The sequence below is a fragment of the Mesorhizobium sp. C372A genome, assembly GCF_030323245.1.
GTDB lineage: Bacteria > Pseudomonadota > Alphaproteobacteria > Rhizobiales > Rhizobiaceae > Mesorhizobium.
On record NZ_CP100475.1, the window covers coordinates 2,214,829 to 2,269,970 of the forward strand.

Annotated in this window: 57 protein-coding genes and 1 tRNA gene (1 of these 58 running past the window's edge); 32 read left to right on the forward strand and 26 right to left on the reverse strand. The window is 62.9% G+C overall.

Annotated elements, in window-relative coordinates:
* Positions 1-2: 2 nt before the first annotated feature.
* The 3 genes from NLY42_RS10475 to NLY42_RS10485 form a co-directional block, all read right to left on the reverse strand.
* The gene (locus NLY42_RS10475; protein ID WP_023683994.1) at positions 3-722 is read right to left on the reverse strand and encodes a helix-turn-helix transcriptional regulator; all 720 of its coding nucleotides are present in this window, start codon (positions 720-722) and stop codon (positions 3-5) included.
* Between the two features lie 126 nt (positions 723-848).
* Complete coding sequence (locus tag NLY42_RS10480) at positions 849-1,259, reverse strand: hypothetical protein (RefSeq protein WP_031197101.1); 411 nt, start codon at positions 1,257-1,259, stop codon at positions 849-851.
* 181 nt (positions 1,260-1,440) lie between these two features.
* A complete protein-coding gene (locus NLY42_RS10485; protein ID WP_023670139.1) occupies positions 1,441-1,611 on the reverse strand; it encodes a hypothetical protein in 171 nt (56 codons plus the stop codon).
* A gap of 204 nt (positions 1,612-1,815) precedes the next feature.
* On the opposite strand from NLY42_RS10485, the gene NLY42_RS10490 reads away from it, so the two are divergent.
* A complete protein-coding gene (locus NLY42_RS10490) occupies positions 1,816-1,977 on the forward strand; it encodes a hypothetical protein (protein WP_023683991.1) in 162 nt (53 codons plus the stop codon).
* A gap of 9 nt (positions 1,978-1,986) precedes the next feature.
* Here NLY42_RS10490 and NLY42_RS10495 read toward each other — a convergent pair whose 3' ends face one another.
* From NLY42_RS10495 to tkt, 8 genes are all read right to left on the reverse strand, one after another.
* Positions 1,987-2,307: a hypothetical protein gene (locus tag NLY42_RS10495; protein WP_155922469.1), complete on the reverse strand. Its 321-nt coding sequence runs from the start codon at positions 2,305-2,307 to the stop codon at positions 1,987-1,989.
* Positions 2,308-2,332: 25 nt separating this feature from the next.
* The gene (locus NLY42_RS10500; RefSeq protein ID WP_023706280.1) at positions 2,333-3,046 is read right to left on the reverse strand and encodes an SGNH/GDSL hydrolase family protein; all 714 of its coding nucleotides are present in this window, start codon (positions 3,044-3,046) and stop codon (positions 2,333-2,335) included.
* 63 nt (positions 3,047-3,109) lie between these two features.
* On the reverse strand, positions 3,110-3,850 hold the full coding sequence (locus tag NLY42_RS10505) for a DUF899 domain-containing protein (protein WP_023737389.1): 741 nt from the start codon (positions 3,848-3,850) through the stop codon (positions 3,110-3,112).
* Between the two features lie 172 nt (positions 3,851-4,022).
* The gene (locus NLY42_RS10510; RefSeq protein ID WP_023748338.1) at positions 4,023-5,048 is read right to left on the reverse strand and encodes a class I fructose-bisphosphate aldolase; all 1,026 of its coding nucleotides are present in this window, start codon (positions 5,046-5,048) and stop codon (positions 4,023-4,025) included.
* Between the two features lie 121 nt (positions 5,049-5,169).
* Complete coding sequence (locus NLY42_RS10515) at positions 5,170-6,372, reverse strand: phosphoglycerate kinase (protein WP_023670132.1); 1,203 nt, start codon at positions 6,370-6,372, stop codon at positions 5,170-5,172.
* 145 nt (positions 6,373-6,517) lie between these two features.
* On the reverse strand, positions 6,518-8,404 hold the full coding sequence (locus tag NLY42_RS10520; protein ID WP_023696439.1) for a potassium/proton antiporter: 1,887 nt from the start codon (positions 8,402-8,404) through the stop codon (positions 6,518-6,520).
* A 206-nt stretch (positions 8,405-8,610) separates the two neighbouring features.
* Positions 8,611-9,621, reverse strand: a complete 1,011-nt coding sequence (gene gap, locus NLY42_RS10525; RefSeq protein WP_023748339.1) for a type I glyceraldehyde-3-phosphate dehydrogenase — start codon at positions 9,619-9,621, stop codon at positions 8,611-8,613.
* Positions 9,622-9,775: 154 nt separating this feature from the next.
* Positions 9,776-11,767 carry a transketolase gene (tkt, locus tag NLY42_RS10530; protein ID WP_023734661.1) on the reverse strand — a complete coding sequence of 664 codons (1,992 nt, stop codon included), beginning with the start codon at positions 11,765-11,767 and terminating at the stop codon, positions 9,776-9,778.
* A gap of 273 nt (positions 11,768-12,040) precedes the next feature.
* Between tkt and NLY42_RS10535 the strand changes: the two genes are divergently transcribed.
* The 4 genes from NLY42_RS10535 to NLY42_RS10550 all read left to right on the forward strand — a co-directional run bounded on the left by NLY42_RS10535 (position 12,041) and on the right by NLY42_RS10550 (position 14,559).
* Positions 12,041-12,313: a DUF4164 domain-containing protein gene (locus NLY42_RS10535; RefSeq protein ID WP_023670128.1), complete on the forward strand. Its 273-nt coding sequence runs from the start codon at positions 12,041-12,043 to the stop codon at positions 12,311-12,313.
* 12 nt (positions 12,314-12,325) lie between these two features.
* The gene (locus tag NLY42_RS10540) at positions 12,326-12,691 is read left to right on the forward strand and encodes a cell division protein ZapA (RefSeq protein ID WP_023670127.1); all 366 of its coding nucleotides are present in this window, start codon (positions 12,326-12,328) and stop codon (positions 12,689-12,691) included.
* A 190-nt stretch (positions 12,692-12,881) separates the two neighbouring features.
* Complete coding sequence (locus tag NLY42_RS10545) at positions 12,882-13,541, forward strand: peroxiredoxin (protein ID WP_023711663.1); 660 nt, start codon at positions 12,882-12,884, stop codon at positions 13,539-13,541.
* Between the two features lie 145 nt (positions 13,542-13,686).
* Positions 13,687-14,559 carry an MBL fold metallo-hydrolase gene (locus tag NLY42_RS10550; protein WP_023670125.1) on the forward strand — a complete coding sequence of 291 codons (873 nt, stop codon included), beginning with the start codon at positions 13,687-13,689 and terminating at the stop codon, positions 14,557-14,559.
* Positions 14,560-14,710: 151 nt separating this feature from the next.
* On the opposite strand, the gene rpoH is transcribed toward NLY42_RS10550, so the two are convergent.
* Together rpoH and NLY42_RS10560 are read right to left on the reverse strand one after the other, a co-directional pair.
* Positions 14,711-15,622, reverse strand: a complete 912-nt coding sequence (gene rpoH / locus NLY42_RS10555) for an RNA polymerase sigma factor RpoH (protein WP_023670124.1) — start codon at positions 15,620-15,622, stop codon at positions 14,711-14,713.
* A gap of 244 nt (positions 15,623-15,866) precedes the next feature.
* Positions 15,867-16,925, reverse strand: a complete 1,059-nt coding sequence (locus NLY42_RS10560; RefSeq protein ID WP_023735223.1) for an RluA family pseudouridine synthase — start codon at positions 16,923-16,925, stop codon at positions 15,867-15,869.
* Between the two features lie 26 nt (positions 16,926-16,951).
* On the opposite strand from NLY42_RS10560, the gene NLY42_RS10565 reads away from it, so the two are divergent.
* From NLY42_RS10565 to NLY42_RS10590, 6 genes are all read left to right on the forward strand, one after another.
* Positions 16,952-17,332: a hypothetical protein gene (locus NLY42_RS10565; RefSeq protein ID WP_023735222.1), complete on the forward strand. Its 381-nt coding sequence runs from the start codon at positions 16,952-16,954 to the stop codon at positions 17,330-17,332.
* Between the two features lie 13 nt (positions 17,333-17,345).
* Positions 17,346-17,753, forward strand: a complete 408-nt coding sequence (locus NLY42_RS10570) for a VOC family protein (protein WP_023754144.1) — start codon at positions 17,346-17,348, stop codon at positions 17,751-17,753.
* Between the two features lie 91 nt (positions 17,754-17,844).
* Positions 17,845-17,919: transfer RNA gene (locus NLY42_RS10575), tRNA-Glu, on the forward strand.
* A gap of 683 nt (positions 17,920-18,602) precedes the next feature.
* Positions 18,603-19,226 (forward strand): VOC family protein, encoded by a 624-nt coding sequence (locus NLY42_RS10580; RefSeq protein ID WP_023696434.1) that lies wholly within the window; start codon positions 18,603-18,605, stop codon positions 19,224-19,226.
* Complete coding sequence (locus NLY42_RS10585) at positions 19,210-20,085, forward strand: glutathione S-transferase family protein (RefSeq protein WP_023696433.1); 876 nt, start codon at positions 19,210-19,212, stop codon at positions 20,083-20,085. Before NLY42_RS10580 ends, NLY42_RS10585 begins: the two co-directional genes overlap by 17 nt.
* 55 nt (positions 20,086-20,140) lie before the next feature.
* On the forward strand, positions 20,141-20,401 hold the full coding sequence (locus NLY42_RS10590; protein WP_032895714.1) for a UCP034077 family protein: 261 nt from the start codon (positions 20,141-20,143) through the stop codon (positions 20,399-20,401).
* 135 nt (positions 20,402-20,536) lie between these two features.
* On the opposite strand, the gene NLY42_RS10595 is transcribed toward NLY42_RS10590, so the two are convergent.
* Complete coding sequence (locus NLY42_RS10595) at positions 20,537-20,752, reverse strand: hypothetical protein (protein ID WP_023696431.1); 216 nt, start codon at positions 20,750-20,752, stop codon at positions 20,537-20,539.
* A gap of 292 nt (positions 20,753-21,044) precedes the next feature.
* On the opposite strand from NLY42_RS10595, the gene NLY42_RS10600 reads away from it, so the two are divergent.
* A complete protein-coding gene (locus NLY42_RS10600; RefSeq protein ID WP_023754145.1) occupies positions 21,045-21,956 on the forward strand; it encodes a DUF2865 domain-containing protein in 912 nt (303 codons plus the stop codon).
* 118 nt (positions 21,957-22,074) lie between these two features.
* Here NLY42_RS10600 and NLY42_RS10605 read toward each other — a convergent pair whose 3' ends face one another.
* Complete coding sequence (locus NLY42_RS10605; RefSeq protein ID WP_023696429.1) at positions 22,075-22,431, reverse strand: hypothetical protein; 357 nt, start codon at positions 22,429-22,431, stop codon at positions 22,075-22,077.
* Positions 22,432-22,619: 188 nt separating this feature from the next.
* Between NLY42_RS10605 and NLY42_RS10610 the strand changes: the two genes are divergently transcribed.
* The 7 genes from NLY42_RS10610 to phoB all read left to right on the forward strand — a co-directional run bounded on the left by NLY42_RS10610 (position 22,620) and on the right by phoB (position 33,871).
* Positions 22,620-27,182 (forward strand): PAS domain-containing hybrid sensor histidine kinase/response regulator, encoded by a 4,563-nt coding sequence (locus NLY42_RS10610; RefSeq protein WP_502882133.1) that lies wholly within the window; start codon positions 22,620-22,622, stop codon positions 27,180-27,182.
* 496 nt (positions 27,183-27,678) lie between these two features.
* The gene (locus tag NLY42_RS10615; protein ID WP_023670113.1) at positions 27,679-28,707 is read left to right on the forward strand and encodes a substrate-binding domain-containing protein; all 1,029 of its coding nucleotides are present in this window, start codon (positions 27,679-27,681) and stop codon (positions 28,705-28,707) included.
* Positions 28,708-28,803: 96 nt separating this feature from the next.
* Positions 28,804-30,264 carry a phosphate ABC transporter permease subunit PstC gene (gene pstC / locus NLY42_RS10620; protein ID WP_023754146.1) on the forward strand — a complete coding sequence of 487 codons (1,461 nt, stop codon included), beginning with the start codon at positions 28,804-28,806 and terminating at the stop codon, positions 30,262-30,264.
* Complete coding sequence (pstA, locus tag NLY42_RS10625; protein ID WP_023706294.1) at positions 30,261-31,577, forward strand: phosphate ABC transporter permease PstA; 1,317 nt, start codon at positions 30,261-30,263, stop codon at positions 31,575-31,577. The genes pstC and pstA overlap by 4 nt, the downstream gene beginning before the upstream one ends.
* Before the next feature lie 17 nt (positions 31,578-31,594).
* Positions 31,595-32,419 carry a phosphate ABC transporter ATP-binding protein PstB gene (gene pstB / locus NLY42_RS10630; RefSeq protein ID WP_023754147.1) on the forward strand — a complete coding sequence of 275 codons (825 nt, stop codon included), beginning with the start codon at positions 31,595-31,597 and terminating at the stop codon, positions 32,417-32,419.
* 41 nt (positions 32,420-32,460) lie between these two features.
* The gene (gene phoU, locus NLY42_RS10635; RefSeq protein ID WP_023670109.1) at positions 32,461-33,165 is read left to right on the forward strand and encodes a phosphate signaling complex protein PhoU; all 705 of its coding nucleotides are present in this window, start codon (positions 32,461-32,463) and stop codon (positions 33,163-33,165) included.
* A 16-nt stretch (positions 33,166-33,181) separates the two neighbouring features.
* Positions 33,182-33,871: a phosphate regulon transcriptional regulator PhoB gene (phoB, locus tag NLY42_RS10640; RefSeq protein WP_023822590.1), complete on the forward strand. Its 690-nt coding sequence runs from the start codon at positions 33,182-33,184 to the stop codon at positions 33,869-33,871.
* 30 nt (positions 33,872-33,901) lie between these two features.
* Here the strand turns inward: phoB and NLY42_RS10645 are convergent, their stop codons facing one another.
* A complete protein-coding gene (locus tag NLY42_RS10645; protein ID WP_023683969.1) occupies positions 33,902-35,137 on the reverse strand; it encodes an ROK family protein in 1,236 nt (411 codons plus the stop codon).
* A gap of 266 nt (positions 35,138-35,403) precedes the next feature.
* Here NLY42_RS10645 and xylF point away from each other — a divergent pair, with 266 nt between their 5' ends.
* From xylF to NLY42_RS10665, 4 genes are all read left to right on the forward strand, one after another.
* Positions 35,404-36,444, forward strand: a complete 1,041-nt coding sequence (gene xylF, locus NLY42_RS10650; RefSeq protein ID WP_023683968.1) for a D-xylose ABC transporter substrate-binding protein — start codon at positions 35,404-35,406, stop codon at positions 36,442-36,444.
* A gap of 144 nt (positions 36,445-36,588) precedes the next feature.
* On the forward strand, positions 36,589-37,905 hold the full coding sequence (locus NLY42_RS10655) for a sugar ABC transporter permease (protein WP_023745783.1): 1,317 nt from the start codon (positions 36,589-36,591) through the stop codon (positions 37,903-37,905).
* A 12-nt stretch (positions 37,906-37,917) separates the two neighbouring features.
* Complete coding sequence (locus tag NLY42_RS10660; RefSeq protein ID WP_023670104.1) at positions 37,918-38,715, forward strand: ATP-binding cassette domain-containing protein; 798 nt, start codon at positions 37,918-37,920, stop codon at positions 38,713-38,715.
* A 155-nt stretch (positions 38,716-38,870) separates the two neighbouring features.
* Positions 38,871-40,517 carry a CHASE domain-containing protein gene (locus NLY42_RS10665; protein ID WP_286497563.1) on the forward strand — a complete coding sequence of 549 codons (1,647 nt, stop codon included), beginning with the start codon at positions 38,871-38,873 and terminating at the stop codon, positions 40,515-40,517.
* A gap of 39 nt (positions 40,518-40,556) precedes the next feature.
* Here NLY42_RS10665 and NLY42_RS10670 read toward each other — a convergent pair whose 3' ends face one another.
* From NLY42_RS10670 to NLY42_RS10695, 6 genes are all read right to left on the reverse strand, one after another.
* Positions 40,557-40,799 (reverse strand): YMGG-like glycine zipper-containing protein, encoded by a 243-nt coding sequence (locus NLY42_RS10670; protein WP_023670102.1) that lies wholly within the window; start codon positions 40,797-40,799, stop codon positions 40,557-40,559.
* 83 nt (positions 40,800-40,882) lie between these two features.
* Positions 40,883-41,209 (reverse strand): hypothetical protein, encoded by a 327-nt coding sequence (locus NLY42_RS10675; protein WP_023670101.1) that lies wholly within the window; start codon positions 41,207-41,209, stop codon positions 40,883-40,885.
* Between the two features lie 141 nt (positions 41,210-41,350).
* The gene (locus tag NLY42_RS10680; protein WP_023754149.1) at positions 41,351-41,527 is read right to left on the reverse strand and encodes a hypothetical protein; all 177 of its coding nucleotides are present in this window, start codon (positions 41,525-41,527) and stop codon (positions 41,351-41,353) included.
* A 129-nt stretch (positions 41,528-41,656) separates the two neighbouring features.
* Positions 41,657-42,691: a sensor histidine kinase gene (locus tag NLY42_RS10685; RefSeq protein ID WP_023711673.1), complete on the reverse strand. Its 1,035-nt coding sequence runs from the start codon at positions 42,689-42,691 to the stop codon at positions 41,657-41,659.
* Between the two features lie 160 nt (positions 42,692-42,851).
* Positions 42,852-43,019 carry a DUF1328 domain-containing protein gene (locus tag NLY42_RS10690; RefSeq protein WP_023670098.1) on the reverse strand — a complete coding sequence of 56 codons (168 nt, stop codon included), beginning with the start codon at positions 43,017-43,019 and terminating at the stop codon, positions 42,852-42,854.
* A gap of 220 nt (positions 43,020-43,239) precedes the next feature.
* Positions 43,240-44,034, reverse strand: coding sequence for a response regulator (locus tag NLY42_RS10695; RefSeq protein WP_023670097.1), 795 nt, complete (start codon positions 44,032-44,034; stop codon positions 43,240-43,242).
* Between the two features lie 212 nt (positions 44,035-44,246).
* Here NLY42_RS10695 and NLY42_RS10700 point away from each other — a divergent pair, with 212 nt between their 5' ends.
* Both NLY42_RS10700 and NLY42_RS10705 read left to right on the forward strand, forming a co-directional pair.
* Complete coding sequence (locus NLY42_RS10700; protein WP_023670096.1) at positions 44,247-44,450, forward strand: NepR family anti-sigma factor; 204 nt, start codon at positions 44,247-44,249, stop codon at positions 44,448-44,450.
* A gap of 3 nt (positions 44,451-44,453) precedes the next feature.
* Positions 44,454-45,005, forward strand: a complete 552-nt coding sequence (locus NLY42_RS10705) for a sigma-70 family RNA polymerase sigma factor (protein WP_023670095.1) — start codon at positions 44,454-44,456, stop codon at positions 45,003-45,005.
* A gap of 56 nt (positions 45,006-45,061) precedes the next feature.
* Here the strand turns inward: NLY42_RS10705 and NLY42_RS10710 are convergent, their stop codons facing one another.
* Entirely contained in the window at positions 45,062-45,379 is a 318-nt protein-coding gene (locus NLY42_RS10710; protein ID WP_050587123.1) for a response regulator, read from the reverse strand.
* Positions 45,380-45,719: 340 nt separating this feature from the next.
* Between NLY42_RS10710 and NLY42_RS10715 the strand changes: the two genes are divergently transcribed.
* The 3 genes from NLY42_RS10715 (at position 45,720) to NLY42_RS10725 (ending at position 47,405) form a co-directional block, all read left to right on the forward strand.
* Positions 45,720-46,481 (forward strand): Crp/Fnr family transcriptional regulator, encoded by a 762-nt coding sequence (locus NLY42_RS10715; RefSeq protein WP_023670093.1) that lies wholly within the window; start codon positions 45,720-45,722, stop codon positions 46,479-46,481.
* Positions 46,482-46,605: 124 nt separating this feature from the next.
* Positions 46,606-46,932 (forward strand): ElaB/YgaM/YqjD family protein, encoded by a 327-nt coding sequence (locus tag NLY42_RS10720; RefSeq protein WP_023670092.1) that lies wholly within the window; start codon positions 46,606-46,608, stop codon positions 46,930-46,932.
* Between the two features lie 11 nt (positions 46,933-46,943).
* Positions 46,944-47,405: a hypothetical protein gene (locus NLY42_RS10725; RefSeq protein WP_023754150.1), complete on the forward strand. Its 462-nt coding sequence runs from the start codon at positions 46,944-46,946 to the stop codon at positions 47,403-47,405.
* Between the two features lie 162 nt (positions 47,406-47,567).
* Here NLY42_RS10725 and NLY42_RS10730 read toward each other — a convergent pair whose 3' ends face one another.
* Positions 47,568-49,142 (reverse strand): HWE histidine kinase domain-containing protein, encoded by a 1,575-nt coding sequence (locus NLY42_RS10730; protein WP_084779845.1) that lies wholly within the window; start codon positions 49,140-49,142, stop codon positions 47,568-47,570.
* A gap of 112 nt (positions 49,143-49,254) precedes the next feature.
* Here NLY42_RS10730 and NLY42_RS10735 point away from each other — a divergent pair, with 112 nt between their 5' ends.
* The gene (locus NLY42_RS10735; protein ID WP_023693688.1) at positions 49,255-49,482 is read left to right on the forward strand and encodes a hypothetical protein; all 228 of its coding nucleotides are present in this window, start codon (positions 49,255-49,257) and stop codon (positions 49,480-49,482) included.
* Between the two features lie 26 nt (positions 49,483-49,508).
* Here the strand turns inward: NLY42_RS10735 and NLY42_RS10740 are convergent, their stop codons facing one another.
* Positions 49,509-50,429 (reverse strand): diacylglycerol/lipid kinase family protein, encoded by a 921-nt coding sequence (locus NLY42_RS10740; RefSeq protein WP_023683959.1) that lies wholly within the window; start codon positions 50,427-50,429, stop codon positions 49,509-49,511.
* A 258-nt stretch (positions 50,430-50,687) separates the two neighbouring features.
* On the opposite strand from NLY42_RS10740, the gene NLY42_RS10745 reads away from it, so the two are divergent.
* Positions 50,688-51,992, forward strand: a complete 1,305-nt coding sequence (locus NLY42_RS10745; protein WP_023693689.1) for a PRC-barrel domain-containing protein — start codon at positions 50,688-50,690, stop codon at positions 51,990-51,992.
* Between the two features lie 82 nt (positions 51,993-52,074).
* On the opposite strand, the gene NLY42_RS10750 is transcribed toward NLY42_RS10745, so the two are convergent.
* Positions 52,075-53,628, reverse strand: coding sequence for an alkaline phosphatase family protein (locus NLY42_RS10750; protein ID WP_023754152.1), 1,554 nt, complete (start codon positions 53,626-53,628; stop codon positions 52,075-52,077).
* Between the two features lie 217 nt (positions 53,629-53,845).
* Here NLY42_RS10750 and NLY42_RS10755 point away from each other — a divergent pair, with 217 nt between their 5' ends.
* Both NLY42_RS10755 and NLY42_RS10760 read left to right on the forward strand, forming a co-directional pair.
* Positions 53,846-54,778 (forward strand): VOC family protein, encoded by a 933-nt coding sequence (locus NLY42_RS10755; RefSeq protein ID WP_023754153.1) that lies wholly within the window; start codon positions 53,846-53,848, stop codon positions 54,776-54,778.
* 4 nt (positions 54,779-54,782) lie between these two features.
* Positions 54,783-55,142: the 5' portion of an alpha/beta hydrolase gene (locus tag NLY42_RS10760; protein WP_023754154.1), read on the forward strand. The gene runs 273 nt beyond the window's last position; 360 of the gene's 633 nt are visible here — the first part of the coding sequence; the start codon lies at positions 54,783-54,785; the stop codon falls past the right edge of the window.

The window sequence follows — 55,142 nt, forward strand, 5'->3', positions numbered from 1 at the left end:
TCTCAGCTGCGCGCCGCCCGGTCCGGCGTCATGCCATAGTCCTCCGAGCGTTCGACGGCGCGGTAGAAGTCGGCAAGCTGCTTGCCTCGCTCAGGCTTGAAGATGCGGCCGGCGATGACCACCGAGGCGATGCGGTCGATGCGGAAGGCGCGGAAATCGTCGCGCATCTCGCACCAGGCAACCAGCGTCCATACCTTGCCCCAGAACCACAGACCGAGCGGACGGATGTCACGCCCGGTGCCGCGGCCGGCCTCGTCGCGGTAGTCGATGGTCAGCACCTGTCGCTTCTCGACAGCGCGCTCGATCACGTCGATCGCCTCACGCGCGGCGTCGCTCACCACCCACATCGGCGTGTGGATCTCGGTGCGGGCGATGCGGTCCTTCTCGGCGTCGGGCAGGACGGCGCCGATCTTGACCAGCGCCTCGTCGGCCGCACGCGCCATGGCCGCGCCGCCAAAGGCCCGCACCATGCGGGCGCCGGCGACCAGCGCGACGATTTCGTCACGCGTGAACATCAGCGGCGGAAGGTCGAAACCCTCCCTCATCATGTAGCCGACGCCGGCCTCGCCGTCGATCGGCACTCCGGTCGACTGCAAATCGGCGATATCGCGGTAGATGGTCCGCTCGGAAACCTCGAGCCATGTGCCGAGCTTCTGGGCGGTGACCAGCCGGCCGCCACGCAGGTGCTGCACGATCTGAAAGAGCCTGTCGGCACGTCGCATCGTATGGTCCCTCGGCTGCTTGTCTATGAATGTCATGGTCCCAAAACCGGTTCCGGGTGACATCCATGTCCTGTTTTATGCTTGTCGTTCTCCCAAAAACCGCTGCGCACTTTTGGGCGACACGCATTATGGTTTAAGTCCTTCGCGCCTGCGCTGCACGGCGACGAATTCCGCGCCGAAGGACAACTTCTTCGTTGTCGGCGTGTTCACGTCGAGCACACGCCAGTACGGCGTGATATCGTTCAGCGTCATGCCGCGTTCGAGATCCTCATTGGCGGCTTCGGCGACGGTGCGCAGATGATAGCCGATGGTGACCGGACATGTCACTTGCGCCCCATGCTCGATGGCGAGGGCGGTGCGCAAGGCGCGTACATCCATCTCGACGCCGTTGGGGATCGTGCGAATGAAATCATCGACCTGACGGGCCGTCGGCACCAGCATCGGCTGGCCCTCGACGACGTCGCCCATTGTGCGTGGCGTCGGCTTCACGCCGTTGACGCCCGGCGTGTTCAGCCTGTCGTTCCAGCTTTTCACCATTCATGTCTCCTGACACGTTTATGGCATGGTGCTCCTGACAGCATTCTGTCAGGAGCCTTCAGCATTGTCCGTAGCAGGCGCCAAAGTTTTTGCGCCAGCCCGAGGGGTCGCCGCCCGGGGGTCGATGTCAATGATCCGGGCGTTGCGGGGTCCGCATCCAAGCATTGTCATGTAAAACGCCTCAGATCTCGCGAATGCGGCTGTGACCCTCATACATATCCGGCCAGCCAATGTCCTTGCGGATGTCCGCCGGCAAGGAGTTCAGGAAGCGCTGGGTACGAACTTCATTGCGCATCGTGCGGATCTTGCCGACATAGTGCTGTACGCTGTTCAAAATACCAAAGCTGTTCATGACCATCTCCTCTTCTCTGATGGAGACACTATTGCATACCCCTCCTGACAGCAGTCTGTCAGGAGCATGTCAGCTCGTTGAAGAAAGCTGCGAGGTGCTTGGCGGTCGGTTCGGAAACGAGCCTTTTGTCAGGAATGGCCAAGTCGACCGAGACCATGCAAGAACCGCTTTGACAGCCTGTCGCGATGCTGCTCAAAGGCGGGCATGTCGAAACTCCTCGCGCTCGTCATCATCGGCATGATGGCCATTCAGCTGATCAAGCCGCTCGGCTGGCCGGGCCTGAAGCGGCGCGGCGATTTCTGGAAGCTGGCCCTGATCGCCATGGCGGCCATCGCGCTGGCGGGTGCGCTGGGGCACTGGGCATAGCCTTGAGGGTCAGGTCGGGTCCACCGTTCCCATGGCAATCATCCGGATGGCGTTGAGGCTGGGCACGAAGAAGTAATCGCCACCGCGCGTCGTCATGAATTCCGGCAGGTTCGCCGCAATAAAAGGCGTGGCGTTGGCCGGGCCGGCCGGAATGACATGCTTGCTCGATTCGGCGCGGTTGCCGGTCAGCGTGCAGGTGTCGTTGCCGGTTTCGGAATCCAGGCCGTAGCTCATCCATTGCTGCTGGATGATATTCTGGCTCAGATCCATTGGAAGCAGGCTGCAATCAACAGTATTTGGAAATACTCGCGTCAGTTCTCTGAAGCCCACCAGTCCGAGCTTGTGCCCCCTCAGGTCAATCGGCGAGCACCCATCCGACCAGATGTTCGGCCCAGGCGCGGTAACCGGCTTCCGAGGCATGAAAGCCATCGGAGGCAAAGCCGGCCTCAGGGTTGGTGATCGGCAGCCGTGGCGCCGGCACGGCGCCGCGCTCGAAACAGAGGCGCTCGCCCATGCGGTTCATTGCGGTAGCGCGGATTTCGAGTATCTTGCCGAGCAGCGGCGGCATGGCCGGCGCACGGGTGAATTCCAGCACCGGCGACCAGACGACGCGGGCCTCCGGCCATTTGGCGCGCAGCGCGTAAAGCAGGCCGCCGAACTCTTTCTTGAAGCGCGGCACCGAGTGGAAATTCTTGGTGTCGTTGGTGCCGATGGCGAGCACGATGTGCGTCCACCGATCGGCCGACAGATTGGGCAGCACATGGTCGCGGATCTGGCCCGACGTTGCCGAGTTGAATCCGGCGGCGCGCCAGCGCACGGCAAGGCCGGTTCGTTTTGCGACCAGCATTGCAAGCTGCGCGGCAAGCCCGTTCTCGGAATTGCCGATGCCGACGGAAGCGGCCGAGGAATCGCCCAGCACCAGCAGCGAGATGGCCGGCGCCTTGCCCGATATTTCGTGCATGACCGGCCCTTGTGCCGGCAGCATGCGGGTGGTGCGGCGGCGCACGCCGAGGCCCTGCCAGACATAAACGGGGTAGGCGAGCCAGGTAAGAAGGGCCGGGAAGCGCATGGCGATACCGTTTAGAGATCAGCGGCAGCCTTAGCGCAAGTTTCGCCTGAGGTGAACGAGCTTCTAGTCGCAGCAGTTCGGCTTGTCCGCCTGCTTGTCCTGATATTCGTCATGCAACCGCACCCAGTCCATCAGGCTATGATAAGGGCCATTTTCGCCGCGGCCCTTCGGTGTCATGTCGAGATAGTCGTAAGTGCCGATCTGCGCCTCGCCGCCGCGGGCGCGCGACATAAAGGTAAGGAATATGTCGCCGTTCTCTTCCTTGTAGAAAACACTGGTGCCGGGAAGGTCCTTTGACGTGCGCGGACGCGTCTCGAAATTGTAGGTGGTGTCGCCGCCCGCGATCTGCTTGTCGGTGAAGGAGACCTGCATGTCGAAGTTGAAATCCGAGGCGTAGGACGACACCCAGTCGAATTTCCAGCCCATACGCTGCTTGTAAGGCAGCAGTTCCGCCAGCGGCGCGCGCGCAACCACCACCAGCGACACGTCGTGGTGCCTGAGATGCTGATCGGCGCCGTCTATATGGTCGGCAAGGAAGGAGCAGCCTTCGCAGCGGTGGTTCGATCCTGGCGTCATCATGAAGTGGTAGACGATCAGTTGGCTGTTGGCGCCGAACAGTCCGGCCAGGTTCTTCGGACCCTGCTCGGTCTCGAAGACATAGTCCTTGCGGATTTTCATCCAGGGCAGTTCACGCCGCTCGGCGGCGATGCGCTCACGCAACCGTGTCAATTCCTTCTCGCGCGCCAGATGCGCCTTGTGCGCCTCAAACCAGTCTTCACGCGAAACCACCTTGCTGCGAGTCATGAAGTTCTCCCTGTCTGTTCACCCAAGGACGTTTGGGGTGGGCAGAAACCGACATCGCCGTCAGCTTTTGCCGAAAAGGAGATAAGGATGGACGAACTCCGTCCAAGCCGGGCTTTGCATAAACAAACCCGGGCGCATCGGCCCGGGTTGTATGACAACGGGAGGACTGCGCTCAGGCGGCCTGTTCGAGGCTCGCCGTCCATTGTCCCAGCGCCGCCAGATGGTTCATGTGGGCACGATGGGTGAAGGCGGCCTGGCCGGCGGCGACGTTCGATGCCTTGCCGCTCCAGGCCTTTTGCGGGGCGGCCTGCAAGGCGCGGCCATAGGAGAAGGTCAGCTTCCACGGATGCGGGCCGATGGCGTTGATGGCGTTGAGGTTGGCGGTAGCCTCCTCGTCCGACTGCCCGCCCGAAAGGAAGGCGATGCCCGGCACCGCTGCCGGTACGGTTTCGCGGAACAGTTTTATGGTCTTTTCCGCGACCTCTTCGGGGCTGCTCACCTTGCCCGACTTCCTGCCGGCCAGCACCATGTTCGGCTTCAGGATGGTGCCTTCCAGCACAACGCGCGCCGCATGCAGCTCGTCATAGAGCTTGATCAGCGTTGCCTTCGAGATGTCGTAGCAGGTGGCAATGTCGTGCGCGCCGTCCATCAGCACTTCCGGTTCGACGATCGGCACGATGCCGGCCTCCTGGCACAGTGCGGCATAGCGGGCCAGCGCATGGGCATTGGAGGCAATCGAATTGGCCGAGGGCACGCCCTTGCCGGTGTCGATGTCGATCACCGCGCGCCATTTGGCAAAGCGGGCGCCGAGCTTGTAATAATCCGCGAGCCGCTCGCGCAAGCCGTCGAGGCCTTCGGTAACGGTATCGCCGGGAAAGCCGGCGAGTGGCTTGGCGCCGGCATCGACCTTGATGCCGGGAATGGCGCCCGCCGCCTTGATGATGTCGACCAGAGGCGTGCCGTCGGCAGCCTTCTGACGGATGGTCTCGTCGTAGAGAATGACGCCGGAGATGTACTTCGTCATTGCGTCCTTGGCGCGGAACATCATCTCGCGGTAGTCGCGGCGGCTATCGGCGGTCGATTCGACGCCGATAACGTCGAAGCGCTTCTTGATGGTGCCGGAGCTCTCATCGGCGGCCAGCAGGCCCTTGCCGCCGGCCACCATCGCGGCGGCAATGTCTTCGAGACGTTCGCTCATTTTTGCTTCTCCTTGACGGTGTTGTTCCGCGCTTAAGGGAAGTCTACCGCCAAAGGAATGGCATCGGAAAGCTCGAATCGATTGAAAGTTTCCAGCGCCTCGTTTGACGCCCTCGTCCCGATCAGGCCTGCTTCTTCAGGACGTCGACGCCGGGCAGCGGCTTGCCTTCCATCCATTCCAGGAAAGCGCCACCGGCGGTCGAGACATAGGTGAAGTCGTCGGCGACGCCGGCATGGTTGAGGGCGGCCACCGTGTCGCCGCCACCGGCGACCGAGACCAGCTTGCCGGCCCTGGTGCGGGCCGCCGCGTGCCTGGCCGCCGCCACCGTGGCGTGGTCGAAAGGCTCGATCTCGAAGGCGCCGAGCGGGCCGTTCCAGACCAGCGTCGCGGCGCGGTCGATCCATTCACCGATCGTCTTCACGGTCTTTTCGCCGACATCGAGGATCATGCCGTCAGCCGGGACATCCGAAATGGCAACGGTCTCGCTGGCGGCACCCGCCTTGAATTCCTTGGCGACGACACCGTCGACAGGCAGGATGATGGCGCAGCCGGCTTCGGCGGCCTCGATCATGATCTGCTTGGCGGTCGCGGCAAGGTCATGCTCGCACAGCGACTTGCCGACAGCGGTGCCACGCGCAGCGAGAAAAGTGTTGGCCATGCCGCCGCCGATGACCAGCGCGTCGACCTTCTTCACCAGGTTCATCAACAGGTCGATCTTGGTCGACACCTTGGCGCCACCGACAATGGCGACGACAGGGCGGACCGGATTGCCGAGCCCCTTCTCCAGCGCCTCGAGCTCGGCCTGCATGGTGCGGCCGGCATAGGACGGCAACAGCCGCGCCAGGCCTTCGGTCGAGGAGTGCGCCCGGTGGGCGGCGGAAAAGGCGTCGTTGACGAAGATATCGCCATTGGCGGCGAGCCGCTCTGTAAAGGCCGGGTCGTTCTTCTCCTCGGTCTTGTGGAAGCGGGTGTTTTCCAGCAGCAGCACATCGCCCTTGTTCATGGCGGCGACCGCACTGCCCGCCGTGTCGCCGACGCAGTCGCCGGCAAAGCCGACGGGGCGGCCAAGCACCTCCGCGGCAGCCTTGGCGATCGGCTCCAGCGAGAATTCGGGCGAGGGACCATCCTTCGGGCGGCCGAAATGCGCGAGCAGGATGACCTTGGCGCCCTTGCCGGACAGTTCGGCGATGGTCGGCGCAATGCGTTCGATGCGGGTGGCGTCGGTGACCTTGCCGTCGGCGACGGGCACGTTGAGGTCGACGCGCACCAGCACGCGCTTGCCGCTGATATTGCCGATATCGTCGAGTGTCTTGAAGGCGGCCATGCTGATACCTTTCCGTGAAAAATCGCCGGGACCATACCTCGCATCGATGACGATGCAAGGCTTGAGCCGGGGTGCGAGCTAAATTTTGAGATCAAGGCGAAGGCTGTCGTGATGATGCGGGACGTCAGCGTGAACCGATCGCTTGTCAGCCTTCGGTCGTTATCTTTTCCGCCGTCGGCTCAAGGGCCTTCTCATTGGCTATCGCCTCTGCAGTCTGCGTCTCGGTCGGCTTGTGCCAGTTGCGGATGAAGGCGGAGACCCGATCGCCGATCTCGCCGGCGCTCAGGAACACCGGAACCCGCGCCACCGGCGCGGTCGGCTCGAAGGAGAGGCCGAGACCGGTGATCTTGCCCTTGTCGTCGACGTCGCGGACGATCAATTCGATCGGGCCGATCAGCACCCGGTCGGCATATTCGGCATGGCCGCCGAGCCGCGCCGTCACCAGCGCGCCGACGGTGAGCTTCTGCTCGGCTTCGCTCAATCCCGGAGTGTATGCGGCCTCGAGCTCTGCGGCCGAGCGGGCGGGATCGACGGCAAAGGCGCCGAAGAAGTCGGCATCCTCGGGGTCGACTACGGCGCGGCTGGCAAACAGCTTGTCAAGCAGGCGCGGATAGCGGTCGGGCACGAAGATGTAGACCTGGTCGCCGGCCGCGAGCCGGCCCATGTCCTGGAAACGCATCGAGCGGCCGTCGCGCAGCACCAGCGAGGGCCGTGCCCAGCGCGGGATGCGCTCGCCGCGCGCCACCGGGCTGCCGGGCGCGACGCGGTAGGCGAGCAGTTCGTGGTGGGCGGAGCCCGGCAGTTCGAGTTCGACCTTGTCGAGCGGCCCGAGTCTCGCCGGCACGATCAGGCCGAGCCGGCGCGCCAGCGGACCGACCGACCAGCCCTGCACCACCAGCGATACCAGCACGATGATGAAGGCGACGTTGAAGATGGTGCGGCCGTTCTCCAGTCCGCCGAGCAGTGGGGTGATGGCAAGCAGGATGGACACGGCGCCGCGCAGGCCGACCCAGGAGACGAAGGCGATCTCGGGACGCGGCAGGCGGAACGGGATCAGGCAGAGCCAGACGGCGACAGGGCGCGCGACAAACATCAGGAACAGGCCGAGCAGCACCGCCGGCACCATGATCGCCGGAAACTGCGAGGGTGTCGCGAACAGGCCGAGGATCAGGAACATAATGATCTGTGCCAGCCACGACATGCCGTCCTGGAAGCGCTTCAGGATGGTGACGGCGCGGATGTCGGAGTTGCCGGCAATCAGCCCGGCGAGATAGACCGCCAGGAAGCCCGAGCCGCCAATGGCGCCGGCGGCGGCGAACACCATCAGTGACAGGGTCAGCACGAAGATCGGCAGCAAGCCATGGTCGAGGTTGAGCCGGTCGACGAGGCGCACGATGCCGAGCCCGCCAAGCACGCCGACGACGGCGCCGAGCCCCATATTGAGGAGGAAGCCGAGGATCAGGTCGGTGACCAGCACATGGGTCTCGGGATTGGCGTGGGCGGCGATGATCTCGACCAGCGTGATGGTCAGGAAGATGGCGATCGGGTCGTTGGTGCCGGATTCGACTTCCAGTGTCGCGCGCACGCGCTCGCGCAGATTGATTTCGCCGGCGCGCAGCAGGAAGAACACCGCAGCCGCATCGGTCGAGGCGACGGCAGCTCCAAGCAGGAAGGATTCCAGCCAGCTGAGGTCGAGCAGGTAATAGGCGGCGGCGCCGAACAGGCCAGTGGTCAGGATTACGCCAAAGGTCGCCAGCGACAGCGCCGGGCCGGCCGCCTGGCGCAGCGCGTTGAGCGGCGTGCCGAAACCGGAATCGAACAGGATGACCGCCAGCGCCAGTGAGCCGGCAAAATATGCCACGCGCGCATTGTCAAATTCGATACCGAGACCATCGACGCCGCTGGCGAGGCCGATGCAGAGGAAGAGCAGCAGCAAAGGGGCGCCGAAGCGAAAGGCGATCAGGCTCGAGAACGCTGCGGCGACGACTAGCGCTGTGCCGACCAGCGTGACGAGATAGATCGCATGCTCCATCCGTGATTTGCCCCTCGAATTCCTCTTTCTACCGATTCACGGGAGAGTGGGGCGAAGGAATGGCCGGTGCAAGGCGCAAGGATGGCTTTTTGCCTTATGCCGCTGATTTTCCGGCGTTTGGCGGCTCGGCGCGCCTTGCCCGGCGCGCTGACGAAAAACGCCCGGGCACAGCCGGGCGTTCGAAGCTGCGAGACGATGCCTTCAGATCAGGCGATGGTCTTGCCGAAGGCGACCGAGGTGTCGGCCATGCGGTTGGAGAAGCCCCACTCATTGTCGTACCAGGACAGCACCGAAACGAAGTTGCCGTCCATGACCTTGGTCTGGTCGAGCGCCAGGATCGACGAGCGCGGATCGTGGTTAAAGTCGATCGACACATTCGGATGATGGGTGACGCCGAGAATGCCCTTCAGCTTGCCGTTGGAGGCAGCGATCACCGCTTCGTTTACCTCCTGCACGGTGGTGGCGCGCTTGGCGATGAACTTGAAGTCGACAACCGAGACGTTGGGGGTCGGCACGCGGATCGAGATGCCGTCGAGCTTGCCCTTGAGGTCGGGCAGCACCAGGCCGATCGCCTTGGCCGCACCGGTCGAGGTCGGGATTTGCGACAGGGCAGCCGCGCGGCCGCGGTAGAGATCCTTGTGCATGGTGTCCAGCGTCGGCTGGTCGCCGGTGTAGGAGTGGATCGTCGTCATCATGCCCTTTTCGATGCCGACGGTCTCGTGCAGCACTGCGGCCAGCGGCGCCAGGCAGTTGGTGGTGCAGGACGCATTCGAAATGACGATGTGGTCCTTGGTCAGCTTGTCGTGGTTGATGCCGTAGACGACGGTGAGGTCAGCACCTTCGGCAGGCGCGGAGACGACGACGCGCTTGGCGCCGGCGGTCAAATGCGCGGCAGCCTTGTCGCGGGCGGTGAAGATGCCGGTGCATTCGAGCGCGATGTCGATGCCGAGCTCCTTCCACGGCAGCTGCGCCGGGTCCTTGATCGCGGTGACCTTGAAGGTCTCCTTGCCGACGGTGATCTGGTCGCCCGAGACCGACACTTCGTGCGGGAAGCGGCCGTGCACGCTGTCATAGCGCAGCAGATGCGCGTTGGTCTCGACCGGGCCGAGGTCGTTGACGGCGACGACGTCGATGTCCTTGCGGCCGGATTCATGGATGGCGCGCAGGATGTTGCGGCCGATGCGGCCAAATCCGTTGATGGCAACTCTGACGGTCATTTTACTCTCCCTGGGAGCTGGAGGCGGCAGATGGGTCCGCAGCTTCATAGCGGCGGATGGCACAAGAATCCAGCCGCAGAAGGCCGAATTTAAATCGATTAGGTTGGTCCACCCCGCGAATCCGCCTCGGAGGTGCGCGGGACTGACCCTGATCTTACTGGCCGTGCAGGCGGGCTTCCGCCGCCTTGGCCGCGGCTTCGGCGGTGATGCCGAAATGCGGGTAGAGCTGCTCGATGGTGCCGGAAGCGCCAAAGCCGGTCATGCCGATGAAGATGCCGTCGGAGCCGATCAGGTGATCCCAGCCCTGACGGATGCCAGCCTCGATCGCCATCTTGATCGGCGCGTTGCCGATCGTCTCCTTGCGGTAGGCGTCGCTCTGCTGGTCGAACAGTTCGAAGCAAGGCACCGAGACGACGCGGGTCGGGTGCCCGTGCTTTTCAAGCAAATCACGGGCGCCGAGCGCGATCTCGACCTCGGAGCCGGTGGCGAAGATCGTCACCGCCGCTTCGCCGCTCGCCGCGGCCAGTTCATAGGCGCCCTGGCTCGAGAGGTTCCTGGCCGAGTGCTCGGTGCGCACCGTCGGCAGGTTCTGACGGGTGAGCGCCAGGGTGGACGGGGTCTTTTCCGATTCAATGGCGATCTGCCAGCATTCGGCGGTTTCCACCGCGTCGGCCGGGCGGAAGACATTGTGGTTGGGGATGGCGCGGAGCGCCGCCAGGTGCTCGACCGGCTGGTGGGTCGGGCCGTCTTCGCCCAAACCGATCGAATCATGGGTCATGACGAAGATCGAGCGGATGCCCATCAGCGACGCCAGCCGCATCGACGGACGGGCATAGTCGGAGAAGCACATGAAGGTGCCACCATAGGCGATGAGGCCGCCATGCAGCGTCAGGCCGTTGAGGGCGGCCGCCATGCCATGCTCGCGGATGCCGTAGTGGACATAGCGCTGGCCGTAATCGTCCGGCGTGATGTTCTTGGTCTGGCTGGTCTTGGTGTTGTTGGAGCCGGTGAGGTCGGCAGAGCCGCCGATGGTTTCCGGCACCGCGCCATTGATGACTTCCAGCGCCATTTCCGACGATTTGCGGGTGGCGACCTTCGGCTTGTCGGCCGACAGCTTCTTCTTGTAGTCGGCAATGACGGCATCGAAATTCGACGGCAGCTTGCCGGCGAGGCGGCGCTCGAACTCGGTCTTCAACTCAGGCTTGGCCTTGGCCAGGCGGCCTTCCCAGTCGGTGCGCGGCTTGACGCCGGCCTTGCCGGCGGTGCGCCAGGCGTCGAGAATGTCGGCCGGAATTTCGAAGGGCGGCGAGTCCCAGTTGAAGAATTTCCGCGCGCCTGCGATCTCGTCGGCACCGAGCGGCGAACCGTGGGCCTTGTTGGTGCCGGCCTTGGTCGGGGCGCCGAAGCCGATGGTCGTCTTGCAGGCGATCATCGTCGGCTTGTCGGAATGGCGGGCGGCTTCGATGGCGTAGGCGATCGCCTCGGGGTCGGTGCCGTCAATGTGGCTGGCGTTCCAGCCCGAGGCCTGGAAGCGGGCGACCTGGTCGGTGTTGTCTGCAAGCGAAACCGGACCGTCGATCGAGATGTTGTTGTTGTCCCAGAAGACGATCAGCTTGTTGAGCTTGAGGTGGCCGGCCAGCGCGATGGCTTCCTGGGAAACACCTTCCATCAGGCAGCCGTCGCCGGCCAGCACATAGGTGTAGTGGTCGACGAGGTCGTTGCCGAAGGCGGCGTTCATGATGCGCTCGCCGAGCGCGAAGCCGACCGAATTGGCGAGACCCTGGCCGAGCGGGCCGGTCGTCGTCTCGATGCCGGTGGCATGGCCGTATTCGGGATGGCCGGCAGTCTTGGAACCCAGCTGGCGGAAATGCTTGATCTGGTCGAGGGTCATGTCCTCGTAACCGGTCAGATGCAGCAGCGAGTAGAGCAGCATAGAACCATGGCCGGCCGACAGGATGAAGCGGTCTCGGTCCGGCCAATGGGGGTTCTTCGGATCATATTTCAGAAAGCGGGTGAACAGCACTGTGGCGATGTCGGCGCAGCCCATGGGCAGGCCGGGATGGCCGGACTGGGACTTCTCGACGGCGTCCATGGAGAGAAAACGGATCGCATTGGCCATCCGGTCATGTTGTTCACGCGACGTCATGGAACCTCCGGGGTGGGAATTTGTGGGCTTGGCAGAGCCCAGGAAAGAGTGCGCGACACATAGCAGCCACGGGCTTTTAGTCAACAAATCGGCAGCACATTTGCCGGTCTTGTGATGGCTTTGAGACCTTATGGGGCGACCTACATTAGCGTTAGCGGGGGACAGTCGCGAGAGCTTTGTTGACGTTGCCTTCACCCGGTGCCTAATGTTTCCTTGTTAACGCGTTCTGAACGCGAAGCGATTCGGTGATGGGCAGGGCACAGGACGAAGGCCATGACCGGCGAAACCACACTCAAGGAAGTCATCCACAGGCTGGGCAAGGCCATCGAGGGGCTGGAAAACGCCGTCGCGGCCAAGCTCGAGCACGAGCGCGACTATTCCGAAGCCGAGGCTGAGGTGCAGCGCATGAACGCCGACCGTTCACGGCTGGCGCAGGAACTCGACAATTCCGAAGCCCGCGCCGAACGGCTGGAAGATGCCAACAAGGAAGTGTCGCGCCGCTTGGTGACCGCCATGGAAACCATCCGCGCGGTGCTGGACAGGTAGGAGCTGCAGGCCATGGCACAGGTCACGGTTTCCATCGACGGCAAGCAGTATCGCATGGCTTGCGACGAGGGTCAGGAGGAGCACCTGATCGACCTCGCCGAGCGGTTCGACCGTTATGTCTCGCATCTGAAGGATTCGTTCGGCGAGATCGGCGACCAGCGGCTGACGGTGATGGCCGGTATCATGGTGATGGACGAGCTTTCGGAGCTGCAGAAGCGGGTCAAGGGCATGGAGACCGAAGTGCAGACGCTGCGCAAGACGCGCGACGAAGCGCTGACCAAGGCCGACAAGAACGACACCGTGCTGACCAGCGCGCTCGGCGCGCTCGCCCAGCGCATGGAAGACCTGGCCACGTCGCTGGCGGTCAACAAGGCCTGAGCCTTCCCCGCACAAACGAAAGATTGTCGGCCCAACGTCGGTCCGTAGAACGAAAGTGCTCGTTCCGTCGCCAATAATAGTTTCCTATTGTCCTGCAGCCGCGATTTTTGCGCTAAGATGCGGGAATGCCGGAGCGTTGACGCCGTCCACGGCCGCTCCTGACGAAATCTGTTGCTGGGGAAATAATGCCATGAGCCTTCGTATCAACGACATCGCGCCTGACTTCACCGCCGATACCACGCAAGGGCCGATCAAGTTTCATGACTGGATCGGCGACGGCTGGGCGATCCTGTTCAGCCATCCGAAGAATTTCACCCCGGTCTGCACCACCGAGCTGGGCACGATGGCGGGGCTCGAAGGCGAGTTCAAGAAGCGCAACGTCAAGGTCATCGGCATTTCCGTCGATCCCGTTGCGAGCCACGACAAGTGGCAGGCCGACATCAAGACGGCGACCGGCCAGACGGTGAATTACCCGCTGATCGGCGACAAGGACCTCAAGGTGGCCAAGCTTTATGACATGCTGCCGGCGGGCGCCGGCGAGACGTCGGAAGGCCGCACGCCGGCCGACAACGCCACGGTGCGCTCGGTCTATGTCATCGGGCCGGACAAGAAGATCAAGCTGGTGCTGACCTACCCGATGACGACGGGCCGCAACTTCGACGAGATCCTGCGCGCGGTCGATTCCATGCAGCTGACCGCCAAGCACCAGGTGGCGACGCCGGCCAACTGGAAGCAGGGCGAGGATGTGATCATCACCGCCGCGGTTTCGAACGAAGATGCGGTCAAGCGTTTTGGCGCTTTCGAGACGATCCTGCCCTATCTCAGGAAGACCAAGCAGCCGTCAGCCTAGGTTTTCTCCGTCGGAGCTATTTCGGGCTTCAGTCCTATTTCTGGCAAGGCGTGCTTGACCGGCGCGCTTTGCCAGATGACCATGCTGTTGTTCAACCCGACGGAGAAAACGGTTCCTGTCGGGCAAGGGGCGGGGGGGCCGGACATTGGACATCGCTTCGGCCAAACCTGAGGTCGCCGGCTTCTACGACAAGCCGACCGGCGCCATCCAGTATGTCGTCACCGACCCGGTGACGAGACGCTGCGCCGTCATCGACCCGATCCTCGACTTCGACGAAAAATCCGGCGCGACGGCGACGAAGAATGCCGGCGCCTTGCTGGATTTTATCCGCGAAAACGGGCTGGAGCTCGAGTGGATTCTGGACACCCATCCGCATGCCGATCATTTCTCGGCGGCGCACTATCTCCGGGAAAAGACCGGCGCGCCGACGGCGATCGGCGACAGGATCGTCGAAGTCCAGGCGCTGTGGAAGGCGATCTACAACTGGCCGGATTTCCCCGCAGACGGCTCGCAGTGGGACCGGCTGTTTGGGGAAGGCGAAACGTTCATGATCGGCAACCTGCCGGTCAAGGTGCTGTTCTCGCCCGGCCACACGCTCGCCTCGATCACCTATGTCATTGGCGACGCAGCCTTCGTCCACGACACGCTGTTCATGCCCGACAGCGGCTCGGCAAGGACGGACTTTCCCGGCGGCAGTGCCGCGCGGCTGTGGCATTCGATTGAGGGCATTCTGGCGCTGCCGGACGATACGCGCGTGTTCGTCGGCCACGACTATCAGGCCGGCGGGCGCGAGCCGTGCTGGGAGAGCACGGTCGCCGAGCAGAGGGCAAAGAATATCCACCTCGTTGCGGCGCGCAGCGAAGCCGAGTTCGTCGCCTTGCGCGAAGCGCGCGACAAGACACTGCCGATGCCGCGGCTGATCCTGCATGCGCTGCAGGTCAACATGAATGGTGGACGGCTGCCGGAACCGGAGGCCAATGGGAGGCGGTATCTGAAGTTTCCGCTTGATGGGCTTTGAGAGGGCAGTTGGCGAAGCTGCCGATCTCCCCCGCAAGGGGGGAGATTGGATGTCAAGAATGCTTTCGCCAATCGCCAGCGTAAGCGTAAGACATAAAAAAGGCGGCGCCGGTTTCCCGACGCCGCCTTCTGTTCCTTAGCCGAACCCGGCTTTACGCCGCCGGCTGCGCCTCGATCGTGCGCAGCGCCTGCATCTGGCGCTTGGCGGCGGCCTTGACCGCGTCCTGCACCTTCTCGAAGGCGCGCACCTCGATCTGGCGCACGCGCTCGCGGCTGATGTCGAACTCGGAAGACAGCTCTTCCAGCGTCAGTGGCTCCTCGGCGAGGCGGCGGGCCTCGAAGATGCGCCGCTCACGATCGTTGAGCACGGCCAGAGCGCCCGACAGCATGCCGCGGCGGTTTTCCAGCTCGTCCTGCTCGATCAGCATGTCTTCCTGGCTTTCGTGGTCATCGACCAGCCAGTCCTGCCATTCGCCGGATTCACCCTCGCTGGCGCGGATCGGCGCGTTCAGCGACGCGTCGCCCGACAGGCGGCGGTTCATCGACACGACTTCGGCTTCCGACACGTTCAGCCTGGTGGCGATCTCGGTGATCTGGTCGGGCTTGAGGTCGCCATCGTCCAGCGCCTGGATCTTGCCCTTCACCTTGCGCAGGTTGAAGAACAGGCGCTTCTGATTGGCGGTCGTGCCCATCTTGACCAGGCTCCACGAGCGCAGGATGTACTCCTGGATCGAGGCCTTGATCCACCACATGGCGTAGGTCGCGAGGCGGAAGCCACGCTCGGGTTCGAATTTCTTGACGGCCTGCATCAGGCCGACATTGCCTTCCGAGATCACTTCGCCGATCGGCAGGCCGTAGCCGCGATAGCCCATGGCGATCTTGGCAACAAGCCGAAGATGGCTGGTGACGAGCTTGTGCGCAGCGGAAGTGTCTTCATGCTCGGCGTAGCGCTTGGCGAGCATGTACTCTTCCTGCGGCTGAAGCATGGGAAAGCGGCGGATTTCTTCCAGGTAGCGGCTGAGGCCGCCTTCGCCGGAAACAATACTGGGTAGTGACTGGGCCATGATTGCGCCCCCTCTCTATTGGAGTGATGCCCCCGAAACGCGGCGGGCATGTGACGCGAGCACCAAAAGGCTCGCCCGCGGCAACTGATTTATATAGGAACAAAACCAGAAAAGACAGGCATTTGTTCAACACGAAACAGTGTGTCACGCTGAAGTGAACAATGCCGCTCAGGTTTTAGCTGGCTTGTTTAGACGCAATTCCGGACGGAAAACCGTTTCACACTTTTCCTGGAATTGCTCGGGTTCAGAGCTTGCGGAAGCCGCCGACGAGTTCCTCCATGTCCCCCGGTATCGGCGCCTCGAACCTCATCGATAAATGGGTAGCCGGGTGCCGAAATGCAAGAAGCCAGGCATGCAAAGCTTGCCTGGAAAATGCCTTGACCTGACCCTTCAGCAGTTCGGGCAGCCGGTTGGCCTTGGTGCGGAAGGCCTGGCCGTAATCGGGGTCACCGATGACGGGATGGCCGATATGAGCCATGTGAACGCGGATCTGGTGGGTGCGGCCGGTTTCCAGCCGGCATTCGACCAGGCTGGCGGTGGCGAACGCCTGCTGGCCCTCGCCGAAACGCTCCTTGACGGTGAAATGGGTCACGGCGCGGCGGGCATCGTCACGGCCTTCCGGCACGACGGCGCGGCGCACGCGGTCGGCAGCACGGCCAAGCGGCGCGTCGACCGTTCCGGTCGGCCGTGGAGGGATGCCCCAAACCAGCGCCAAATAAGCACGTTCGAGGTCGCCGGTGCGGCCGTGGTCGGCAAAGGCCTCCGACAGCGCCTTGTGGGCGCGGTCGGTCTTAGCCACCACCATGACGCCGCTGGTTTCCTTGTCCAGCCGATGGACGATGCCCGGCCGCCTGACGCCGCCAATGCCTGAAAGACTGTCGCCGCAGTGGTGGATCAGGGCATTGACCAGCGTGCCGGTCCAGTTGCCGGCGCCGGGATGGACGACGAGGCCGGCCGGCTTGTTGATGACGATCAGCTCGTCGTCCTCATAAAGCACGTCGAGCGCGATGGGCTCGCCTTGCGGTTCGGCCGGTTCGGGCTTGGGCATGACGACCGATACGCGCTCGCCGGCACTCATTTTGCGCTTGGTCTCGTCGACCGGCTTGCCGTCGATCGAAACGGCACCTTGCCGGATCAGCATCTGCACCCGGCTGCGCGACATGTCAGGCCCGAGGGCGCTCGCGAGCCACTGGTCGAGGCGCTGGCCGGCCGCTTCCGCGCCGGCTTCGAGCACGGTCGGCGCCGCCTCTATGAATTGTCCAGCCTCTATCAATTCAGGGGTCTCTTCGCTATGAGCGCTCATCGAAAAAAGTTCCGGAAAGTTCTGCCATGGCCCGGCCCGTTGCCGATGAAGAAGAAAAGCCGCTCGATCCCGAGATCGAAAAGGTGCGCGGCAGGCTCATCCGTTTCATGGCCATCAATCTCGGCCTGCTTTTGCTGGCCCTTATGGTGGTGATCGCGGCCATTGTCTACAAATCGCGCAAAGCGCCGCCCGCGAACCCGCCGCTCGCCAACGACATTCCAGTTCCGCCCGGCGAGCCGCTCGTGGCCGACATAGTGCTCCCGGTCGGAGCCAAGGTGATCAGCCAGGCTCTGTCGGGCAATCGCATTTCGATCGACGCCGAGATCAGCGACGGCAGCCGCACCATCTTCGTCTACGACATCGCCGAGCGCCGTATCATCGGCCGCTTCGCCATCCGCAACAAATGAGCGGGCCGAAACAATGACCGGGTTTGCCGACCATCGCCGCATCGCAACCATCACGCTCGTCGTCGCCGACTATGACGAGGCGACCGCCTGGTATGTCGGCAAGCTTGGCTTTGTCCTCTGCGACGACATCGAGCTCGGCGACGGCAAGCGCTGGGTGACGGTAACGCCGGCGGTCGGGCAAGGGCCCCGGCTGCTTCTGGCGGAAGCGTTGGACGATGTGCAGAAGAGCCGCGTCGGCGACCAGACCGGAGGCCGCGTGGTTTTGTTTCTCGAAACCGATGATTTTGCCAGGGACCATGCGACGATGCTGGAAAACGGCGTCGAGTTCCACGAAACGCCACGCCATGAGCCTTACGGCACCGTGGCGGTTTTCGCCGACCTCTATGGCAATCTGTGGGACCTGATCGAGCCGAAACGCTAGGTCCACGAACCGACATTGCACAGAAGCGGTCCGGCCGTTCGAAGCCAGTTGCTTTTTCCAAACCGTCAGCCTATATCGCCGGTTCTTGAACGCGCCCATCGTCTAGCGGTCAGGACACCGCCCTCTCACGGCGGGAACAGGGGTTCGATTCCCCTTGGGCGTACCAAGCAACGACTTTCCTTCCGCATCATCGAAAATTTCGGGCAGCAGCCGCGCGGATCGCGTGTGACCGCGAGGGTCGGCGGCATCAGCGAAATTCGGCAAGTCCGCGCACCCGAATACACCCAATTTAAGTCAGGCCGCGACGCTTGAAAGCGTAGCGATCTCTGTTACTTGCGGTGCGGGGATAGCATCTGCGGCAACGCGGATTTGGTTGGGCATAGCAAGTATGAGTTCGGCAAAAATGATATGCTCGCGCTGTCACGGCAGCGGGCAGGTTTTCGATTGCTTGAAATGGCGTGAGTCGAAAGGGCATTGCTGCCCGCAAGGTACGCATCGGGCCGGCTGTCCCGGGCAGACCATGGCATGCGCCGAATGCGCGGGCCTGGGCACGCTGGCGGAGGCCGAACTTAGAGCCGTCGCTTAGCCAAGATTCGACAACCTTGAGCGCTTGGCTCTCCACGCATCGTTAGCTATCGTCGCTTCTGGCGCGGCGCTGCCAATTGCACTAGCATCATTGTACGAAGCCTTTCCAAAGGGCTCGTTACGGCGCGCAAAACGCCGGGGAACAGATAGGGGGAAACGCCGCCAGGCATGCACATCGGCCACGCGCATGGCGTGCGGCGATGGTATGAGGTGGCGGGATCCAAGCTCGCCCCGGAAGGCGAGGGGTCGGCGAGGAGGAGACCGATGCAGAAACTGCAGTCGCAGGGCGTCCATCACATCACGCTCGTCGGCGCCGGCCGCCAGACCTCGATCGATTTCTGGGAGGGCGTGCTCGGCATGCCGTTCATTTTCGAGCAGCCCAACCTCGACAAGCCAAGCGAAAGCCATCTTTATTTCGATCCCGGCGACGGCAGGCTGATCACCGTCTTCACCGACGAGAGCCGCACGCCGGTCAAGCGGCGCACGCCGACCGAACCGGGCTGCGTCCATCATATTGCGTTCTCGGTGTCGCGCGTGACCTTCCTGCAGGCGGTCGCTCGGCTCGATGAGCGCGCCATCAAGCACAGCGGCGTCAAGGATCGCGGCTTCATGGATTCGATCTATTTCGAGGATCCGCTCGGCCTCTTGATCGAACTCGCCTCCTATCGCTTCGATCCGCCGGCAGGTTTCACCCATGCCGACGTGCTGATGCAGGCGCACAAGCTGCGCGTTGCGCGCGGCGACTACAACATCGCCGAAGTACACCTTGCCGACGCGATCCAGACGCTGGTCGAATGGTCGCGCGCGACCTTGTCAGACGACCGGACGCCGAAGAATCCATACCGACGGCCAGCAAAAGGGGAGGACCACAATGGCAAAGACAGTTAAGAGCGCTGGCAAACCAGCGGCCAAGCCAGCAGTAAAAGAGGCAGTGAAGCCGGCGGCAAAAGCGGCCGTAAAGGCCGCGCCGAAGGCAGCCGCAAAGCCGGCCGCCAAAACCGCGACGAGGCCGGCTGCCAGGAAATCCGCGCCGAAGGCCAAGGCGGCGAAAAAACCTGCGCTGAAGCTCTCGATGCTGAAGCCAAGCGTCAACAACATGACCGTTCGGGTGTTTGCCCGTGCAGCCGGGTTCGACGCCGCCGAGACCGACGCCTGGGGCCACACGCGGTCGCCGGAATATATGGCGCGCAATCCGGCGCATCTGACGCCGATGATCGAGGACAAGGGGCTGCCGCGCGGCGTGCTGTGGGAGAGCTGTGCCATCATGCAGTATCTCGCCAACAAGCACGGGCTGGAGAAATTCTATCCCAAGGCACCGGCCAAGCGGGCGATGGTCGACAGCGCCATGTTCTACCTGATCGGCACGCTCTACCCCTATGTGGCGCGCGCCACCTATCCGGCGCTGGGTTTCCCGCACTATGCCGGCGAGGTCGGCCATAGCGACGCTCATCCGGAGAAGAAGTCCGAGGCGCAGAAGGCCGCCATGGCGGCGATTGCCGAGCCGCTGGAGGTGTTTCACTCCTTCTTCAGGGACGGCAAGCCGTTCATCGGCGGCAAGCACCCGTCGATCGCCGACATACGCCTGGCATCGACGCTGGAGTTCCTGGCCGTCATCGACTATGCGCTGCCAAAATGGGCCAAGGAGTATGTCGCGGCGATGGAGAAGAAACTCGGCAAGGCCTATGCCGAGCCGGCCGGCGACGTGCGCGGCTACATCGCCTATGTGAAGTCGCAGGCCAGCGCGTAAAGCTAAGGATTCATTAACCAGAACGCTGTCTATTGAAGGCACCGCGCGACCACGGATGTACTGGCGCAAGGGTGAAGGGAAAGGTCGGCGCAATGCCGGCCTTTTGCTTTTCGCCGATGCGCCATCAGGCCCGTCTCATGCCGTAAAGTCTGACATCAGGATCAAGGTCGATGGCGATGCGGATACCAGGAAGTCGTTCGTCGACGCCGCAACCACTGCCCTGCAAAAGTGCCTGCCGTTGAGCTTCTCGCCGACGCTGGCGCAAGGCGTCGCGGGCAATGTCTTCACCGTGAAATTCGCTTCGCCCAAGCAGTAGGCGAGCGGGCGAGCGTTTCACCGTTTTCACAGAAACGGCGACCCCCTCTCTCGTTGTCTTTACGCAATTCCCAGGGGAAAGCGCTACGCGCTTTTCCCGGAAAAACGACTCACACTTTTCCTGAAGTTGCTCTGATCAGTTGTGCAGGCGTCTGATATCGACATGCCGCTGCAGTTCCGGTGTCTCGAAGACGTAGTCGGCCCAGGCGGATTCCGGAATCTGTCCGGCCAGATAGCATTCCAGCAACAGGCTCTGTTCGGGATCGAGCGCTCTCGGCGCCCGCTCATGGTCCAGCCCCAGCGAGTGGAACAGGTTCCTGGTCAGGCCAGAGACAGTGAAGTGAATAGACATCTTCGTCTCCTTTGCCCGACACAACGCGAGACACCGGAGAAAGGTTTCATCCGCAAGGGCCCGATAACGCGGGATCGATGATTGCGGGCGGCCTGGCTCGCCCGAGCCTGGCTTCGTCTCATCTTGAAACAAAAGTGTAATAGCGAATTTACAGGAACCGGCATAATACACTCGGCATAAAATACCTGGCGGTTGCTGGCGTCTCTTGAATTAGACTTACCTCCCGCATTGAGGCTCAATCGGCTGGAGCGGCGATCGGCTCCACAGGGGTACAAGGAACCAGGTGTCGCCGATGATGCGTTTGTGGCTTGTCGTGACCTTTGCACTGGTGTCGGTAGCGGCAAGCGTCCTCGGCATTTCGGCTTCCCTTGCCGATCCATGCGCCGCGCTCAGGAGCCAGCTGGCACCGTCCGGCCGCAGCGGCGGGATCAGCTCCGAGCTTGCGCAGCTACGTCGCCAGCTTGCGGCGATCCAGGGGCTGGAGAGGCAACGCCGGTGCACGGCGCAAAGTGCGGTGGGGGGCTTCTTCAATGCTTGCGCCGACCTCGCCAAAAGCCGCACACAGGTGCAACGCCAGATCGCCGGCGCCGCGATTTCGCGCCGGGATGCGTCCGGACTGCAGGCCAGGCTCGTCGCGCTCGGCTGCACGCCCGCCGCCGGGCAACAAAGACAGCGTCCGGCTGGCGCCATGATCGGCAGCAATTCGATGCTGTTTTGCGTTCGTCTCTCGGACGGCTATTTCTTCCCGGCGCCGAAATCGCAGTTCGTGCAAGGCGGCGATGCCAAGGAGATGGTCGATCAGTGCCGCTACATCTGCGACGATGCCGGCGTCGACCTATACACGCTCAGTGACCCAAGCCTTGAAACCGAAGAGATGGTCGCGCTCGATACGCGCACATCCTACAAGGACCTGCCGACGGCCTTCAAATATCGCAATGATGCGAACTTCAGGGCCTGCGACCTCAAGCGCTATCACCGGCGCGTTGCCGAGCTGAGAGCGCGCACGGTGACGCCAGCCAATATGGCCAACGCGATCATTCCTTTGCCGTCAGCGAAGCCGGATCTTGGCACCGTGGCGCAACTTCTCCAGCCTGGCGCAGACGCTGCAGAGGCCAGGGGCGCCGCCCAGCGACAGTCGGTCGAGCCATTGGCCGGCTCGCGGCCGGTCAGGGTGGTCGGGCCGGCTTTCTTCCCGGCGGAGTAACCTGCGCCTAGAGCGTTTCACCGTTTCACCGAAACGGCGAACCGCTCTATGTCTTTGTTTTACGCAATTCCGGACGGAAAACCGTTTCACACTTTTCCTGGAATTGCTCTAGTACCAGCTATTCGCAAACCATCCTGTAGCGTTTGCCGGGTTCGCTGACATTCTTGCAGGTGAGCGGATTGGCCGGTTCGGAAGCCATGCTGGGCGGGCTGGACCTGACGTGCCGCCTTGGCGCAGCTATTTGTGTCGTGTGCCTGCGTGCCGCGGGCCGGTAGGGCTCCTGCGGCGGTGGCGTCGGAAACACACCGGCTGCCGCCTGCATCTGGCTGGCCTCAGTCTGCGACGGATCGCGATCCCAGACCCGCCTGATATCGAGCGGCTTCGGGATCACCACCGTGCCGTCATAGCTGCGTGCGCAGCCGCTGCCCGCAAGCAGCGCCAGGCACAGGAAACAAGGCACGATCCAACCGGTCATCAGCAACACCCCCGCTGACTTATAGCCCGGCCGGGGTTCCGCCGACAACCGGCGGAATACCGCAGGGCAATGTGGCTCTGGCCGCAGTCTGGATTGGTTATGGTTAGCGGATCATTAATGCTTCTCGGGCACATTCCGCCGGCGAACCGCTGAGGGGGTTCGGCCTTGGCTTTCGGGGTGGGAACGGGATGGCTGACGGGACTGTTGGAACACGTGGCGGACGCGGTTCCCTAAAAGGGGTGGTGAACGGCGAGGATACGTCCGTCGGGGGTTCGCCCGAAGCGCTGCGCGAACTGGTCGGGGCCGGCGCCGACTGGGTCTGGGAGACCGACGCCGAGCTGCGCTTTTCCTGGCTTTCGGAGAACTACCAGGCCGCCACCGGCATCGATCCCGCCAGCATTCTTGGCCGTTTCCGCTTCGATTTCCTCAAGCAGATGGTGCACGGCAATAAGCACGCCGCCGCGCATCTGGAGGATCTGCAGGCGCATCGGCCGTTTCGCGACTTTGTTTATGAGTTGAAGGGCGGCCGTCCCGGCTGCCGCTGGGTTTCGATCACCGGTTCCCCGCGGTTCGACGGCGAAGGCGAATTCATCGGCTATCGCGGCATCGGCCGCAACGTCACGGCACTGGCCGGTGCGCTGGACGAACTGCGGCAGGACGAGAGCGATCCGCCGGCCGGCGAGGCTACGCAGCACCTCGCCGATCTCGAGCGGACAATGGATGCCATGCATATGGGCGTCGTGGTGCTTGACGCGAAGTTCGACACGCTCATCGTCAACAAGGCCTATCGCGAGCTCTCCAGGATCCCCGACGGCGCCGTCACGGTCGGCGCGCCGTTCAGCCTGTTGATGGAACTCAACCGCCGCAACGGCATCTACGGCGATCTCGATGGACAGCAGTGGCAGCACTACCTCGCCACCCGCATCGAGGAGATCAGCGCCGGCTCGGTTGCGCCACGCGAATTTCTCCATGCCAATGGCAGGACGATGATGTTCTCCGTGACGGCGTTGTCCGGCGGCAAGCGGCTGTTGACCTACTACGACGTCTCCGAGCTCAAGCGTCGCGACGCCGAGATCGAGAGTGCCAACGCCAAGATCACCGAGACCTTCGCCAATCTTCGCACGATGGTCGACCAGATGCCGATCGGCGTGCTCGTCCTCGATGCCGACATGCGCGCGGAGGTGATCAACCGCGCCTTCTATGATTTCTGGGAAATCGATCCCCGGCGCGCCGGCATCGGCTGCGGCTTCCGCGAACTGATGCAGGCCAGCCGCGATATGGACCCGTACGGTGCTGACGATGCGGAATGGCAGGACCACATCGCCGAGCGCGAAGCAGAAATCTCGGCCGGCCTGGTGGGCTCCAGGCAACTGCCACGCAATGACGGCCGTACGCTGATTGCCTCGCTGGCGCCGCTCGCCGGCGGCAAAAGGCTGATCTCCTATGTCGACGTCACCAACATGAAGGATCGCGAGGCTGAACTCGCCCAAGCGCTGGAGAAATCGCGGCTGGCCGAGGCGGTGATCAACGGCGTCAAGGACCCGATCTTCGTAAAGGACGACAATCTGCGTTTCGTCTTCGTCAATGAGGCGTTTTCGGCACTGTTCGGACAGAGCCCGCAAGCGATGCTGGGCAGGCCCGGCGGCGACTTCCTCAAGCAAAAGGACGCCGCGCAATTCGAAGACAGCGAACGCGCCGTGCTGGCGACCGGCACGCCCTACGAGGTCGAGGAGACTTTCGACGCCGAGGGCGCCAGCCGCTCGCGCATCGTGCGCAAGAACCGCGTCGGCATGCCCAGCGGCCGCAACTATGTCGCCGGTTTCCTGTTCGACATCTCCGACATGAAGCGCCGCGAGACCGAAGCCGAGGACGCCCGCAAGAACCTCACCACGGTGCTGGAGTCGCTGCCGGCGGCCGTCATCATCTATGACCGCGACGACAAGTTCGTCTTTGCAAACCGCAAGCTGCAGGACACGCTGCCGGAGCTGAAACCGGCATGGCAGCCCGGCCGCAGCTTCCGCGAGGCCCTGGAACTCGGACATTCGGTCGGCTATTTCCGATCGAGCGGCGATCGAGAAATCGATAGGCTCTATGAAGGCGACCCCGATGTCTGGCTCAATGCCATCCTCGCCCGCTATCGCCTGCCCAACTCGTCCTATGAGCGCCTCAATGCGGACGGCCGCTGGTATCAGGTCTACGATATGCGCACCGAGGACGGCACCTTCATCGGCGTGCGCGTCGACATCTCGGAGATCAAGAGCCGCGAAAAGGCGCTGCAGGAAAGCATGCGCCAGATCGACCTGTTCCGCCACGTCATGGACGAACTGCCGGTCGCCGCCTTCATCAAGGCGCAGGATCTGAGCATGGAATTCGTCAACAAGGCCTGGTGCGCGCTGACCGGCATCCCCAAGGAGGAAGTCATCGGCCGGACCGATCTCCAGCTTTTCGGCATCGACGACGCCGAAACCTACACCCATGACGACACCGAGGTCGTCGTCACCGGCCGCGGCCGCGAGATCGAGGAGCCCGTTACCCATCGCGACGGCACGGTGCGGCAATTGATGACGCGCAAGAGCCGGCTGGTGGCGCTCGATGGGTCGGTGCACCTTGTCGGCTCCAGCACCGACATCACCGACGTCAAGGCGCGCGAGCAGGCGCTGGAAGAGAGCATGCGCGAGAACGAGGTGTTCCGCAATCTCATCGACAACGTGCCGGTGTCGATCTACGCCAAGCGCTCCGACCTCAGGCAGTTCTACGTCAACAAGGGCTGGTGCGACCTCACCGGCCTCCGCAGGGAAGACGCGATCGGCAAGACGGACATCGAGATTTTCGGCGAAGACGGCGAAGCCTTCGTCAACAGCGATCTCGCCGTGCTGCGCACAGGCGATACACAGGAGATCGAGGAAACGGTGACGCTTGCCGACGGCAGCGTGCGCCACCAGTTCGCCCGCAAGGGCGCGATGATCGCGTCCGACGGTTCGCTCTATCTGATTGGGTCGACCACCGACATCACCGAACTGAAGCTGCGCGAGGCCGAACTGCGCGAGGCGCGCCAGCGCGCCGTGCTGGCCGACCGCGCCAAGTCGGAATTCCTGGCCAATATGAGCCACGAGATCCGCACGCCGATGAACGGCGTACTCGGCATGGCCGAGTTGCTGGCCAAATCCGACCTCGATCCCAAGCAGAAGACGTTCACCGATATCATCGTCAAGTCGGGTAACGCGCTCTTGACCATCATCAACGACATACTGGACTTCTCCAAGATCGATGCCGGACAGCTGGTGCTCGACCCTGCGCCCTTCAACCTGCCCGAAGCGATCGAGGATGTGGCGACGCTGATATCGACGCGCGCCAAGGAGAAGGACCTCGAGCTCATCGTGCGCGTCGAGCCGGGCCTGGAAAGCCTGTTCGTCGGCGATGTCGGTCGCGTCAGGCAGATCGTCACCAATCTGGTCGGCAACGCGGTGAAGTTTACCGACGAAGGCCACGTGCTGGTCGACGTGACCGGACAAAGGGGGCCGACGGGGACAAAGCTTACCGTTTCGGTCACCGACACCGGCATCGGCATTCCGCAGCAGAAATTAAAGCTCGTCTTCGAAAAATTCAGTCAGGCCGACACCTCGTCGACCAGACGCCACGAAGGCACAGGGCTCGGGCTCGCCATCACCTCGCGGCTGGTCGAGTTGATGGGCGGCGAGATCGGTGTCGAGAGCGCCGAAGGCAAGGGCTCGACCTTCTGGTTCACCGTGACATTGCCCAGGGCCGAGGAACAGACCGGACGGCGGATCATGCCGGTCGACGTGACCGGCTCACGGGTGCTGATCGTCGACGACAATGCCGTCAACCGATCGATCCTGAGCGAGCAGATGGCGTCATGGACCTTCGATTCCTGCGCCGCGGAAAGCGGACCCGAAGGGCTCAAGGTGCTGGTCGCCGCGGCTGCCTACGGCGTGCCGGTCGACTGCGTCGTGCTCGATTATCAGATGCCGGGGATGAGCGGCGCCGAAATGGCGCGCGTCGTGCGCAACACCGCAGGGCTGGCCGACACGCCGATCATCATGCTGACCTCGGTCGACCAGTCGCTCGCCAACACCAGCTATCGCGATCTCGGCATCGACGCCCAGCTGATCAAGCCGGCGCGTTCCTCGGTGCTTCTGGAAACGCTGGTCGCCACCATCCAGCGGCACCATCACAATATCACGGACGGCCGTGTGCTGCCGGCGGCAAGCAGCGGTTCCGGCGGCGGCAGGAACGAACCGTCGCCGGCAAAGCCGCCGCTCGCTGCATCGGAACGCGCCTTGCTGCAACCGCCGCCGGTTCGTGCCCGCGCCCGGGCCGCCGGGGATGAACGCCGGCTCGACATTCTCGTTGCCGAGGACAATGAGGTGAACCAGATGGTGTTCACCCAGATAATCGGCGAAACCGGCTACAGTTTCGAAATCGTCGGCAACGGCCGCAAGGCGCTCGACGCCTTCGGCCGGCTTAATCCGCGCATGATCCTGATGGACGTCTCGATGCCGGAGATGAACGGGCTCGAGGCCACCGCCGCAATTCGCCGGCTGGAAGAACATACGGGTATGCATATCCCGATCGTCGGCGTCACCGCGCATGCCTTGAAGGGCGACCGTGAGCGCTGCCTGGAAGCCGGCATGGACGACTATCTGCCCAAGCCGATCAGCCCCAGGGCGCTGCTCGAAAAGGTCGAGCGCTGGGTCGGCATATCAGGCGAAGCCCAACGAGACGCTGGATAGCAACCTGCGGCGCCGCCGGGATTCGGCCGCGCCGCAACAGCCAAGGATATGGTGCGATCGCACCATATCAAAGCTGGCGCCCAGTCAGGACAATGGTCGCAACGAAACCGCTCATTCAGTTACGGGCGGGAGCAAGCGACCGCCGACAAGAAACAGCGTCGAATCTACCCCAACGGACCTGTTTTTGGCGATGGCTCGGCCAAGATTCGCTCTGGTCACGGGCAACGCGCTCCCGTCCGGTTTTTCTTTCTCGGCATCGCGGCCTGCGGTGTGCCGGGACTTGATGCCAGCACGAATTGCGCAAGCGTCTGATTCCAGCGGCAACTTCCATTCCCACAAACCGGCTTAAAGGGTGCGGCCCACAAGACGTCTGTGCGACGTTACCGGGCTGACACGAAACTGTCATGCGACTGTAATAATCGAAGGCTATTGGCCTCAGCGGGCGCCGGTTTGAAGAGGGCGCCAAGAGACCATCTTCCGAACAGGAGCAGGCCACATGAAGAAATTCCTCGTTACGGCATCGGCCGTGGCAGTAGCGTTCGCCGCATCGTCCGGTGTCGCCGCTGCGCGTGACCAGATCCAGGTCGCCGGTTCGTCGACCGTGCTGCCTTACGCCAAGATCGTCGCCGAGCAGTTCGGCGAAACCTTCACCAACTTCAAGACCCCGGTGGTCGAGTCCGGCGGCAGCGGCGCCGGCATCAAGGAGTTCTGCAAGGGCGTCGGCGAAGACACGATCGATATCGCCAACTCCTCGCGCCCGATCAAGAAGGACGAGCTGAAGTCCTGCGCCGACGCCGGCGTCAAGGACGTCCAGGAAGTCCGCATCGGCTATGACGGCATCGTCTTTGCCACCGACATCAAGGGTCCGGACTGGGCGCTGGTTCCCGCCGACATCTACAAGGCGCTCGCCGCCAAGCTGGTGGTCGACGGCAAGCTGGTCGACAACCCGAACACCAAGTGGAACCAGGTCAATCCGAAGCTGCCCGACTGGGATATCGCCGCCTATATCCCGGGTGAGAAGCACGGCACCCGTGAAGTGTTCGAGACCAAGCTGCTCGACGCCGGCTGCGACAAGGCCGCTTTGAAGGCTGCCGGCATCGCCGACGACAAGGAAATCGGCAAGACCTGCATCGCCATCCGCAAGGACGGCAAGGCTGTCGACATCGATGGCGACTACACCGAGACGCTGGCCCGCATCGACTCCAACAAGACCGGCGTTGGCGTGTTCGGCCTCGCCTTCTACGAGAACAATGCCGACAAGCTGAAGGTCGCTACCGTGGAAGGCATCGTGCCTTCGACGCAGACCATCGCCGATGGCACGTACCCCGTGTCGCGGCCGTTGTTCTTCTACGTCAAGAAGGCGCATCTGGGCGTCGTTCCCGGCCTCAAGGAATATGTCGAGTTCTTCCTTGATGACCAGATGATCGGCCCGGAAAGCCCGCTCGCCCAGTACGGCCTGGTTTCCGCTCCCGACGCCGAACGTCAGGGCCAGCGCGACGCCTTCGCCGCCGGAAAGACGATGTAATCAACCGACCGGATCAGGGCGCGGACCAAATCCGCGCCCTGATTTCGCCGCTTGCCGCAACGGTGGCGGCGATCTGAATTTTCCCTGGGGTGGGTGATGTCGTCCTTGCTCGTACTCGCCATAGTCATCGCCATAGGCGTGGTCGCTTTTGTGATCGGCCGCCAGCGCGCCGCGGCGCAGGATACCGGCATGGTCAAGCCGCATTCGCGCGCGCATTATCATGGCTGGTGGGCCTTTCTGCTCGCGGTCCTGCCTGCCGTCCTTTTGCTCGCCGTCTGGGATATCGGCTCTTCCTTCTATCTCGACCGGCATATCCATGCCGCTTTGCCCGAGCGCACCGCCGACACAAAGGTGGCCAGCGAAGCGCTCGACGCCAGCCTGGTGAAGAGCCTGGCCAAGGGCCTGCGCCGGCTCGATGGCGATACCGCACTTCCCGCTACTTTCGCCGAATTGCAGCCGCTGCTCGCCGCCAAGGGCGTGGCACTGGCCAGCGACACCCAGGACTATATGATCCCGATCGCGGTCGAGGCGAACCAGGTCCAGGACCGGCTCGGCCTGTTCAGCGCCGTGCTGACCTTCGCGCTGTCGGTCGCCGGCGCCTTCTATGCGCTGAGGCAGATCGCGCCGCGCGCCAGGGCGCGCAACAATGTCGAGAAGCTGATGCTGTGGGGGCTGCTTGCGGCCTCGACCATCGCCATCCTGACCACGGTCGGCATCGTGCTGTCGATGCTGTTCCAGACCATCACCTTCTTCGAGAGCGTGTCGCCGATGAGCTTCTTCTTCGGCACGGTGTGGGATCCGCGTTTCGCCGCCGCCGGTTCCGGCGGCAGCCAGGGTCAGTTCGGCCTGATCCCGCTTCTTGCCGGCACGCTCTACATCGCCGCCGTCGCCCTTCTGGTGGCAGTGCCGGTCGGGCTGATGTCGGCGGTCTACATGTCCGAATATGCCTCGCGCGGTGTGCGCTCGGTGGTCAAGCCGGCGTTGGAACTGCTGGCCGGCATTCCGACCATCGTCTACGGCATCTTCGCCGTTGTCACGCTCGGACCGTTCTTGCGCGACCTGTCGGCGGCACTCACCGGGGGCTCGCCCTTCATCCAGGGCCAGAGCATCTTCACCGCCGGTCTGGTGATGGGCGTCATGCTGATCCCGGTCGTGTCCTCTTTGTCCGACGACATCATCACCGCGGTGCCGCGCGCAATGCGTGACGGCTCGCTCGGCCTCGGCGCCACCCGCTCCGAGACGATCAAGCGGGTGATCCTGCCGGCGGCACTGCCCGGCATCGTCGGCGCCATCCTGTTGACGGCGTCGCGCGCCATCGGCGAGACGATGATCGTCGTGCTGGCGGCGGGCGTCGCCGCCAATCTGACGGCCAATCCGTTCGAGGCGATGACGACCATCACCGTCAAGATCGTCAACCAGCTGACCGGCGACCTCGAGTTCAACTCGCCGCAGACGCTGGTCGCCTTCGCGCTCGGCCTGACGCTGTTCGCGCTGACGCTGGTGATGAACATCGTCGCCCTCTACATCGTGCGCAAGTACCGGGAGCAGTACGAATGACCGACATCCCCCTGGACACGATGGCGGGCGCCGTCGCGCGACCGCGCCGCGACATCGGGCTGAAGGCGCGCTACGCCGCCGAACGCCGGTTCCGCATCTATGGCGTGATTGCGATCTCGGTGGGCCTGGCGTTCCTGGCCATCATGTTGATCACCATCGTCTCGAAAGGCTACACCGCCTTCTGGCAGACGACGGTGACGCTGCCGGTCACCTTCGACGAGAAGGTGATCGATCCCTCCGGCAAGCGCGCGACCGACCCTACCGTGCTGATCAAGGCGAACTATCCCAAGCTCGCCGAAAACGCGCTGGTGGCCAAGCTCGGCATCGATCCGGCCAACAAGCCGATGATGCTGAAGCTCAAGGGCTTCCTGTCGGAAGGCGCCCGCGTCCAGCTGCGCGACATCGTCTCCGCCGATCCGTCGGTGATCGGCACGACGCGTGACGTCGACATCCTGGCCGCCGCCAATCTCGACTCGGCCTTCAAGGGCCAGATCGACCTCGGCGTCGATGAAGCGCGCCGCAAGGTGTCCGACCAGCAGATCGACTGGATGAACAAGCTCAAAGCCGAAGGCGCGATGGCCGAGCATTTCAACACCGGCCTGTTCAGCTATGGCGCCTCCAGCCGGCCCGAGACGTCGGGCATGGGCGTGGCCATCATCGGTTCGTTCTACATGATGGTGATCGTGCTTTTGCTGGCGCTGCCGATCGGCGTCGCCGCCTCGATCTATCTCGAGGAGTTCGCCAAGAAGAACCGCTTTACGGACCTGATCGAAGTCAACATCAACAATCTCGCGGCGGTGCCGTCGATCGTCTTCGGTCTGCTTGGCCTTGCCGTGTTCATCAACTTCCTCGGCATGCCGCGCTCGGCTTCCTTCGTCGGCGGCCTGGTGCTGACCTTGATGACGCTGCCGACCATCATCATCGCGACGCGCGCCGCCCTTGCCGCGGTGCCGCCGTCGATCCGCTCGGCAGCGCTCGGGCTCGGCGCCTCCAAGATGCAGATGGTGTTCCACCACATCCTGCCGCTTGCCGCCCCAGGCATCCTTACCGGCACCATCATCGGCCTGGCGCGTGCGCTCGGCGAGACAGCACCGCTGCTCTTGATCGGCATGGTCGCTTTCGTCGCCGATTATCCGACGACGCCTTTCGATCCGGCGACCGCGCTGCCGGTGCAGATCTATATGTGGGCAAACGAGGCTGAGCGCGCTTTTGTCGAGCGCATGTCCGGCGCCATCATCATCCTGCTCGTCTTCCTCATGGCCATGAACATCACCGCGATCGTGCTCCGGCGCCGCTTCGAGCGGCGCTGGTAGAAAAAAGGCAATTTGGTATGAACATCATGACCGAACAGTCCCTTGAGAATGCAGTGGGCGACAAAATGAACGCCAAGTCGAACGAAGTCATCAAGATGCGCGGCGACAAGGTCGGCGTCTTCTACGGCGAGAAGCAGGCGTTGTTCGACGTCAATCTCGACGTCCGCCAGAACCAGGTGACGGCGCTGATCGGCCCGTCCGGCTGCGGCAAGTCGACCTTCCTGCGCTGCCTCAACCGCATGAACGACACCATCGATTCGGCGCGGGTGACCGGCAAGATCACGCTCGATGAAGACGACATCTACGACAAGAACATCGATGTCGTCGAACTGCGCGCCCGCGTCGGCATGGTGTTCCAGAAACCCAACCCGTTCCCGAAGTCGATCTACGAGAACGTCGCCTACGGCCCGCGCATCCATGGGCTGGCCAAGCGCAAGTCCGACATGGACCAGATCGTCGAGCAGAGCCTGAAGAAGGCTGCGATCTGGAACGAGGTCAAGGACCGCCTGCAGGAGCCCGGCACCGGCCTGTCCGGCGGCCAGCAGCAGCGCCTGTGCATCGCGCGCGCCATCGCCGTGTCGCCGGAGGTGATCCTGATGGACGAGCCCTGCTCGGCGCTCGATCCGATCGCCACCGCCCGTGTCGAGGAGCTGATCGACGAACTGCGCCAGAACTACACGATCGTCATCGTCACCCACTCGATGCAGCAGGCGGCGCGCGTCTCGCAGCGCACGGCGATGTTCCATCTCGGCTATCTCGTCGAGGAGGGCGTCACCGACAAGATGTTCACCAACCCCGACGACAAGCGCACCCAGGACTACATTACCGGCCGCTTCGGCTGAGCCGTCCGGCGGGTGAATTTTTAGGCACGAGGACCAAGATCATGGGTGAACATACCGTCGCCTCCTTCGATGAAGAGCTCGGGCAGATCAGCAAGCTGATCCGCGACATGGGCGATCTGGCAGGCTCGATGGTCAGCGGCTCGACCAGGGCGCTGCTCAATTCGGACAATGCGCTGGCACAGCGTGTCGTTTCCGACGACGCCATCATGGATGCGCGCCAGCGCGAACTGGACGACCGCGCCATCACGCTGATCGCCAAGCGCCAGCCGATGGCCAACGATCTGCGCGCCGTGGTCGGCTCGATCCGCATGGCGGGCGACCTCGAGCGCATCGGCGACCTCGCCAAGAACATCGCCAAACGCGTCGGCACCGTGGGCTTGAGCGTCACGCCGCGCGACCTCTCGCACTCCATCGATGCCATGGCGCAGCTGGTGCTGATCCAGGTGCAAGGCGTCGTCGAGGAATATGCCGCCACCGATGCGGCAGCGCTTGCAAAACTCAGGAATGACGACGAGCGCATCGACGTCAAATACACGTCCGTGTTTCGTGAGCTCTTGACCTACATGATGGAAGACCCTCGCAACATCACCGCCTGCACGCATCTCTTGTTCTGCGCCAAGAATCTTGAGCGCATCGGCGATCATGTCACCAACATCGCCGAAAATGCGTATTATGTGCTGACCGGCCAGCAATTGCCCGCCAATCGTCCGAAGCAGGACGAGACGGCGATGGCCACGCCGGCCTGATGAGGGTGAACTGCCTATGATCGCGCCACGCATCATGGTCGTGGAGGACGAGGAGCCGCTGGGCGTGCTCCTCCGCTACAACCTCGAATCCGAAGGCTATCAGGTCGAGGTGGTGACACGCGGCGACGAGGCCGAGATCCGCCTGCAGGAAAACGTGCCCGATCTCCTGGTGCTCGACTGGATGGTGCCCGCTGTTTCCGGCATCGAGCTCTGCCGGCGGCTTAGAGTGCGGCCCGAAACCGAGCGGCTGCCGATCATCATGCTGACCGCGCGCGGTGAGGAAAGCGATCGCGTGCGCGGCCTGTCCACCGGTGCCGACGACTATCTGGTCAAGCCATTCTCGACGCCGGAGTTCATGGCGCGCGTGAAGGCGCTGCTGCGCCGGGCCAAGCCGGAAGTGCTGTCCAGCGTGCTCAAGGTCGGCGACATCGTGCTCGACCGCGAGTCGCACCGTGTCTACCGCAAGAAGAGCGAGATCAGGCTGGGACCGACCGAGTTCCGGCTGCTCGAATTCATGATGCGCCATCCCGGCCGCGTGTTCTCGCGCAGCCAACTGCTCGACAATGTCTGGGGCGAGACGATCTATATCGACGAGCGAACCGTCGACGTCCATGTCGGGCGCTTACGCAAAGCGGTCAACAACGGCCGCATGCCGGATGTCATCCGTACCATTCGCGGCGCCGGCTACGCGATCAGGGAAGACTAGGATGCTGCGCGTCGCGCCGTTGCCGGCCATTCAGGCGACATGCTTGCCGGATTTGGCCTGAATGCCCGGCGCGAAAATCTCCTGATCGACGAAGCCGAGCGCGCGCATGGCACAGCCTTCGCGGATCAGCGGCAGCTCGTTGGGCTCGGTGTCGAAGGAGATCGATTTCGAGTGCTGGCCGCCGGCGGTCTGGGCGATCGCTTCGCGCAATGCCGGTTCGATCAAGTCGAAGGCGGCGGCGCTGACGCCGACCATGGCGACGGGTGCCGGATCGATCAGTGCAAACAGGCTGCCGAGGCCGAAGCCGAGCGCCTCACCGGCCTTGCGATAGGCTTCGCGCTCCGGGCCATCGGTTTCGCGGGCGCGCGCGGCGAGTGCGCGCATATCAGCGTCGCCGATATCGACCGGCTCGGCATCTTCGCTCATCATTTTGGCGCTGCGCCAGATGGCGTAGTTTCCGGCATAGGCCTCGACGCAGCCGCGCCGCCCGCAGCGGCAGAGCGCGCCGCCCGGACGGTGGATCATGTGGCCGAACTCGCCGCCCGAGGAATGGGTGCCGGTGAACAGTTCGCCTTTCAGCACCAGCCCCATGCCGATGCCGTGCGACAAGAGGATCGCGATGAAATTGTCGCGGTAGCGCTCGGGCTGGCGCCATTGCAGGGCCACCGCCATCATATTGCAGTCGTTCTCCATGGTGGCAGGAATGCCGAATTCCGCTTCCAACATGTCGGCGAAGGCAATGTCGGTCAGTGGCGTGATTGGCGACCACAGCATGGCCCGCGCCTGCGAATCGGTGATGCCCTGGATGCCCATGGCAATGCGGGCGATGCTCTGGACATCGAGGTCCGGGTCCGCGAGACGCCGCCCGACGATTGCTACGCATTCGCCGATCAGCTCGTCGCGCGGCATGGTCAGCGTGTCGAGCCGGCGCTGTTCTTCCGCGACCACCTGGCCGGCATAGTCGATGACGGTGACGGAGAGGAAGTTCAGCGACAGCACCACGGTCATGACCGCCGCCGCTTCCGGGTTGAGGCCAAGGCCGACCTGCGGCCGGCCGCGTTTCAGCGAGCCGGTCTCGCCAGGCTTGCCTTCAATCAGGATGCCTTCTTGAATTAGATCAGACGAGATTGCCGATATCGTCGAATGGCTGAGGCCGGTGGTCGCCGCAATCTCGGTCCGCGACGGCTGGCCGGCCCGGCGCACGGCCGAAATCACCATCGCACGGTTGCGACGGCGCAGATCGTCGTGGCGGATCCCAACCGACATTTGTTTTCCTCCCGGCCTCCTCGCGCCTCATGATAGTGAAGGCGTTCGACGGCACCAGCCAAATATTGGCAGACGCCGGCAGCCCTGTCATTGTTTATTGCGGAGCTCGAAAAAATTCGGCAACGCCATCAGAATCCATCATAATCGATGTTGACAGTGCCTTATCATTGAACCAGTATTTTTTCGAGGCTCGAAAAAATGGAGCCTCTTTGTGCAGGCCTTCGGGCCGGTTTTGTCGCGCCGTGGGCGGCGCAGGGAGGGTTATAATGAACAGATTTGCAGCCGCCATGCTGGCGGGTGTCGCCATGTCGCTGGCGCTGATGTCGGTCGCGCAGGCGAAGGACAAGGTCATCGGCGTGTCGTGGTCGAACTTCCAGGAAGAGCGCTGGAAGACCGACGAGGCGGCGATGAAAACGGCGATCGAAGCCGCCGGCGACAAGTACATTTCGGCCGACGCGCAGTCCAATCCCGGCAAGCAGCTGACCGACGTCGAAAGCCTGATCTCGCAGGGCGCCAACTCGCTGATCATCCTGGCGCAGGACGCCTCGGCCATCGGCCCGGCGGTGCAGAAGGCGCTGGACGAAGGCATTCCGGTCGTCGGCTATGATCGCCTGATCGAGAACAAGGACGTCTTCTACCTGACCTTCGACAACAAGGAAGTCGGCCGCATGCAGGCCCGCGAAGTGTTCAAGGCGAAGCCCGAAGGCAACTATGTCTTCATCAAGGGCTCGGGCTCGGATCCGAATGCCGATTTCCTGTTCTCGGGCTCGATGGAAGTGCTCAAGGAAGCCATCGACTCGGGCAAGATCAAGAATGTCGGCGAGGCCTATACCGATGGCTGGCTGCCGGCCAACGCCCAGAAGAACATGGAACAGTTCCTGACCGCCAATGACAACAAGGTCGATGCCGTGGTTGCGGCCAATGACGGCACCGCCGGCGGCGTTGTCGCCGCGCTGACGGCGCAGGGCCTTGCCGGAACGGTTCCGGTCTCGGGCCAGGACGGCGACCATGCCGCCCTGAACCGCATCGCGCTCGGCACGCAGACGGTGTCGGTGTGGAAAGACGCGCGCGAACTCGGCAAGAACGCCGCCGAGATCGCCTCGCAGCTTGCCGATGGCAAGAAGACGGGCGACATTGCCGGCGCCAAGGACTTCACCACGCCTGGCGGCAACACCGTCAAGTCGCTGTTCCTGACCCCCGTCGCGATCACCAAGGACAACCTCAACGTCGTCATCGACGCCGGCTGGATCAAGAAGGACGAAGTCTGCACAGGCGTCGCCGCCGGCAGCGTCGCGGCTTGCAACTGATCTCGACGACTTGAAGAAATGAGGCGCCGCGGCTGTCAAGCCGCGGCGTTTTCTCTACGAGAATTGTGTGTTTCCGCCATCGGCGGCAAACTTCTAGGCTGTGGTCCGGCATCCGCGCCAGACGGCAAGCCGCTGGAGGACATCATGACCGACACGACCTCAAATCCGCAGGCCGATACGGCACGAGCGTCTGAACTCGGCGCGGTCGCCCGGTTCCTGAAAGCGACCGAACTCGACACGCGTATGCTCGGCATGGTCGGCGCGCTGCTGGTCATCTGGGTCGGCATACATATCCTGTCGGGCGGGCTTTTTCTGACGCCGCGCAATCTTTGGAACCTGTCGGTGCAGACGTCCTCGGTCGCGATCATGGCGACCGGCATGGTATTGGTCATCGTGATGCGCAACATCGACCTTTCGGTGGGCTCCGTCGAAGGCGTGATCGGCATGATCATGGGCGTGGCACAGGCCGAATTCCTGATTCGCGTCATCGGCTTCCAGCTTGGAAACCCCTGGCTCTGGATCGTCGCGCTTGCCGCCGGCGTGGTGCTTGGTCTGCTGATCGGCGCGTTCCAGGGCTTCATCATCGCCTATATGCAGGTTCCGGCCTTCATCGTGACGCTTGGTGGCCTGCTGGTCTGGCGTGGCATGGCATGGCTCATCACCAGCGGGCGCACGGTCGCGCCACTCGACGCCACCTTCCAGCTGATGGGCGGCGGACCACGCGGCTCGATTGGCGCCGCTGCCAGCTGGATGGTCGGCATCGTCGCCTGCGCGGCGGTCGCCTTCGCGCTGCTCAACGGTCGCTCGCAGCGCAAGCGCTTCAGCTTTCCACTGCGCCCCGTCTGGGCCGAGACCCTGCTTGGCGTGGTCGCTTGCGCGGCCATTCTCGGCGCCGTGTGGATCGCCAATTCCTATCCATGGCCGATCGGCGTCGTGCGCCAGTACGCACAGCAGAACGGCATCACCGTTCCCGAAGGCGGGCTGTTCATCGCGCATGGCATCGCCATACCGGTGCTGATGGCGGTGACTGTCGGCATCATCATGACGTTTATCACCAAGCGCACGCGTTTCGGCCGCTATGTCTTCGCCATCGGCGGCAATCCGGAGGCAGCGGAACTCGCCGGCATCAACACGCGCTGGGTGACCATGAAGGTGTTCATGATCATGGGTGTGCTGGCTGCAATCAGCGCGGCGATCTCGTCTGCCCGTCTCAATGCGTCGACCAACGCGCTGGGCACACTGGACGAGCTTTTGGTGATCGCGGCCGCTGTCATCGGCGGCACGTCGCTCGCGGGCGGCGCCGGAACGGTGATGGGGGCCATGCTCGGCGCGCTTCTGATGCAGTCGCTGCAATCCGGCATGGTGCTGCTCGGCATCGACTCGCCGCTCCAGAGCATTGTCGTTGGCGCCGTCCTGGTTATCGCCGTCTGGCTCGACACCGTCTATCGCAAGCGCGTCTAGGGAGGAACGATTATGGAAAAAACTGCTCCCACCGGTACGCCACTGATCGACATGCGCAACATCTCGATCGCGTTCGGTGGCATTCGCGCCGTCGACGATGCGTCCATCGATCTTTTCCCGGGCGAAGTGGTGGCGCTGCTTGGCCACAACGGCGCCGGTAAGTCGACGCTGATCAAGATCCTGTCGGGCGCCTACAAGCGCGATGCCGGCCAGATCTTGGTCAACGGCCAGGAGGCCTCGATCTCCAATCCGCGCGACGCCAAGAAATACGGCATCGAAACGATCTACCAGACGCTTGCGCTGGCCGACAATGTCGACGCTGCCGCCAACCTCTTCCTCGGCCGCGAACTGATGACCGCGTGGGGGACACTCGACGATGTCGCCATGGAGGCCGAGGCGCGCAAGGTGATGGGCCGGCTCAATCCGCGCTTCCAGCGCTTCAAGGAGCCCGTGATCAAGCTATCGGGCGGCCAGCGCCAGTCGGTGGCGATCGCACGCGCCATCCTGTTCAACGCCCGCATCCTGATCATGGACGAACCGACGGCCGCGCTTGGGCCGCAGGAGACGGCGCAGGTCGGCGAACTGGTAAAGCAGCTCAAGGCCGAGGGCATCGGCATTTTCCTGATCAGCCACGACATTCACGACGTGTTCGAGCTTGCCGACCGGGTCTGCGTAATGAAGAACGGCCAGGTCGTCGGCACCGCGCTCACCACCGATGTGACGCAGGACGAAGTGCTCGGCATGATCATCTTGGGAAAGTGTCCGCCCGGCGCCATTCCCGGTCCGGGTGCGCTGAAGATCGCGGCCTGAGACCACGATATCATCGGCTCTCATCTTCACCGATGTTCGACCGATAAGCCGGCTAAATATACGTGATATGCCAGCCGTCATTATGGCTTGGCCGCGCCATTGTCTTGCCGCGGCGAGTTGCCCATAAAGGTTCCCGAACCGTCCATGGGCCTGCGTTGAAGAAGTTTTTCCCGATCCTTGCCATCATTGCCGTTGCACTGATCAGCCTTACGATGGCGGGCTTCGCCTATTTCGCCACCCAGGAAGCGGCGCGCATCAAGTTCGAGGCGACGGCCGACGACGCGCTCAACCGCATCGAAAGCCGTATCGATCTGCATCTGTCACTGCTGCGCTCGACGCAGGCGCTGTTCGACGCCCGCAATGGCGAGATTTCAGGTAGCGAATTCAAGGCCTTCTTCAGCGCCCTCGATGTTGATAACAATTTCGCCGGCCTGCGCGGCATCGGCTATCTCAGGCTGGCCAAGACCGGTGACGAAGCGGCGGTCGAGCGCGACATGTTGCGCGACCGCGGCGCCGCCCACACGGTCTATCCGGACACGACACAGCCATGGCGCACGCCCGTCGTGCTGTTCGAGCCGCTCGACCCTGCCAACGAATCCACCATCGGCTACGACATGTTCACCGAGCCGGTGCGGCGCGAGGCGATCGAAAAAGCGCTGGCCGATGACGCACAGCACGCAAGCGGTCTGGTCCAACTCGGCCAGGACACGGGCGCGGCGCAGACCTTTACCGGTTTCCTGGTCTTCGTCAGGCTCAATGTCGAAACCGCGCCGGATGGTATCAACGCGTCCAGATCATCGACATCAGGCCTTCTCTACGCGGCCTTCCGCGCCCGCGACCTGTTCCAGACCGCGCTCAGCCGCACGCCTTTGCTGCCGGTCAACACCGCGGTCTATGACGGCACGGCCGACGCCGACAATCTTCTGTTCCAGTCGGAAACGCCGCCGGTTGCGAGCTTTGGCGACAGGCTGTTGGTGACGCGCAAGATCATCGTCGCCGGTCGGCCGTGGACGGTGCTGTTTCGGCCGACAAGTGCATTTTCGCAACCGTCCTCGCGCGCCATTCCGGTCATGCTCGGGCTGTTCGGCCTGCTTCTGGCCGGCGCCATAGCGTTGGTGGCCCGCTACCAGGAGCGCGCCTACGACGCCAAGTCGCTGCTGCATGAAACGACGGAAAAAAGCCTGCTCGAAAAGGATTTGATGCTGCAGGAGATGAAGCATCGAATCAAGAATTCGATCACGCGGGTGCTGGCGATTGCGCGCCAGACGGCGGCGCAAGCAACCGACGTGCAGGAGTTCTCAACTTCCTTCTCGGCCCGCCTCCAGGCAATGGCGGCTTCCCAGGATATGCTGACGCGTTCGCGCTGGCAGAAGGCCGATCTTGGCGACCTGCTGCGCATCGAGCTCGGCCAGGTGTTCGGCAAGGAGCTTCCGGAAGGGATATTGTCAGGGCCTCAGGTGCTTCTCGACGAGAGGACGACGCAGGCGCTTGGCCTGACCTTTCACGAGCTGGCGACGAATGCGCTGAAATATGGCGAGGCCGGCAATTCCGTGGGTGCGCTGAAGGTCAACTGGTCGTTCGAGGGGCGCGGGTCTGAGCGGATGCTGGTTCTGAACTGGCGCGAGGCCGGGCAGAAGGAACTCGAAGCGCCGGCGAAGACCGGCTTCGGCACCAAGCTGATCGACCTCAATGTCACGCAGGAATTGCGCGGCACGATTGCCCGAGATTTTCGCGTCGATGGGCTTACGGTGGAAATCAGGATCCCGCCGCCTCATGCAGGCAAACAAACGGAGACCGGCTGACCGGTCTCCGTCGCGATTGTCTGACGCTTTTGAAGCGAATCAGCAGCGAGCGGTGTAGAGCCGGCCGCGATTGTCGCGATACTGGCAATAGCCGTTGCGCAGGTTGCGCACCAGCAGGCCGGAACCGGCGCCAACGGCTGCGCCGATCAGCGCACCCTTGCCGCCGCCGATCAGTCCGCCGGCCAAAGCACCGACACCGGCGCCGACACCGACATCCTGCTCGGTCGTGCTGCAGCCGCTGACGGCGACCACCGCAACCATGGCAATAATCAATTTCCGCATAGAATCTCTCCTCACTTTTGTCCTCACTTTAGTAAGCTCCAGCCGCTATTTAGCACGAAACAGCAGCCTTTGCCCGCTCGATCTTATTGTTGGCTAAGAGAGTCTTTTTCGCGGCGCGTGGCGTTCGACGCGACCACGACACTGGAAATCTGCAAAGACGCGTCGAGGGTGCCGTCCGGGCGCACGTTCCAGACGATCTGGTCGTAATCATCTTCCAGCGCGGGGTCGACCGTAAGACATTTGGCAACGACGTGCTCGGCCTGACCCTGCACGTCGCCGGCAGCGAATGGACGTTCTGCCGTGCATGCTTCGGCGGTTTCGAAAACACTGACCGGCACCGGCAGTTCACGGCATTCGGTCATGTTGTTCGAACAGCCAATTACCAAAAGCAAAGCGGCGATGTGTTCCACGGCGACACGTCCTCTCGCCATAAGAACGGTCCACAGCCGTCAAAGTTCCTGTGCCGAAAGGGCGTTAATAATTGGTCGGCTACGAGCTGGACAGTTTCTGAGCCAGGCTGCTTGGGAGCAGCGTGAACCTGAGCATCTGGCTCAGACCCATTGCGACGCCACGATCAGCACAACAGCGGCGACGAGCGCGACAGCGGCGACGCGAAGCAAGGGATGCCAGGCGTGCTGCAAAGGCGAGGCTGAAGCGTCAGGATCCTGAAAGCCGCTCATCGACACCCGGGCGGCCTGCTCCAGCCTGTTCATATCGGCAACCGTCATGATCATTCCTCCCATACTCGCGTTGCAGGCTGCGGCCGAAACATCGGTTGAATCGGTCAAGATCCAGCAATCTCTGGGAACCACAGCATCGGATTTTATGGTGAACAGCCGGTTAAGGAATCCCGCCGCTCATTCGGTTTCGAAATTGCCGTGCGGAACGACGAGGCGATATTCGAGGCGGTCACTGGTGATCTCCAGCGTCGCCGTGCCGTTCAGCGATGCCGGCACGACACGTTCGAGGGCAACGCTGCCGAAGCGTTTCTCGGTGCGCCTGTTATCATTGGCGACAATGGCCTCGACCCAGGTCAGCGACAAAGCCGGCTTGTCTGCGGCCTCTGCGACGTTCGACAGATCGGCGGTTACCTCGACAAAGCCGTCCGGCCGCGCCAGGGCGCCGTAGCTGAATGAATTGACGGCGAGTTCGTGCATTGCCAGTCCAATATGAATGGCTGCGTTGGGATTGAGGTAGGGGTTGACGCCATTGAAGCGCAGGCTCTGCGCGGGATCGGCGCCGTAGCGAACGACCTGGCCGCGGATAAGCTCGCGAAGTGCTGCACCCCGCCAGTTCGACGACGTTACCAGATCCTGGGAGGAAGCCAGTGACTGCAGGCGGCCGCGAAAGCGCTTCAGGAAATCGTCGGGTGTCTCGGAATAGCGGCCGGTCTGGGTGGCAATACTCTGGATGATGGCCAACAGGTTCTTGGAGCGGTGGCTGACTTCGCGCAACAGCGTCTTCAGCGTCTGTTCGCGGCGTTTCTGCTCGGTGGTTTCCACCATCGTGGTGACGACGCCCTGCACGTCGCCGCGATTGCCCCGATCGGCATCGACCCATACCTGGAACCAGCGCATGCCATCACCGGTGGGAACACTCAGTTCAAGGCGTTCCGGATTGCCGGAAGCGATCACATTGCTTTTGGCGGCGGCGATTTGCTCAGCTTGCGCCGGTGGCAACGCGCCGTTGCTGTCGGCTGTGTCGGAAACCCACGGCGCACGCATGTTGCGGGCCCATACAGTCTTCAATTCACGATCCTGATAGAGGACGGAAATGCCGGCATTGTGCAAAGCGTGAAGCAAGGCCCGGCCAAGCTGCATTCCGCTTTCAGCCGGGTGCAGTGCGATCACCTCGTCGCCCTGTCCGCTCTCGCCTCCGCCAATGGAACGCATCAATCACCTGTCCACCTGATCAGGACCGAACGATTCACTTGGACTCAGTTCCTGAGTAGGTCCCCAGAAAAGGTCCGCCGGACGATGTCCCGTTGGAGGACATCGCCCGGCGGTGGCTGGAAACCGTTTGAGGGGTGCGGCTTCCAGTGTTCGCCCGCTCCTACGATGCCCGTCTGAACAGGCCGGCCAGAAGCGAGATGACGAGGAAGGCGAGAAAGATGAAGAACAATATTTGCGCGATACCGGCCGAGGTACCGGCGATGCCGCCGAAACCAAGCGCGCCGGCGATGATCGCCACGACGAGAAATACGAGCGCCCAGTAGAGCATGATCTGTCTCCTTCCGATACTGAATCAAGAACGTGAGTGATTGCTGTTTGTTCCACCATTTGCCGAAAAAGAAGGTCTTTGGAAGAGGCCCGGATGCGAAATGATTCACGCGCGTGCGCCCCATACGGAGCGACGGGCAGCCGCCGATCGCCGGGCTAGGCGATCGCCAGTGCCGGCAACGCTGCGAGGCGGCGAAAAGTTGGAGATTGAAGGCCCTACTTCACGCGGCGGCCTTGGCCTGCCGGTCGAAGAACAGCGCTTGGCTGATCAGCGCCTTGACCATGTCGGGATTGAACGGCTTGGTGACGAGGAAGGCCGGTTCAGGCCGCTCGCCGGTCAGCAGACGTTCGGGGAAGGCGGTGATGAAGATTACCGGCACCGAAGTCGACGACAGGATTTCGTTGACCGCATCGATACCCGAGCTGCCATCGGCAAGCTGAATGTCGGCCAGCACCATCTTCGGCCTTGTCTTGCCGAACATCGCCACCGCCTCGGTATGGGTGCGCGCGGTTCCGACCACGTGGTGGCCGAGGCTCTCGACCATTTCCTCGATGTCCATGGCGATCAGCGGCTCGTCCTCGATGATCAGCACATCGGTCGCCACCTGGCGAGAGATCTCGTTGCTCGCCTGGGCAAGCAGTTCGGAGAATTCCTTGGCGTCGACATCGAGAATTTCAGCTGCCTCGTCTTCACCGAAGCCTTCGACCGCGACCAGCAGGAAAGCCTGGCGTGGCCGTGGCGCAATGGCGTTCAGATTGGCGGCGGCGCGCTGCTCCCATGCCGATTGTGCCTGCTCCTGCGGAACGCGGATGGCAATGGAGGTGAACAGTTTGGCGAATACCTTGTAGAGCGCGATGCGGTCGCTTGACGCTTGCGGGAAGATGTCGACGTCGGCGATGATGGCTTCGAGCATCGCGGCGACCAGCGCATCGCCACTCTCCTGCGATCCGGATACGGCGCGTGAAAAGCGGCGCAGGAACGGCAGGTGCGGAGCGATGGTTGCGGAAAGGCTCATGGTAGACGTCTCCCTCAGATGACGCGATTGCATAGATTGCAGGTCAAGCTGATTGCAAGCCCCAACACCCAAACGCGGGTTTTGCGAAAAAGTTCCGAGACTTGTGGAACGAAACCGTACGGGCGACGTTTGTGGTGCGATGGGCAACCAGACGAGGGGGCCGCTTTGCGTTGTGTAATGGGGCGGCTCGGGGCGCTGGATTTAAGGGCGAAATGAAGGACATGAATAAAGAAACGCTGGCTGGCGCCGCTGACAGGCGCCGGGCCAATTCCGGCGACCCGCTCGGGGCGAATTCGGAAATCGGCCGCAAACTCAAACAATATTATGACGAGCTGGTCTCGGACAATGTGCCGGATCGCTTTGCCCAGTTGCTCAGCCAATTGGAAAAGGCCGAACCTGCACAGAAGAAGGACTGAGGCATGGCAGCTGTCTCACAAGGGTTCAAGACCGACCTGCTCGGCTCGATCCCGAGCCTGCGGGCCTTTGCCGTGTCGCTGACGCAGAATGCCGACAAGGCCGACGATCTGGTGCAGGAGACGCTGGTCAAGGCTTGGGACAAGCATGAGAGCTTTCAGCCCGGCACCAATCTCAAGGCATGGCTGTTCACCATCCTGCGCAACGAGTTCTATTCCCAGATGCGCAAGCGCGGCCGCGAGGTGCAGGACAGCGACGGCATCATGACGGCCAGGCTTGCCGTTCATCCGGCTCAGCACGGCCAGCTTGACCTCAAGGATTTCCGCGGCGCGCTCGAGCAACTCCCCGAGGACCAGCGCGAAGCCATCATCCTCATCGGCGCTTCAGGCTTTTCCTATGAAGAGGCCGCCGAAATCTGCGGCTGTGCGGTCGGAACGATCAAGAGCCGGGTCAGCCGGGCCCGCACGCGGTTGCAGGAGATCCTCAAAATCTCCGGCGAAGACGAATACGGGCCGGACGCGATCTCGTCCCAGGTGACGGGTTCAAACGCTGCCTGACGGCGGAGGCCCCGTTTGCGGGCCTGGGCTCTCTACACATACGCATCGAAGATATCTCAGACTGGCGCGCGGCCGCAGGCCGCCGCCAGAGCCTCGACGAGATCGGTCCCCGAATAAGGCTTGGTGACCAGGCGGATGCCGGGAAAAGACCCTTTGATCTCATCGGGGTCCGAATAGCCGGAGGCAAAGACAAACGGCAGGCCCGATTGGCGCAGCCGCGCGGCGAAGTCGAGTGTGGACGTTCCGCCCAGCATGAGGTCCACGATAGCGGCGTCGAACTCGCCAACGACCTTCTGCTCATCGATCTCGGCCAGAGCGCGGGCAATCACTACGTCGCTCGCGCCATGGTCGCGGCAAAGCTGCTCGACATCCATGGCGATCAGGAATTCATCCTCCAAGACAAGAATTCGCAATCCCTCAAGCAATGGCGGCACTTGGCAATCTCTCCTCAATTCTTGCAGCATCGGGTACAGTGACTCCAGTCAACCGCATCGCGGACCTTGGGGGGATCGGTCAGGCCTTAATCCGAAAAGTTCGCCCACCGGCTCTACTCCACAAGCGAGCTTCGAATTCGCCTCAATGGAGTGTAGCGAGTCATGATCGCTATTTGCCATCCTGTCATTTAAAAAAGACATGCCATCGGCAGCGGAACCGCGGCCTTGCAAAGGCGTAGCACTCAGTCTCTGGCAAGAGACTTTCGAAAGAGGGATCGAAATGTCTGGCCAGAATGGTCGTTCGTTTTCCAGCCGTCAGTACCCATGCGAGATCTGCCCGCTTCGGCCATTGCCGGTGTTCCGGGAATTCGAGAAGCAGGAGCTTGCCTATGTCAGCATGTTCAAGAAGGGCGAACTGGCCGTCGACAAGGGCGCCACAGTGCTGGTCGAAGGCAGCCAAAGTGCTCATCTCTACACCGTGCTTTCGGGCTGGGCCTTCCGCTACAAACTATTGTCGGACGGCAGGCGCCAGATCCTGAACTACTCCATGCCCGGCGATCTTATCGGGCTGCAGGGCAGCCTGATGGGCGAAATGCAGCACTCGGTCGAGGCGCTGTCGCCCATGCTGTTGTGCGTCTTCGAGCGTGAAAACCTGCACGAGCTCTACCGCAACCATCCGGGCCTTGCTTACGACATTACCTGGCTGGCGTCGCGCGAGGAGCGCATGCTGGACGAGAACCTGCTCAGCGTCGGTCGGCGCACGGCGGTCGAGCGCACCGCCTATCTCATTGCCTTCATCGCCAGCCGCGCGGCGGCAGTCGGGCTCAACGGCAAGGCGCCGGTGCAAATCCCGATTACCCAGCAGCATGTCGCCGATACGCTCGGCCTGTCGCTGGTCCACACCAACAAGACGATCCGCAAGCTCATCGATCGCAAGCTGATCGCCTGGCGCGACGGCGGTTGCGAAGTGATCGACGGGGAGGGGCTGAAGGATCTCGCGCGCTGGGAGGGCCTAAGCGAAGGCCGTCGGCCGCTGATCTGACAGGCAGGCCTCCATCTGGGGCTGGACTCGCACTTGCAAACACCCTTTCATGGATACGGTCTCCGATTTCGGAACCATGACGTGTGTCGGGCGTTTGAAGCCAAGCAAACGCAAGGAGTTTAGAATGGCAACTGCCGCAGGAAAAACCGCCAACGAAAGTCAGACGAACGCCGACCTGGAAGCCGACATTCGGCAGTTGAAGGCGGATATCGAAAAGTTGACCAAGCAATTGGCCAAGACCGGCGAACATGGTTACGGCACGGCGCGGCGCGCTGCTGCCGAAGGCGTCGACCAGTTGCGCGCGCAGGGCGAAGCCGTCTTCGACAGCCTGCGTGGCAACGCCAAGGATCTTGAGGCCCAGATCACGGCCAATGTGCGCGAGAAGCCGGTCACTTCACTGGCGATCGCGGCCGGCGTCGGCTTCCTGTTTGCGCTTCTTGCCCGGCGCTAGTTTCGACAGAGATGGGCATGCTGGCACCGCTTATCTCGGCCTTGGCCTCGGGTGAAGCCATTGCCGCCATGCGCCGCGCGCGCACGGCGGCAATCGTCTACGGGCTCGCCGCCGTGGCTGCCCTGTGCGGCCTCGGGTTTCTCCTGGGGGCGGCCTACATCTGGGCGGCTGACCGTTATGGCTCGATGGCCGCCTGTCTTGGCTTCGCCGCTGGTTTCCTGGTACTGGCCGGGCTTATCGTGCTCATTCATCAACTTGCGGCTGGAACGCGTGCACGCCGACGTGTGCGAAGGCGCAATGCCGACCTGAAGGCGCTCGGTATCACCGCGGCGCTTGCCGTGCTGCCGGCCTTGCTCAAGGGGAAAGGCGGGAAGGGCGTCATTCTCGGCCCGATGATCGCGCTCGCGGCCTATGCCATCTACCGCGAGAACGTCAAACCGGATCCGGGCGATCCAGACAGCGAAGCCGACTAAAGCGCGTCGCGCTGATGCGCTTTTCCCGGGAAAATCGCTCTGCACTTCTGGAATCGCTTTAATGCATGTCGCCCAGAAGTGTGCCGCGGTTCTGGGACAACGACATGCATCAAAACAAAGACTTAAAGCGCGTCGTATGAATCCGTTTCAGCGTGACGCGCTTTAGGCCGGCAGATCTTCAAGCGGCATCGATATTTCGGCGAACACGCCTTCGCTGCGGAATTCGTGGGTCACCTCGCTCGATAAAACCTTGGCGAGGCTGCGGCGGATCAGGATAGAGCCGAAGCCCTGGCGTTCCGGCGGGTCGACTTTCGGCCCGCCGCTTTCGATCCAGGTCAGCACAAGGCGGCGCGCGCCTTTCTTGCCCGCCGCCTTCCAGTCGACATCGACCTTCCCCGAGCCAACCGACAGCGATCCGTATTGCAGCGCGTTGCTGGCCAGTTCGTGCATGATCAGGCCGAGCCCCACCGCCTGGTCGGGCGAAAGCAGCAGCTCCGGACCGGAGATCACGATGCGCGGCCGTTCTGCCGAATCGAACGGCTTGACCTCGATCTGCATCAGTTCGCGAATACCGATTCCGCGCCATTCGCGATCCGACAGCAGGTTATGGGCTGCGCCCAGCGCCTGCAGCCTGGCGCCGAAGGCTTCCAGGAATTCGCTTGGGCGGCGAGCGTGGCGAACGGTCTGCGTCGCCAGCGCCTGCACCGTTGCCAGCGTGTTCTTGACCCGATGGTTGAGCTCGCGCAGCAGCAGCCTTTGCCGGTCCTCGCCGAGCTTGCGTTCCGAGATGTCGTAGTTGACGCCAAAGATAAGCGTCGGCTTGCCTTCGCCGTCGCGCTCGATGACGCGGCCGCGGGTGACTATCCAGCGCGGCGGATCGAAGCCTTTGACCCGGTATTCGCCGAAATAGTCGTCGCTGCCGGTCAGGGCATCGCGAAAGCGCGTCTCGGTCTGGTAGACGTCGCGCGGGTCGATGGCGGCCAAAATGTCGCGCGCCCGCAGCCGGTTCGAACGCGGCAGGTTGAACAGCTCCGACAAACGCACGTCGCATTCGATCATGTCGGTGCGGATATCCCAGGCCCAACTGGCGAGCGAGGCGGCGTCGAGCGCTATGGCTCGGCGCTTTTCCTCCTGCGCCAAAGCAGCCGTGGCAATGGCGCCGCTGCGGGTGGCGTCCTTGAGGGTAAACAGGCTGGCGGCGAGGCTGGCCAGCGATTTCAAATGATCGAGCGCGGCAGCGGACGGAAATTCATGCGGCTCCCGGTCGAGTACGCACACCGTACCGACGCGCGCGCCGGCAACCACCATCGGCGCGCCGACATAAAAGCGGACATGGTGTTCGCCGGTGACCAGCGGGTTGCGGGAGAAGCGAGGGTCGATGCTGGCATCCGGCACCACCATGGGCTCGTCGCCGGCGGCAATGGTATGGGCGCAGAACGATATGTCGGTCGCGGTTTCGGTCTCGTTGAAGCCGACACAGGATTTGAACCACTGTCGTTCGGTGTCGAGCAGCGTGACGAGCGCGATCGGCGCCTGCATCACGGCTGCGGCAAGGCCGGTGATGCGATCGAAGTCGGGATCGGAGTCGGTGTCGATCGCGTCAAGCCCGTGCAGTACGGCAAGCCGCTCCGGCGCCACCACGGCGCGGCGGACTTCAACCGGCAAACAAACCTGCTTCGGCACCTTGCTATCCACCAAGCCCCCTCGCTTGCAGGCCCCACCCGCGGTGGCGCGCATCTTGCGCGGCCGTCGCGCGCCGGAACTTTTGTAGCAAGCAATCGTTACCCCACCATGTTTCGCCAGCGATGGTTTTATCCACCATGCCGGTTGCACGATAGGAACGCCGCCGATGACCAAGATCGCCCCTGAAAACAAAGCCCGTCAGGGGCGCTGGGGTTGGCACGGCTTGCGCATACTGGTCGCCGCGCTGCTCCTGGCTTTCATTGCTTGGGGAGCGGCCGAGATTTATGGCCAAAAGATCGATCCAGATACCCCTGAAAGCCAGGGGCAGCCCACCGGCCAGACCGCGCCGGCCGACCAGAGCGCGCCAGCCGGCGAGGGGCAGTCGGGCGGCTAGGGTTTTCCTCGTCATTCGTAATCGCATCAGGCGGCCTTTGCCTGGGCGGCTTGCGCCGGAACCAGGACGTTCAGCGCGCCAGGGTGGATCTGGATTGTCGTTTCACGCTCCAGCTTGACCAGTTCGCCGTCGATGACGGCGCCGAATTTCTTGCTCCCTGTATGGATTTTCACGATTGCCTTGTCGGCCTGATGAGTTTCGACATGGTCGCTGTCGCGCCACCTGCCTCGAGCCATGTCGAAGAGCGCCCTGACCAGCTCGCCACGCTGCCGCGCCACGGTTACATAGATGCCGAGCACGCCGCCGGCAGGATTGTCGGCATAAGGCAGATGGCCTTCGCCAAACAGATTGTTGGAAATGCCGATGCCGCTGATGCGGGTCACGATTTCGGCTTCGCCGACCGTCAACGTCACCTTCATGGCTGGAGGATTGTTGATCGTCGTCCAAGCGGCCTTGGCCGAGGCGCGAATCTTTCCCAGGCGCGAGGCGAATTCCATATTGTCGCGCAGCTTCACCATCCTGGCGTGCAGGCCGATCGAGAACTGATGCACGAACGGCCGGCCATTCGCGCTCGCGATATCGACCGCCATGATCTCGCCGTCGGCAAAGGACTTCAGCGCGCCATCGATGGTCTGCGGAATTCCAAGGCCGCGGGCGAACAGGTTCATGGTTCCTGCAGGCAGGACGGCCAGCGCCTTCTTGCCATTCATCAGCCGCCCCGCGGCGGCCGAAATGGTGCCGTCGCCGCCACCGGCCAGCACGACGTCGATGTCGCGTCGCGCGGCGACCTTGTCGAGCGCCGCGACAATCTCCTTGCCGGCGACGATGTCGATATCGATGGAGTGACCAGCCGTCTCAAGCGTCTGGCGCATGCGGTCGGTTAGCGCGGAAAGATCGGTGGTCCGCAAGGTGCCGCCGTCCCGGTTCAGCACCGCTGCAAATCGCATGCCCCGCTCCGTGTTCTTTTTTAGTGGTCGGAATGCCAGCCGCAGGCTGAAACGGGCAAGCTTGGGAAAGGTTCCATCGGCCGGGTGGAAAGTCCGGCGATTCCACGGACTTGCCCGGGGTGTTTCGATGCTCCCGTTTTTTCGGAACAAGCGCCTTGTCACAACGTTGTGATCCCATTGGAGGCGCCGCCTTCGGTCTCCCGGCAAGTGGTTTGCCGATTGCGGCGCGCACGAGATCACGCAAGAGGAGACTTAATCATGATCCGCACACTGTTCGCGACGACCGCACTCGCAACGCTGATCGCTACCGGTGCGTTTGCGCAGTCAACGACGGCCCCGGCGACGACCCCAGCGCCGGCTGAAGCCCCTGCTACCATCGCGCCGGCGACACAACAGGCCGACGGCGCGCTGATGACCAATATCATCGGCGAGTCCGTCTACAATGGCACTGGCGACGATGCGCAGAAGATCGGTGACGTCAGCGACGTCGTCCTCGATGAAAACGGCCAGGCGAAATCCGCCATTATCGGCGTTGGCGGCTTCCTCGGCATAGGCAGCAAGAACGTCGCCTTCGACTACGGCAAGTTGCAATGGGTCGAGAGGAATGGTGACCGCTGGCTCGTCGCCGAGACGACGAAAGAAGCGTTGACGGCGCTGCCCGACTTCGACCGTAAGCCCTACGATCCGGCCTCGGCGCCTGCTTCCACGGCGCAGAACGACCCGCAGAAGCCGGTTGATCTCAACGCCGCGCCGTCAGAACCGGCGGTGAAACGCGCTGACGGCAATCTCGCAACCAACATCATCGGCGAGAATGTCTACAATGGCACTGGCGACGATGCCCAGAATATCGGCGACGTCAACGACATCGTGCTGACCAAGGATGGCAAGGCGCAGTCGCTGGTGATCGGCGTCGGCGGCTTCCTCGGCATGGGTGAAAAGAACGTCACCTATGATTTCGCCAAGGCGCGGTGGGCCGAAAAGAACGGCGATCGCTGGCTGGTGGCGCAGACCACCAAGGAGGAACTGCAGGCGCAGCCTGATTTCGACCGGAAGCCCTATGATCCGGCGCCCGTGACGACAACCTCCGACGCGACGCAGCCGACTGCTCCGGCTGCCCCGACGGCCGTTGCACCGGCTGACAATGCTCAGCCAGCGGACAAGACCGCGGAAGCTCCGGCCGGGACAAAGGCTACCGATCCGACGCAAACGGCAGCGATCGACAAGTCCACACTGACCGAAATGCCGGTCGGTAACATCAGAGGCGACGACCTGAAGGGCACCACCGTCTATGGCGCCAACGACGCCAAGGTCGGCGAGATCGGCGACGTCGTGCTCACGCCCGACAGCAAGCCGGATGCCGTCATCATCGATGTCGGCGGCTTTCTAGGCATCGGCGCCAAGGAGGTCGCGGTCGGCATGGACAAGCTCAAATTCATGACCGACAAGGACGGCAACAAATATCTCTACACCAACTTCACCAAGGAGCAGTTGCAGGCGCAGGCCGCCTATGACAAGGGCAGCTATGCCGAGAAGCGCGACCAGCAGCGGATGATGGTGCAGTAAGGGAATAGGCAGTAGGGATTGGGCAGTAGGCGAAAACCGAGTGACGAGGCATTAGCCGCCAGAACATTCTACTGCCTACTGCCTACTGCCTACTGCCTACCCACATACCCACCACCCCTTCGTCCGTCAGCTCTGCAAGCGCCAACGACTGGTCAAGATGCTCGGCGCGCCAGGCAAGCAGCCGCTCGGCAAATTCAAGCCGCACGCTGAGATAGGCCGGGTCGGCGGCAACGTTGGCCAGTTCGCCCGGATCCTTCTCCATGTCGAAAAGCAGCGGCGGCAGGCCGCCGCCGAAATGCACGTATTTGAATTTTTCCGTACGGATGACGGCGAGGTTGCACTGGCGCGAGCCGATGCCGAAATGCCGTTCGGCCTCACCGCTGGCAATCGAGCGGAAGTCGAACTCCCAATGCGCCGCGTCGCGCCAATCCTTAGGCGGTTCATCTTGCAGGAACGGTTTTAGCGAGCGGCCGTCGAGATGCAGCTGGGCGTCGGCGTCAAGCAGATCGAGCAAAGTCGGAAAGATGTCGACTGCCTCGGTGAAGTGGTTGACGATCGAGCCGGCTGCATTGCCGCGTCGTGGGTCGCGCACGATCAATGGGATGTGATAGCTGCCGTCGAAGAAGCCGCCTTTGCCCAGCATGAAATGGTCGCCCATCATCTCGGCGTGGTCCGAAGTCAGCACGATGATGGTGTCATCCCATGCATTCGCCGTCTTGATCGCTTGCCAGATGCGGCCAAGCTGCGCGTCGACCTCCGAGATCATGCCGTAATAGATCGCGCGGATGGCCCGGATGTTGTCGTCGCCCCAGTCGCGCACGTGGCCGTCGGTGCCGGGGCGGAAGCTTCTCCGCTTCTGGCGACCAAGGTCGTAAGCCAGATAGGGATGCCTTTGCGCCTCGGCCTGCCAAGTCTCGACATGGCGGAAGGGCGGTCCGTCCGCCGGATCATACAGCGTGTTGTAGGGCCGCGGTACGACAAAGGGCGGATGCGGGCTGATGAAGGAGACATGCGCGAACCATGGCGAATCCTGTTCGTCCAGCCAGCGAATGAATTCGCCGGCAAGAAAAGCGGTCGGCGTCTCGTCCCTGGAATAGACAGGCGGCGCGCTGGTCACGGCGTCGCCCGCTTCCCCGCCTACGGGGCGGTGAATGCCGGGAGAGCCCGCGCTGGTGTCGACGCCACGTGCCTTCAGCCATGACAGCCATGGTTTCTGATGCTCAGGCAGGAACTGGCGAACGCTGAAGCCGGGCAGCACGCCCTCATAGCTTTTCAGCCGGGGATCGCCCGGCGCCATCGTGCGCGGATCGGGCGAGACGTCGGTGTAGCCGAACAAAGTCGGATCATAGCCGAGGGCGCGGGCCGAAAGCGCCATGTTGCCGTGGCGGGCGTCGAGCGGCGTGCCGTTGCGGCAGACGCGATTGTTCATCTGGTAGAGGCCGGTGTAGAGGCACGCGCGGGCCGGCGAGCAGGGCGCCGCGCCGCCGTAATGCCGCATGAAAAGGACGCCTTCGGCGGCGAGCGCATCGGCATTCGGCGTCTTCACCACGGCATGGCCGGCAGCCGACAGGCAATCGCCCCGCCATTGGTCGCAGGAGATCAATAGGATGTTCGGGCGTCTGCTTTTCGCGGCCAATGCTCTATCCTGTCACGTCGGGAAGACGTTCAATGAACCGGAATTTGGCGGCAGCGCAAGCCTGTCAGTCTTGCTTAAATGGTGAACGAAAATTTCCTGCTGTTCACTATTGGGATACAGTCCATTCTGAGTTTGCCGCCTTTGCCATTGCCAGGCGGCCCCTCATATAGGCGTGGACAGCGGCAAGAGCCGCAAACCGAAGGGAAGGAGCAAGACAATGCTCGACCAGATCAAGGGCCTGCATCACGTGACGTCGATGGCCGGCGATGCGCGCCAGAACAATAATTTCTTCACGCACAAGCTCGGCCTGCGCCGGGTCAAGAAGACCGTCAACTTCGACGCGCCAGATGTCTATCACCTCTATTATGGTGACGAGCACGGTACGCCCGGCTCGGTGATGACCTATTTTCCGTTCCCGGACATTGCCAGGGGCCACCATGGCGTCGGGGAAGTCGGTACCACGGCCTATTCGGTGCCGGCCGGCACGCTCGGCTATTGGGAAAAGCGCTTCGCCGATGAAGGCGTTGCGGGTGTCTCCCGCGAAGAGACGTTCGGCGAGAAGCGGCTGGCCTTCGCCGGTCCCGACGGCGACGGTTTCGCGCTGGTCGAAGACAAAGCGGACAGCCGCGCGCCGTGGTTGAAAGGCGGCATTCCCGCTGATGAGGCGATACGCGGCTTCCACTCGGTCTCGCTCAGATTGAAGGATGGTGGCGCCACGGAAGAGCTGTTGAAGTTCATGGGCTATGAGCAAGTGGACAAGTCCGGCAATGTCAGCCGGCTGGCGGTCAAGAACGGCAACGGCGCTGATGTCGTCGACATCGAATCGCTGCCTACGGCGGGCTTTGCCAATCTCGGTGCCGGCTCGGTCCACCATGTCGCCTTCGCGGTGGAGAATCGCGCCCAGCAACTCGAAGTGCGCAAGGCGCTGATCGATACGGGTTATGGCGTGACGCCGGTGATCGACCGCGACTATTTCTGGGCGATCTACTTCCGCACGCCGGGCGGCGTGCTGTTCGAAGTCGCCACCAATGAGCCGGGCTTCGACCGTGACGAGGACACCGCCCATCTCGGCGAAGCCCTGAAACTGCCGACGCAGCACCAGCATCTGCGGCCCTATCTTGAAGAGCATCTGCAGAAGCTGGAGGGCTGAGACGATGAGCAAGCAAGCTTACATCCATAAGGCGCTGCCGGGTTCGCCCGGCGGCCCGCTGCTCTTCGTCTTTCACGGCACCGGCGCGGACGAGAGCCAGCTGCTGTCCCTCGGGCGCGACCTCGCGCCACAGGCGACGATCGTATCGCCGCGCGGCGATGTTTCCGAGCATGGTGCGGCGCGTTTCTTCCGCCGCACCGGCGAGGGCGTCTACGACATGGACGACCTCGCGCGGGCGACCGCCAAGATGGCCGGTTTCATCAAGGCGCAGGTGATAGCGGCAAGGCCATCTTCGGTCTTTGGTCTCGGCTATTCCAACGGCGCCAACATCCTGGCGTCCGTAATGTTCGCCGCGCCCGAGCTG

Coding starts and splice junctions, on each gene's coding strand:
- NLY42_RS10735 (WP_023693688.1), top strand. CDS start 49,255: ATGACCAAGATCGCCCCTGAAAACAAAGCCCGTCAGGGGCGCTGGGGT.
- phoU (WP_023670109.1), top strand. CDS start 32,461: ATGGGTGAACATACCGTCGCCTCCTTCGATGAAGAGCTCGGGCAGATC.
- NLY42_RS10605 (WP_023696429.1), bottom strand. CDS start 22,431: ATGACCGGTTGGATCGTGCCTTGTTTCCTGTGCCTGGCGCTGCTTGCG.
- gap (WP_023748339.1), bottom strand. CDS start 9,621: ATGACCGTCAGAGTTGCCATCAACGGATTTGGCCGCATCGGCCGCAAC.
- NLY42_RS10475 (WP_023683994.1), bottom strand. CDS start 722: ATGCGACGTGCCGACAGGCTCTTTCAGATCGTGCAGCACCTGCGTGGC.
- phoB (WP_023822590.1), top strand. CDS start 33,182: ATGATCGCGCCACGCATCATGGTCGTGGAGGACGAGGAGCCGCTGGGC.
- NLY42_RS10615 (WP_023670113.1), top strand. CDS start 27,679: ATGAAGAAATTCCTCGTTACGGCATCGGCCGTGGCAGTAGCGTTCGCC.
- NLY42_RS10645 (WP_023683969.1), bottom strand. CDS start 35,137: ATGTCGGTTGGGATCCGCCACGACGATCTGCGCCGTCGCAACCGTGCG.
- NLY42_RS10690 (WP_023670098.1), bottom strand. CDS start 43,019: ATGCTCTACTGGGCGCTCGTATTTCTCGTCGTGGCGATCATCGCCGGC.
- pstC (WP_023754146.1), top strand. CDS start 28,804: ATGTCGTCCTTGCTCGTACTCGCCATAGTCATCGCCATAGGCGTGGTC.
- xylF (WP_023683968.1), top strand. CDS start 35,404: ATGAACAGATTTGCAGCCGCCATGCTGGCGGGTGTCGCCATGTCGCTG.
- NLY42_RS10480 (WP_031197101.1), bottom strand. CDS start 1,259: ATGGTGAAAAGCTGGAACGACAGGCTGAACACGCCGGGCGTCAACGGC.
- NLY42_RS10700 (WP_023670096.1), top strand. CDS start 44,247: ATGAAGGACATGAATAAAGAAACGCTGGCTGGCGCCGCTGACAGGCGC.
- NLY42_RS10510 (WP_023748338.1), bottom strand. CDS start 5,048: ATGAGCGAACGTCTCGAAGACATTGCCGCCGCGATGGTGGCCGGCGGC.
- NLY42_RS10680 (WP_023754149.1), bottom strand. CDS start 41,527: ATGACGGTTGCCGATATGAACAGGCTGGAGCAGGCCGCCCGGGTGTCG.
- pstA (WP_023706294.1), top strand. CDS start 30,261: ATGACCGACATCCCCCTGGACACGATGGCGGGCGCCGTCGCGCGACCG.
- NLY42_RS10685 (WP_023711673.1), bottom strand. CDS start 42,691: ATGCGTTCCATTGGCGGAGGCGAGAGCGGACAGGGCGACGAGGTGATC.
- NLY42_RS10670 (WP_023670102.1), bottom strand. CDS start 40,799: ATGCGGAAATTGATTATTGCCATGGTTGCGGTGGTCGCCGTCAGCGGC.
- NLY42_RS10600 (WP_023754145.1), top strand. CDS start 21,045: ATGATGCGTTTGTGGCTTGTCGTGACCTTTGCACTGGTGTCGGTAGCG.
- NLY42_RS10710 (WP_050587123.1), bottom strand. CDS start 45,379: ATGGATGTCGAGCAGCTTTGCCGCGACCATGGCGCGAGCGACGTAGTG.
- NLY42_RS10655 (WP_023745783.1), top strand. CDS start 36,589: ATGACCGACACGACCTCAAATCCGCAGGCCGATACGGCACGAGCGTCT.
- NLY42_RS10485 (WP_023670139.1), bottom strand. CDS start 1,611: ATGAACAGCTTTGGTATTTTGAACAGCGTACAGCACTATGTCGGCAAG.
- NLY42_RS10715 (WP_023670093.1), top strand. CDS start 45,720: ATGTCTGGCCAGAATGGTCGTTCGTTTTCCAGCCGTCAGTACCCATGC.
- NLY42_RS10560 (WP_023735223.1), bottom strand. CDS start 16,925: ATGAGCGCTCATAGCGAAGAGACCCCTGAATTGATAGAGGCTGGACAA.
- NLY42_RS10595 (WP_023696431.1), bottom strand. CDS start 20,752: ATGTCTATTCACTTCACTGTCTCTGGCCTGACCAGGAACCTGTTCCAC.
- NLY42_RS10720 (WP_023670092.1), top strand. CDS start 46,606: ATGGCAACTGCCGCAGGAAAAACCGCCAACGAAAGTCAGACGAACGCC.
- NLY42_RS10725 (WP_023754150.1), top strand. CDS start 46,944: ATGGGCATGCTGGCACCGCTTATCTCGGCCTTGGCCTCGGGTGAAGCC.
- NLY42_RS10535 (WP_023670128.1), top strand. CDS start 12,041: ATGACCGGCGAAACCACACTCAAGGAAGTCATCCACAGGCTGGGCAAG.
- NLY42_RS10740 (WP_023683959.1), bottom strand. CDS start 50,429: ATGCGATTTGCAGCGGTGCTGAACCGGGACGGCGGCACCTTGCGGACC.
- NLY42_RS10520 (WP_023696439.1), bottom strand. CDS start 8,404: ATGGAGCATGCGATCTATCTCGTCACGCTGGTCGGCACAGCGCTAGTC.
- NLY42_RS10705 (WP_023670095.1), top strand. CDS start 44,454: ATGGCAGCTGTCTCACAAGGGTTCAAGACCGACCTGCTCGGCTCGATC.
- NLY42_RS10565 (WP_023735222.1), top strand. CDS start 16,952: ATGGCCCGGCCCGTTGCCGATGAAGAAGAAAAGCCGCTCGATCCCGAG.
- NLY42_RS10580 (WP_023696434.1), top strand. CDS start 18,603: ATGCAGAAACTGCAGTCGCAGGGCGTCCATCACATCACGCTCGTCGGC.
- NLY42_RS10610 (WP_502882133.1), top strand. CDS start 22,620: ATGGCTGACGGGACTGTTGGAACACGTGGCGGACGCGGTTCCCTAAAA.
- pstB (WP_023754147.1), top strand. CDS start 31,595: ATGAACATCATGACCGAACAGTCCCTTGAGAATGCAGTGGGCGACAAA.
- tkt (WP_023734661.1), bottom strand. CDS start 11,767: ATGACGTCGCGTGAACAACATGACCGGATGGCCAATGCGATCCGTTTT.
- NLY42_RS10755 (WP_023754153.1), top strand. CDS start 53,846: ATGCTCGACCAGATCAAGGGCCTGCATCACGTGACGTCGATGGCCGGC.
- NLY42_RS10490 (WP_023683991.1), top strand. CDS start 1,816: ATGTCGAAACTCCTCGCGCTCGTCATCATCGGCATGATGGCCATTCAG.
- NLY42_RS10585 (WP_023696433.1), top strand. CDS start 19,210: ATGGCAAAGACAGTTAAGAGCGCTGGCAAACCAGCGGCCAAGCCAGCA.
- NLY42_RS10590 (WP_032895714.1), top strand. CDS start 20,141: ATGTACTGGCGCAAGGGTGAAGGGAAAGGTCGGCGCAATGCCGGCCTT.
- NLY42_RS10570 (WP_023754144.1), top strand. CDS start 17,346: ATGACCGGGTTTGCCGACCATCGCCGCATCGCAACCATCACGCTCGTC.
- NLY42_RS10545 (WP_023711663.1), top strand. CDS start 12,882: ATGAGCCTTCGTATCAACGACATCGCGCCTGACTTCACCGCCGATACC.
- NLY42_RS10745 (WP_023693689.1), top strand. CDS start 50,688: ATGATCCGCACACTGTTCGCGACGACCGCACTCGCAACGCTGATCGCT.
- NLY42_RS10695 (WP_023670097.1), bottom strand. CDS start 44,034: ATGAGCCTTTCCGCAACCATCGCTCCGCACCTGCCGTTCCTGCGCCGC.
- NLY42_RS10505 (WP_023737389.1), bottom strand. CDS start 3,850: ATGACTCGCAGCAAGGTGGTTTCGCGTGAAGACTGGTTTGAGGCGCAC.
- NLY42_RS10540 (WP_023670127.1), top strand. CDS start 12,326: ATGGCACAGGTCACGGTTTCCATCGACGGCAAGCAGTATCGCATGGCT.
- NLY42_RS10515 (WP_023670132.1), bottom strand. CDS start 6,372: ATGGCCGCCTTCAAGACACTCGACGATATCGGCAATATCAGCGGCAAG.
- rpoH (WP_023670124.1), bottom strand. CDS start 15,622: ATGGCCCAGTCACTACCCAGTATTGTTTCCGGCGAAGGCGGCCTCAGC.
- NLY42_RS10730 (WP_084779845.1), bottom strand. CDS start 49,142: ATGCGCGCCACCGCGGGTGGGGCCTGCAAGCGAGGGGGCTTGGTGGAT.
- NLY42_RS10500 (WP_023706280.1), bottom strand. CDS start 3,046: ATGCGCTTCCCGGCCCTTCTTACCTGGCTCGCCTACCCCGTTTATGTC.
- NLY42_RS10660 (WP_023670104.1), top strand. CDS start 37,918: ATGGAAAAAACTGCTCCCACCGGTACGCCACTGATCGACATGCGCAAC.